Below are 51,136 nucleotides of genomic sequence, written 5' to 3'. Positions count from 1 at the left end.
GGACTGGGGACTGGGGACTGGGGACACTTCGACAAGCTCAGTGCATCGCTGGGGACTGGGGACTGGGAAGATTTATTCTTTTCCATCAAAGTAAGCACAGATTTTAAAGGATTAATTTCCCAATCACCAATCACCAATCACCTAACTAGCGATCGCTCGTTTGTAGGCTTCATCTAACACTTCTGATAGTGTAGGATGGGCGTGAACCAAATAAGCCAAATCTTTTACAGATTGACGGTTAGCAACTGCGGCGGATGCTTCGTGAATTAAACTGGAAGCGTGTGCGCCGAAAATATGCACACCTAACACCTCACCTGTATCTGAACGATAAATTACTTTAGCAATACCATCGGCTTCGTTTTCTGCCAAAGCTTTAGAATTACCTTTAAAGTAACTCTTACTGGTAGCAATTTCAAACCCTTCTGCTAAACCTAATTCTTGGGCTGCTGTTTCTGTTAAACCCACATAACTCACTTCTGGATGGGTAAAAGCTGCTGCGGGAATACTACGATAGTCTACCGTTTTGTTTTTACCCAGGATATTTTCTACAGCAATGATACCTTGAGCCGAAGCGGCATGAGCCAACATCATTTTACCGTTAGCATCACCAATGGCATAGAGGTTAGGAACTACTTCACCTGCTGACAATACCTCCATGCCATCATTTACAGGGATAAAATTTCGTTTATCCAGTTCTACACCCACAGATTCTAAACCGAGATTTTTAGTAGTGGGGATGCGACCTGTAGCTACTAAACAAGCATCAACTTCTAAAACTTCTAAATCTTCTTTTGTTTGGAAGTTTGCTAACTCAATGACAACAGGAGAACCAGGAATTACCCTTTTAGCGTATATTCCGACTTTAGTTTCAATATCACGGGGAGTAATTAAAACTCTTTCTGCCAGTTTAGCAATATCCCGATCAAAGCCTGGCATTAACACATCCAGGGCTTCAATCATGGTAACTTCACAACCCAAAGCAGTGTAAACATCAGAAAATTCTAAACCGATGTAACCACTACCAATAATAGCGATCCACTGAGGTAAAGATTCTAACTTTACACCTTGGTCACTAGTAAAGACTGTTTTACCGTCTATTTCTATTCCGGGAGGAACAAAGGGAACAGAACCGGGAGAAAGAATAATATTTTGAGCAGTGATAGTTTTGTCACCACTATCCGTCATCACGCTGACTTTCTGTGAACCAGCGATTTTTCCCCACCCCCGGATAATATCGACTCCCAGACGTTTGAGACTGTTGGTTAAGTCACCTTGAATTTTCGAGACAAGATTATTAGCATGATTAGCGATCGCTTCTCGCTCAAATTCTACACCACCAATTTGAATCCCCAAAGACTTGAGATGGTGGGCGTTACGTAACTCCCGCACCTTACCAGAAGCAGCTAACAAAGCTTTGGAAGGAATACAACCTCTGTTAACACAGGTTCCTCCCATATCTCCAGCTTCAATAATCGCTGTTTTCAGACCATAATGAGCAGCGTGTAGGGCTGCGCCATGTCCACCTACACCTGCGCCAATAATCACTAAATCGTAATCAAATCCAGAACTCACGTTAGTTTCCCCGTTTCTTTAACCTACTTATTTTTAACTTCATTCCCCCCGCTAAAACAGTTCACTTAGTGCGATCGTGTTCAGAACGGGGATAACCTTAGAATTATAGTTATATTTGGATGATGGATTTTTCATGACATTTTGCCATTTTACCTGATTTCCCGATCATCTAAACTTTTATGCTTACAGCACACTAAGCGTTAGCATTCAACCCACCTTCCGCACCCTAAACCTTGTAGAGACGTTGCATACAACATCTCTACATTCTTTTTCAGAGAGGTCTAATTAGTTAAATTCGTGACTTTTTCAAACCTTGGATTTCTGAGGGTGTAAGGTTGCGCCATTCACCTAGTTGTAAACCAGTTAATTGTAAGTGAGCAATACTCACCCTGATTAATCTTAAAGTGGGAAATCCTACCGCAGCAGTCATGCGTCGCACCTGGCGGTTTTTCCCTTCTGTGAGAGTCATTTCCAGCCAAGCTGTAGGAATATTTTTCCTAAATCTAATCGGGGGGTTGCGCTCACTCACTATAGGTTCTTCTGAAAATAGTTTAACTTGGGCGGGGCGAGTTCGGTAATCTTGAATTTCTATTCCTGTGCATAGTTTTTGGATAGCTTCTGCATCAGGAATGTTTTCTACCTGCACCCAGTAGGTGCGTTTATGCCCAAATCGGGGGTTAGCAAGACGATGCTGTAACTGTCCATGATTAGTTAACAACAATAAACCTTCACTGTCCCAGTCTAAACGCCCCACAGGATAAACATCAGGCACATCAATATAGTCTTTCAGGGTAATGTGTTTAGGCGATTCTTGGGTAAATTGACTCAGGACACCATAGGGTTTATGAAAAATAATATACTTAAATTCATTGGTCATTATCTTGAAAAAAAAACGGAGAAGGAGGGATTCGAACCCTCGTTGAAGTTTCCCCCAAACAGACTTTCCAGGTCTGCGCCTTAAACCACTCGGCCACCTCTCCAGGTGTCATGAATTTTCATTCTAAACCAAACTTGTAAAAAATGCAATGATTAGATCAAAGATTTTTACAATAAATCTACAATCTCACATTCTCTAGCAAAAATCAAGATGGTTCAGACCCATACAGTCAAAGTTCACAACCGCCAAACAGGCGTATCACATACCCTGCAAGTTCCAGAAGACCGTTATATTCTGCATACAGGGGAAAATCATGGCATAGAACTGCCTTTTTCTTGCCGGAATGGGGCTTGTACAACCTGCGCTGTCAGGGTAATCTCAGGAGAAATTTACCAACCAGAAGCTATTGGTTTATCCCCAGATTTACGCCGACAAGGTTACGCTTTGTTGTGTGTGAGTTATGCTCGTTCTGATTTAGAAGTAGAAACACAAGACGAAGACGAAGTTTATGAACTTCAATTTGGGCGCTTTTTTGGTAAAGGCAAAGTCAAAGCCGGTTTACCTTTAGATGAAGATTAGAGGCAAATAATAAACAATGAAGACTGTCCCAAGGCGCAGCTACTTACAGGCTAAAATTGCCGTATTAGTATCCTATTTGGTTATGTGGGCGCAAAAAGTAGCAATTTTATCTTGTTTGTTGTTGTTGGTCAGTTGTCAAGGCAAAAATCAGCCAGCAAACATACCCACAGTAGTCACAGTAGCGCGGGTTGTCAGCGGACAAACTTTAGAAGTGCTGGGATTGGGAGAACAACCAAATATAACTTCCCAAGTCCGCTTAATCGGTTTAGATGCGCCTGATTTACGTCAGCGTCCTTGGGGCGAGGATGCTAAAGCACTTTTAGAAAAGTTAATTAATGATGGTGATGGCGGGAAAAAATCTCTCAAGTTAGAGTTTGACCTGGAAACCAAAAACAGGTTTGGGCAAACCTGGGCTTATGGGTGGAAAGATCAGGTGTTTTTGAATGAACAAGTGATCAAACAAGGGTATGCTCTATTTGTGGGACGATCGCCTAATCACAAATACAATCAACGCCTAGAAAATGCCCAACTTTGGGCAAGACTGATGGGACAAGGTATCTGGAACCCAGATAACCCCATGCGTCAAACTCCTGGTGAATATCGGCGGATGAATAAGTGATTGGTGATTGGGGACTGGTAACTGGTGATTGGTGATTGGTGATTGGGTTATTAATCCTTCCCATCTCCTGAACTCCTAGAATTCCTTGAACTCCTGAACTCCTAGAAATCCTGACTCCTGACTTCTTGATCTCCTTCTCATGACTAACTTACAAATTTTTCTCGATATCGCTACCGAAGCTGCCTTATCTGCTGGTGTGGTTTTGCAAGATTATTTAGGTAAAGTAGAGGATGCTATTACCGAAAAAGGCAGACCTGGTGATTTAGTTACCGCTGCTGATAAAGCTTCTGAAAAAGTGATTTTGGAAATTATCAACCGTCACTTTCCCCAACATTCCATCCTCGCGGAAGAATCAGGAAAATTGGGAAATCAAACCAGTGAATATCTCTGGGCTATTGACCCTCTAGATGGTACAACTAACTACGCCCATCAATATCCCTGTTTTGCTGTTTCCATTGGTTTGTTGATTCAGGGAGTGCCAAAAGTCGGTGTAATTTATGATCCTTTCCATAATGAATTATTCCGGGCTGCTGCTGGTTTAGGTGCAACACGCAACCGCAGACCTATCAAGGTTTCTCAAACTTCTGAACTGAGTAAAAGTTTGTTAGTAACAGGATTTGCTTATGACCGCTGGGAAACCAAGGATAATAACTATGCAGAATTTTGTCATCTTACCCATCTTACCCAAGGCGTAAGGCGTGGCGGTTCTGCTTCTCTAGATTTAGCTTATGTTGCCTGTGGCCGTGTGGATGGTTATTGGGAAAGAGGTATTGCACCTTGGGATATTGCTGCTGGTATAATTTTAGTACAAGAAGCTGGGGGTCAGGTGACAGCTTATAATGGTGGAGATTTACAAATTGATTCTGGCAGAATCCTGGGTACTAACGGTTATATTCATAACAGTCTGAGTCAGAAACTAATGCAAATTTCGCCTTTGTCAGCTTGGTAATATGGGAAAATTACTAATATCTGTTAATTCAATATTACTGACAGGGTAAACTATAAAAAATTGCTGCTAGGTTGCAATATTTCTCTATGTCTTTCAAAATAGATGGTGGATTATTCAAATATGATTTTGTAGATCATCACGCAGTTTTGTGTGTTCCAGTTGACGCTAGTGCCGGGGAAGTACGTAAACGCTATCTCAAAATCGCCCGTCGCTTGCACCCAGATAGTGCTGCTGTGATCAAAAGTCATGAAAAAGAGATAGCCACTGAATTATTATCTAAACTGGTTAATCCTGCTTATGAAAAACTGTCATTAGAACGCAATAGAGCCGAATATACTTTAATTTTGTCGCAAATTGGCAAGCGTCTGGCACAAGAACCAGTAGAGGTGGTATTGACTACAGAGGCAGCCAAGCAATTAGCGATCGCTCCCAATATGGAACTATTGTATCAACAGGAATTGGCTAAAATTGCCGAAATTCAATTTGTTGATTTACAGCAAACACCCCTATTTATTGCCCAAATTAGCGAATTGAATTTAGTTTACCTGATGCGGCGTGCAGGACGGTTGATGACTACGCCCCAATCTATTAAAGCCTCTGGTACTTCTAGCACTCTACCCCCTCCCCCACCCCCTCCTCCTACACCAAAAACAGATGCGGTTGTAGAACAGTATCTGCGTCGCGCTCAAACTTTGATTGAAAATGAGCAGTTTGCTCAGGCAATAGTGGAAATACAAGATGCTTTGAAGCTTGCTCCTAAAAATAGTCACTGTCATAGCTGGATGGCAATGATATATTTACGCCAAAATCAGCTAAAAATGGCTAAAATTTACTTTGAAAATGCCCTGAAATTAGATCCAAATGACAAATTAGCTTTGGAATGGAAGCCTAAACTTGATAAAGTTTTAGAAAATCAATCTGGTACTCATCAGGGAAGGAAACCTGCCAATAATGGAGATACCCAACCCGATAAGTCTAGAAATGGTGGTTTGTTCGGTGGTTTGTTTGGTGGGAAGAAAAAATAATGGTGTATCAACCAGCAGCGGGAGCTAGGGATTTATTACCCTTGGATGTGGCTCAAAAACGCTGGATTGAAGATAGATTACAACAGGTTTTTCATCGTTGGGGATATCACAGGATTATCACCTCAACGCTGGAACGGATGGATACGCTGATGGCAGGTGAAGCAATTCAGCGCCATAAGGTCATACAATTACAAAATGGGCAAGATGAGGAATTGGGTTTGCGTCCAGAACTCACCGCTTCTATTGCTCGGACTGTAGTTACTCGCATGGCTGAAGCAACCTATCCCCAACGGTTGTATTACAATGCTAATGTATTTCGCCGCAACTGGGAAAAGCGCCATAATCAGCAGCAGGAGTATTATCAAGCTGGGGTGGAGTTGCTGGGTGCGGACGGTTTACTGGCAAATGCAGAAGTGCTTTTGTTGGTAGCTAATTGTTTAGAAGCTGTAGATTTGCGTGGATGGCAGTTGATTTTAGGTGAGGCGGGAATTACTAAATCTCTGCTGGATGCTTTTCCGGCTAATATCAGAAGTGAAGTGAGAAATGCGATCGCTAATTTAGATCGTGTAACTCTCGATACTTTACCTCTGAGTGAAGAATTGCACCAACGCGCTAGAATCATGTTAGATTTGCGTGGTAAAAGTGCTGATGTGCTGCAAAAAGTCAGCAGTTTAAATTTAGATGCTGACCAGCAAGCAGCGGTAAATAACCTAAAATCCCTGATAGAATTACTGGAATCAGAAGGTAAATTTTCTTTGATTTTGGATCTCAGTTTGATTCAAACTATTGACTACTACACAGGAATTGTGTTTGAAGTAGTTAGTGATACTGAAGGTCAGGCGTTAGTTTTAGGGCGTGGTGGTCGTTATGACCGGCTTTTAGGGCTATATCATCCCCAAGGTCAAAATATTCCTGGAATTGGTTTTGAATTAAGCATTGATGATTTATACCAAGTTTTAGCATCGAGTCAGCAATTACCGCAGAGTATACCCGCGAGTAACTGGTTAGTAGTTCCAGAAGATCAAAATGCTGATGCTGCTGCTTTTGCTTATGCCCAAAAATTACGAGATTCTGCCCATTTAGTGCGGGTAGAAATGGATTTGGGGGGAAGGGATGCCGAAGCAATTCGGAACTATGCACGCGATCGCTCTATCGCCCAAATAGCCTGGATTAACTCTGATGGTACACCCACAATTGAAGCAGTTAGTTAACAGGTAATACAGCCATCAGCCGTTAGCTATCAGCCGTCAGCTAATCTTAATCTTTACCTTTGCGGTTCTTTTCCTGTTATTCGTTGATTAATAAAAGCTGAAAGCTGATCACTGAAAGCTGATTACTTGCGTTAATATTACAAATTGTTAACTTAGAAACTGCTGATTCAATCAAGAGAGGGGAACGAGAAAATGCCACATACAATAGTAACGGAAGTTTGTGAAGGGGTTGCTGACTGCGTAAGTGCTTGTCCTGTAGCTTGTATTCATGAAGGACCAGGTAAAAACGTTAAAGGTACAGATTGGTACTGGATAGACTTTGCTACCTGTATCGACTGTGGCATCTGTTTACAAGTTTGCCCAGTAGAAAACGCAATTTTAGCAGAAGAACGCCCTGAATTGCAGAAAATTTCAGAATAGGTAGAGAGGTGACAGGTGACAGGTGACAGTAAATCATTTTTACTGTTTACTTATTCTCTGTTCCCTATTCCCTATTCCCTGTTCCCTATTCCCTGTTCCCTATTTCCTGTTCCCTATTTTTTATGACTAATAACTATTTATTAGAAGTTGAAAATGTCCATGCTGGATATATTAAAGATGTCGATATATTGCAGGGTATTAATTTTCGAGTTGAACGAGGAGAATTAGTAACTGTAATTGGTCCTAATGGTGCTGGTAAATCTACGTTAGCAAAAACAATTTTTGGACTTTTAACACCCCACACAGGTACGATTACCTTTAAAGGGGAAAAAATTAATGGTTTAAAATCCGATCAAATTGTGAAAAAGGGAATGTGTTATGTTCCGCAAATTGCCAACGTTTTTCCATCATTAACAATAGAAGAAAATTTAGAAATGGGGGCTTTTGTGCGGAATGTTCCCCTGAAACCTTTGAAGGATAATATATTTGCAATGTTTCCCAGATTGAGCGATCGCCGTCGTCAACGTGCAGGAACTTTATCAGGTGGAGAAAGACAAATGTTAGCGATGGGTAAAGCTTTAATGTTAGAACCTAGTTTATTATTATTAGATGAACCTTCCGCGGCTTTATCTCCGATTTTGGTAACACAGGTATTTGAACAAATCAAACAAATTAATCAAGCGGGAACTGCGATAGTTTTAGTAGAACAAAATGCTAGAAAAGCTTTAGAAATGGCTGATACAGGATATGTGTTAGAATCAGGACATGATGCAATGTCTGGACCTGGGAGAGAATTATTGAATGATCCAAAAGTGGGAGAATTATATTTAGGTGCGGGAGGACATTAAATAAAGAGTCAGGAGTCAGGAGTCAGAACTATGCACATTGAAGAATTACATTTACAGAATTTTCGAGGTTTTCAAGAACTGAAATTGAAACTTCCTCCAGATTTAGCTGTTTTCATTGGATCTAATGGTTCAGGCAAATCTTCCATTTTAGATAGTATTGCTATACTTTTGTCAAGATTTATATTTGAATTACTGCCCAAGAAACCTTACAAAAAGTTAGATTTTGATTTAACAGAGGATGATATAAATATAAATGCACATAGAACACAAGAATCTATTCGCATTGTAATTTACTCAGATATAAAAATGTCTTGGGATATTTCCAGAGATAGAGATGAATTTAAATCTATAACAAAGAAAACAGAAATTAATCAGTATGTTTCTCACGTACATCAAGAATTAAAATATCAACCTAATTTATCCATACCATTATTAGTTTATTATCAAACACAGCGAATAGTTATAAACTCTGGTTTTGGAAAAAGAGTTATTAGTAAACCTAATCAGTTTGATGCTTATAAATCGTCATTTTCAAACAATATCAACGATTTTAAAGATTTTTTTGATTGGTTTAAAGAAGAAGAGGAATATGAAAATGAAATTCGATTAAGAGAAAATAATAGCTTTAGAAATAGCAATCTTGAAATTGTTAGAAAAGCTATAGAAATATTTTTAGAATCTTTCCCCAATAGCCAATTCGTAAACCTTCATATTGCTCGTGTAAGTAGTAGTAAAGAGTTAAGTAGTCATCGTCTTAATAGTCCTTCATTAGTTATCGAAAAAAATGGTGAAATTTTTAAACTAGAGCAACTTTCCGATGGTGAAAAAACCTTATTGATGATAGTAGTTGACATTGCCAGAAGGTTGGCAATTTTAAATCCTAGTATTACTGATCCTTCAGAAATACTGCAAACCGGAACAGGAATAATATTAATTGATGAAATAGATTTACACTTACATCCTCAATGGCAAAGAATAGTCATTCCTAGTTTTAGAAGAACATTTCCAAATTGTCAATTTATTGTTACTACTCATTCACCTCAAGTTTTGAGTGGAGTAAACAGAGAAAACGTATTTATTTTAGAAGATGGAAAAGTTGTAGAATTGACACCCCACACATTTGGTAGAGACAGTAACTCAATTTTGTTTGAAGTTATGGGTGTAGAAAAAAGACCTGTAAAAATGCAGGAAAGAATAGATCAATGTTTTGAATTAATAGATGATGGGAGATTAGAAGCAGCGAAAATTAAACTAAAAGAATTATCTGATTTATTGGGAGAAAATGATTTAGATATAGTCAAAGCGCATACACTTATTGATTTTTTAACCAGGGTAGAATGAAACGCATTATTAAAGGAACAGAACCTCCTTGTCTTTTAAAATATCGTCAGACACAGGACGCAAACTATGATGATTATCGTCCAAAAGAACCTTTAAAAAGGGCATTATTAGCAGAACAAGGTTATATTTGTTGCTATTGTATGCAACGAATATCTATAGATAATATGGAAATTGAACATAATAAACCTCAAGCTGATAATCCACATTTACAACTAGACTATAAAAATCTAATAGCTTCTTGTTCAGGTAGTAGAGGTCAAGGAAAAAAGAATTTACATTGTAACGCAAGAAAAGGAGATTATGAAGGAACACATAGAAATTATACAATGAATCTTAATCCAGTAGATAGTAATAAGAATTGTGAAAATCAGATCAAATATAGTTCTACTGGAAAAATATTATCTATATGTGATGATGAAACTATTAATCATGAATTAAATGAAGTTTTAAATCTGAATTATCAAACTCTCAGAGAAAATCGTAAAATAGCTTTAGATGTTGTGATTAACGCTTTAAATAGAAAATTTCCTAATAAAACATGGTCACAAGAAGCTTTGAAAAAGAAAGTGGAAGAACTTAGTAGCAAAGATGCAGATGGTAGGTATAGTCCATACGGTCAATATATTGTTTGGTATTTAAGCAAAAGATTAAATAACCCTTAAACCGTGTAATCAGGTACTCTTATAGTGGTGTCAAATCTGATATCTTCTTGAAAACCATGCAGAAGTTTTCAGGGAGACTTATGAGTAGAATTAACGGTTTTGTAGGTCGTCGTCACTTCTTAAAAATCGCAGGTTTAACTACATTAAGTATTAGTAGTCTGACTGCTTGTAATGAAATAATTACTAATCGCTCAGAAATAATTATTCCTGACACTAATCCTAATCCTAACCCAGTTAGTGCAAATGAAGCTCAACGCAGATTAGTAGAAGGAAATAGAAGATTTGTCAATCAAAGTCGTCGATATCCGAACCAATCAAAAAGACGCTTACAATCAGTTTCTAAAACCCAATATCCCTATGCAGCAATATTAGGATGTGCAGATTCCCGCGTACCACCAGAATTAATTTTTGATCAAGGACTTGGTGATTTATTTGTTGTGCGTGTAGCTGGTAATATTGCTAGTGATGAAGCTATTGGTAGTTTAGAATATGCTACTACTGCTTTAGGTACAGAACTAATTATTGTTTTGGGTCATGAAAGATGTGGTGCGGTGAAAGCAGCTATGAAAAATCAACCAGTTCCTGGAAACGTTGGTTCTATTGTTGATGAAATTAGACCAGCTTTACCTCAAATTCAACAAAGAACAAGTGATATTAGTGATATTAATGATAGTAATTATGAACAGAATGCTATCATTAATAATATTCAATACCAAGTTGAAAGATTGCAGAATAATTCAGCAGTATTAGCTAAATTAATTGGCGCAGGTAGATTAAACGTTGTTGGTGCTTTTTACGATCTTGACACTGGTAAAGTCAATTTTATTTAAGCATTCAGCTTACTGGGGAATAGCGGAAGGATAAACATCAGTAGCTACTAAAACAGGTTTATCACGATATTCAGCTTCTAGCTTTCTTTGTAAATCTAAATCCCAGGTAATATCATAATCTCTTTCTAAGTCTGCCACTACAAATGGACGCAAAACACCTGTTACAGCTACCTTTTCTCCTTCCCTGACTCCAGTTTATAAACTATAAACTATAAACTATATATTTTATTGTATTTTCTTGACTTCTATCTTTTGAGTAGTTTATTTGATCTAACTTGCGAAAGATGAAAATTTCTGGGAGATAGTATTGATCATATTTGCAAAGTATGGGATTAATAAATAAATTTGCGTTTGATTACAATATCTATATCTATGAATATTCTCAAGATTCTCTCTGAACACTTGCAAATTATCAACATTCATGCTGAAAAAACCTACCCTGATGAATGTTGTGGGTTAATATTGGGTTATATTAGTAATGGAGTGAAAACTGTTGTAGAAGTGATACCTACAGAAAATGTGTGGAATAGGGAAAGGGGTAATTTTTCAGAAAACCAGGAAGAATATAGTACCAGAAGAAGATATGCGATCGCTCCCTTTTTCATGTTACAAATACAAAAAGAAGCGAGAAACTGCAATTTAAATATCATTGGTATTTTTCATTCCCATCCTGATTATCCTGCTATTCCTTCAGAGTGGGATAGAATCTATGCTTGTCCAGAATATTCTTATATAATTGTATCAGTTACACAAGGGAAAGCGGGTGAATTAAATAGTTTTTGTTTAGATGAAAATCATCAGTTTCAAAGGGAAGTAATAGAGGTTTTATAAATCAGGATATACAGGGTTAAAACAACGATAAATTGATTGATTAAAATTTACAACTTACAAGGTGAAATCAGAGGTATCATTCTGCGAAAACTAACGCTAGTATATTCTGGAGGTGTATTTGGTAAATGTCCTCTTGGTGCATTAATATTGAAGGTAAGGTCTGAGTAACGCAACCAGTTATTTTCTCTCCTCCATCCAACGCGATCAGCAAACTTGTTAAAGTTATCAGAATTATAGCCCACTGTACCCGCAATATTATTCCAAATTTGTTTTTGGATACTAAAACCAAAACGTCCATTTGATGCTTTTACCCAACGTTTATCTATATCTTGCAGCGAAGAACAGGAAAAATTTTTAATAGAGTTAAAATCTAAATTACCTTCTTTTTCTTTACCCGCTATTTTCAGTATTATCTTATAGGTTTCTATATCAGCTTCTTTCCATTTTTTAGCTGCTAAAAGTTTATCTAAATTACGAAATTCAGCTTTATTAGTTGTAATTTTCACAGGAGGTTGAGGAGTTGAAGTTGCTTTTGGAGAACTTTTAGGTTTCACAGGAGGTTGAGGAGTTGAAGTTGCTTTTGGAGAACTTTTAGGTTTTACAGAAGGTTCAGAAGTTGCAGCTACTTTTGGATCACCTTGATTAGATAATACATTATTCATAGCATAACCACCAGCAAAACTAACAGCTACTGCTACACCAAAACCAACCAAAATTTTAGTAGGAAAATCTCTCTTATTTTCAATTTTATTTAATGCTTGTAATGCTTCAGTGGCATTTTTATAACGTTGACTAAAATGATCACGTACCATATTATTTAAAACTTCTGCAAATCTATCACTAACTTGGGCATAATTTCGCCAAATAATTTCCCCAGTAGTCGAATCTTCCTCAAGTTGTGCTAGTAATAAACCCGTTACCGCTTGAATGCCAAGTATTCCTACAGCATAAACATCACTAGCAAATTTCGGTCTACCATTTGCCTGTTCAGAAGGCATATATCCAGGTGTACCAATCCCTACAGTTAAGCTAGTTTGCCCTTGAGAATTAACTGTAAAAGCGGCTATTTCTTTAACTGCTCCAAAATCAATCAAAACAATTTTACCATCATCATGACGACGCATTATATTTGATGGTTTAATATCTCGATGAATAATATTTTGTTGATGAACAAATGATAAAACTTCTAGGATTTCTTGTATTAGTTTAATTGCTTTCTCTTCACTTAACTTTTTACCAACAACAATCTCTTGATTCAGATCATGTCCATCTACAAATTCTTGTACCAGAAAAAATTCCCCCTTGTCTTCAAAATAAGCATAAAGTCCAGGAATTTGATCATTTTTACCTAAATCTTGTAATATCTTGGCTTCATTTTCAAATAATCTTTGAGAAATTGCCAATACACCCGGATCAGGATTGCGTTTTAAGTGCTTAACAACACATTTAGGATTACCTGGTAATGCGGTATCTTCAGCTAAGTAAGTATCTCCAAACCCACCTGTACCGATTTGCTTAATAATTTTATACCTACTCAACAGTATAGTCATCGGTTATTAAATAAGAGATTTTACAAGATAATTGTCTGATAGCGAGCCATCTGAGCATATCCAAGATTTTAGGATGTAAAAAATGCAAATAGCGATTTTATAACCAATTATTCAGAAATTTAACTGAGATTCATGAAATAACGAACCACTCCAGGCACAGAGAACACAGAGATAATACAATTAATTTAGACTTATTAACAATTTTTTATTCTTTGCGTATTTGCGTCTTTGCATGAGCTAAAATCATTCAACTCCAAAAAATGCGATCGCCCCCTTCCCAGTCCCCAACGTGATATAATTCCCCCAGCAAAAAAAATAGAACTCATAAACTGAACCAACTTTGAGTTAATATTAATACTCTGAGATTCTGCATTTTCTTACTATGCTAAATCCTAATCTGGATGAAATCCAGTTAACGAAAGACGACTACGAACGCTACTCCCGCCATTTAATCTTGCCCGAAGTGGGTCTAGAAGGACAAAAACGCCTCAAAGCTGCCAGTGTATTATGTATAGGTACTGGTGGACTCGGTTCGCCATTGCTGTTATACTTAGCAGCAGCAGGTATTGGCCGCATCGGTATTGTTGACTTTGATGTGGTTGATTTTTCCAACTTGCAACGTCAAGTTATCCACGGCACATCCTGGGTAGGTAAACCCAAAATTGAATCCGCAAAAGACCGCATTCACGAAATTAACCCCTATTGTCAGGTTGACTTATACGAAACTCGTCTCAGTGCGGAAAACGCTTTAGATATCATTCGTCCTTATGATGTCGTCGTTGATGGAACTGACAACTTCCCCACACGCTATTTAGTTAACGACGCTTGCGTATTATTAAACAAACCTAACGTTTACGGTTCAATCTTCCGTTTTGAAGGACAAGCAACCGTCTTTAACTACGAAGGTGGTCCTAACTATCGTGATTTATATCCCGAACCACCACCACCAGGAATGGTTCCTTCCTGTGCAGAAGGTGGAGTGTTAGGAATTTTACCAGGAATTATTGGTGTGATCCAAGCGACGGAAACGGTAAAAATTATTATTGGTAAAGGTACTACTCTCAGTGGGCGTTTAATGTTGTACAACGCTTTGGATATGAAATTCCGAGAGTTGAAATTACGTCCTAACCCCATCCGTCCGGTAATTGAAAAACTCATTGACTACGAAGAATTTTGTGGTATTCCCCAAGCAAAAGCAGCAGAAGCGAAGCAACAAATGGACATTCAAGAAATGACCGTTACGGAATTAAAAGCATTAATTGATAGTGGGGCGCAAGATTTTGTCCTGTTGGATGTACGTAACCCCCACGAGTATGAAATTGCGAAAATTCCTGGTTCTGTCTTAGTACCATTACCAGAGATTGAAAATGGTGATGGTGTTACTCAGGTAAAAGAATTACTTAACGGACACCGTTTAATTGCCCATTGTAAAATGGGTGGACGTTCTGCCAAAGCTCTGGCTATTCTCAAAGAAGCGGGTATAGTGGGAACTAACGTTAAGGGTGGCATTAATGCTTGGAGTTTGGAAGTAGATCCTTCTGTGCCACAGTATTAAATTGGGGATTGGTAACTGGTGATTGGTGATAGGGGACTGGTGATTGGGGAAACAGGAAATATTTATCTTTCTCCTGACTCCTGTACGCGCGTTCGCGAAGCGTGCTGGAAGCATCAGCATTCGGAAAATAGGCTTGGACAAAAATTTATAATTAGTCGCCCGAATGCTTCGCCCCTACCACTCCTGACTCCTCCCATAAAACTTTTTTCCCACACCTTACCAATTGTACTTTTTCTGGTTAAAATAGTATATCTGTTCTAATCAAGAACCCAACGCAACTTTCTTAAATCCTATATTTAGAGGCTCTAATGGCAACCAACACAGCGGATACTGGCAAGCAAAAAGCACTGAATATGGTACTCAACCAGATTGAGCGCAGCTTTGGTAAAGGGGCGATTATGCGTTTAGGTGATGCTACCCGGATGCGTGTAGAAACAATTTCCACAGGGGCGCTAACACTGGATTTAGCTTTGGGTGGTGGTTTACCCAAGGGAAGGGTGATTGAGATTTATGGACCGGAAAGTTCTGGTAAAACTACAGTAGCTCTTCATGCGATCGCAGAAATACAAAAAAATGGCGGCATAGCTGCTTTCGTAGATGCAGAACACGCATTAGATCCCACCTACGCAGCTGCACTAGGTGTAGATATTGAAAATTTACTGGTTTCCCAACCGGATACTGGTGAAGCAGGTTTAGAAATCGTTGATCAGTTAGTACGTTCCGCCGCCGTTGATATAGTTGTCATTGACTCCGTAGCCGCCCTAGTACCCCGTGCGGAAATCGAAGGTGATATGGGTGATGCTCACGTAGGTTTACAAGCACGATTGATGAGCCAAGCCTTACGGAAAATTACAGGTAATATTGGTAAATCTGGTTGCACAGTTATATTTATTAACCAATTACGGCAAAAAATCGGTGTCACCTACGGTAGTCCAGAAACCACAACGGGCGGTAATGCGTTGAAATTTTACGCTTCCGTGCGTCTAGATATTCGCCGTATTCAAACCTTGAAAAAAGGCTCTGATGAATTTGGTAATAGAGTAAAAGTGAAAGTTGCCAAAAATAAAGTTGCACCACCCTTTAGAATTGCCGAATTTGACATTATCTTTGGTAAAGGAGTTTCTACCCTTGGTTGTTTAGTGGACTTAGCAGAAGAAACCGGCATTTTACTGCGGAAAGGTGCGTGGTACAGTTACAACGGTGATAACATTTCCCAAGGTCGAGATAACGCCATTAAATATCTAGAAGAAAAACCAGATTTTGCAGAAAAAATTAAAGAACAAGTCCGCGGGAAATTAGATCAAGGCGCAGTAGTTTCTGCTAATTCTGTTTCTAAATCTAATGAAGAAGAAGATGAAGAAGAAATGGAATTAGACGAAGAATAAAAACCCTGAATAAAAACCCTATTTTCTTTGATCTCGTTCCCAGTCTCAGACTGGGAATGCTATTACAGAGGCTCTGCCTCTGTTTTTTTATTGAAGGCAGAGCCTTCTATAATTCATTCCCATACAGAGTATGGGAACGAGAAAATACAGAATATGGGAATGAGAAATTGATAAGACAGAAAATGGGAACGAGAAGACCGGAAAAATTTTACTAAAATTCTACAGTTTCAAATTCAAAAATAGAAATCAGACGATCATCAACATAAACTTCTATTCTGTGTTTACCAAGAGGATCACCAGGAGCGATTTTCCAGTAATTTTCAATCACACCATTTTTAACTGTTTGCGTCCGCGTTGTGATGGCTGTACTACCATCCGCAGATAGGGAAAAATTCTCATCTTTCTCCGGTGTAGCCCAAGTTTCTGGGGCTTTTGGTAAACGTAAAACTTCCCGCCATTTGACTTTACCCTGGTAATTTTGTAGTGTCATTCTCCAACCATAAGCATCACCTTTTTTTAAAGGTACTTTGGTGGTGGGAAAAAAATTAGCTTTACCTTGGGAGTCTACTATTCTCACTCCAAATTCAGATTTACTAACATTAATCTGTTTACCATTAACTAATTGAGAAACTTCTGGGGGTGCTTCCGCTAAAACTGTATTCCTATTTTGCAAATTTGTAGCTAAAAAGGCAACCATCAACCACAGAGAAGTTAGCAAAAACCTAAAAAACGAAATTCTCATAAGCATTTTTGGCAGATATTATATTAGTCATTAATTCTATTATTTTTAGCCCTAGTCCGGTTGAAGATGTGAAAATTATTGGACTGTAAATTGTTCGTAAATTGTTCACATTCACAGTTGCAAGACTTATGCAAAATAGAAGGAAAGTAGAGGTAATTCATGAATTACCCCTACCCAAGAATCAGGTTGTTAGTACAATATTTTTAGTACAATATTTTTAGTACAATATTGCGTAAGTCCTAACTTGTGTAAGTTGAATATTCAATCCCTTCAATCCCTGCAACCTACTGATATACTGTAAGTATATCTACGGTAAGACTTTCTAAGTGGACAGTAGGATCAGCTAAATTATATTAAGTCAGTTATTCCTCATTTATCACGAAGCGCAAATAGCTTACAATTAGTCATAATCAAGTATCAAGATTAAAGCAAAAGGCAATCTGAGTTGTTATCCTTATTTTTAATCCATCTACCAAATAATATCAGGGAAACAAAAAATGAAAAACATTTTAATTATTGAAGATGAAGTTGAAATCAGAAACAATATCCAAGAAATTTTAGAACTCTCAGAGTTTGATACACTAATTGCAGAAAATGGCTTACAGGGTGTGCAATTGGCTAAAGATAAACATCCTGATTTAATTATTTGTGATTTGATGCTGCCCGAGTTAGATGGCTATAGTGTCTTAACTCAACTTCGTCAGGATTTTTCTACTGCAACCATTCCTTTAATTTTCTTAACTGCTAGAGCGGATAAATCAGATTTACGTCGAGGGATGGAACTTGGTGCAGATGATTACCTAACTAAGCCTTTTCATCCAGATGAATTACTACAAGCAATTAATACTCGATTGGATAAACAAGCAATAGTAGATGAACGAACTCAAAAAAAATTAAATGATTTAAGCAGTTCTATCAGTCATTCACTTCCCCATGAAATCAATACTCCTCTGAATCATATTTTAGGATTCTCAAATTTATTGATGCTTGAGGAAAACCTTTCCCATGAAAATCTGGAAATTTTAGGATCCATTCATCAAGCTGCTCTGAGGTTACATAGACTAACTATTAACTTCCTGATGTATACAGACTTGGAATTAATAGCATCTGATCCAGAAAAAGTGGAACGGCTTCGTAATAATGGAGTCAAAAGTTTTGTCAAATCAACTATGGAAAATGTAGCTGTACAAATTGCTGAAAAAGCACATAGAACAGCAGATTTGAGTATAGAAATATCTGATGCAATAGTCAAAGTTTCTCCTGTCAGACTCAGTAAAATTGCTGAGGAAATAATTGATAATGCTTTGAAATTTTCTCTACCTAATACACCAGTAAAAATTATCGGTTATAGTAGTAATAATTCCTATCATTTATATGTGATTGACCACGGTAGAGGAATGACCAAAGAGCAAATTTCTAGAGTTGGGGCTTATGTCCAGTTTGAACGTAAAATGTATGAACAACAAGGTTCTGGACTGGGATTATCAATTGCTAAGAGGTTAGTGGAACTGCATGGAGGAAAGTTTTTAATTGAGAGTATACCAGGAGCAGAAACTATTATTAAAATTATGCTTCCCCAGTGATAATAACATTATGATCAATTGATAATGGATAATTGACAATTAATTTTTTGTGCCTACCTACTTACCAATTATCAATTACCAATTACCAGTGTCAACAGATATGTTAATTGTTTAACTAGACGTGATATTAATTATCCTTTGAAAAAAGGAAGACTAACTGTAAATGTTGTTCCTTCTCCCGCACGACTTTCTACGTTAATTTTCCCTTGGTGCAGATCCACACATTTTTTGACTATGGACAGCCCTAAACCAGTTCCTGCAATTGTACCAACGTTAGATGCTCGGTGAAAAGGTTCAAATAAATTAGCTTGATCTGCTTCAGGAATACCAATGCCGCGATCGCTAATTTTAAATAATATTTGATTATTGTTTTTAGTCAAACTAAAATTAACCAAATTGTGAGACGGAGAATACTTAATAGCATTAGTCAGGAGATTGGTGAGAATTTGCCGTAAAATTTTTTCATCAAACTGAATAATCAGATAATTTTCCATAATTTCCTCGCCTAAATCTAAATAGAAATTAATTGTATGTTGGTTACTCGTAGTTTCGATTTCTTCTTTGAGATGGCGACAGAAAGCGATAATATCTGATGCTTCTAAATGTAATTCTATTTTCTCGGCTTCGGCGCGGTTAATCATCAGTACATCATCCAGTATTTGGGTTATATGCTTAATGGTGTTTTGGATGGTTTGGAAATGTTGCTCTTTTCTTTCTGCACTCAGGCGATCGCTAAATTTTTGCAAAATACCCGATGATGAAGAAATAATGGCTAAAGGTGTACGAAACTCGTGGGATGCCATTGTAATAAACCGAGATTTCAATTGGCTTAATTCTTTTTCTTTTTCTAGTGCTGCTTGTAATTCTGCTGTTCGTTCTGCCACTCTCTGTTCTAAGTCCTCATTACGTTGTGTCAGTTGTCTGAGTTCCTGGTTTTGCCGTTCTAAAGATGTAATTAAACTCTGTAAATGTAAATGCGTACGTACACGGGCTAGTAATTCTTCTTTTTGAAATGGCTTGGTAATATAATCAACAGCACCTAGACTTAAACCTTTCACCTTATCCATAGTATCAGCCAGAGCAGTCATAAAAATTATCGGGATCGACTGTGTGCGAGGATCGGCTTGAAGTTGCTCACAAATTTCAAATCCGCTAATATCAGGCAACATAATATCTAGCAGAATTAAATTAGGCATAATATCATCAACTTTCTGTATCACATTTAGTCCATTTGCTTCCATTTTGACGTTATATCCTGCGGCACTCAAGGTATAATCCAGAAGTTTTAAATTAATAGGATTGTCGTCAACTACTAAAATAGTGCTATGGTTAGTTAAAATTTTCACAGTTTCTTCCTTATGATTGGCGATTGGTGATTAATAATTGGTAGTTGGTTATTATTCATTGTTAATTAGTAATACAGCATATTGTAGGTAAATAAGATAAAAATTTTCATCACAGAGCCTTGCAATAAAAGGGTTTTACGGCTGACCGCTAACTGCTGTTAGCTAAATGCTTACGTTAAGTATCACCTATTTATTTAGGGCTTGCTGATGGCTAACGCCAAGCGCAAATCATATAAACCGAAAACGAAGATAAATCAAGAGTTTCAGTTCACAAAATAGCAAACCCTATTTAGGGACGACCTTTGATGTGACAATTCCCTTACAATTAGTTTACGAGGTGGGAACTCAAAAACCTTGCATTTAATTTCTACACAAAGGAAAAATCGCTCCCATCAAACTCTTGAAACTGCTCCCTGTTAAGAGTTCCCTGTCTCCACGACAAGACTTTTTCAGCAAACCCTATTTAGGATACCTTTCAAGCTATGAGTTTAATTCTAGTCATTGAAGATGAAACTCAAATTTTGTTAAATCTCCAAGAGATTTTAGAACTAGCAGAGTTCTCTGTCATTACTGCGGAAAATGGAAAAATCGGCTTAAAGTTAGCTAAAATCAAAAAACCTGATTTGATTATCTGTGACATTATGATGCCAGAAGTAGATGGCTATGAAGTGTTAACACAACTGCGACAAGATCCTAAATGTGCTGATATTCCCTTCATTTTTCTCACTGCTAAAGCCAACCGCAATGATTTACGTCAAGGTATGGGATTGGGGGCTGATGATTATATTTCCAAACCTTTTGAGACGTTTGAAATCTTAGAAGCAGTTAAAGCACGTTTAGAAAGACATTCACTATCCCATCAGGCGTATCTGCAAGAAAACCAAAAAACGGAAACACTACAGCAGGAAATCAAAAAAAATCGCACTGACTTGCAAAACTCTCAGCAACTGGCACAAATTCGAGGAAACTTGTTAGAGACAATCTCCCAGGACTTACGTAATCCGCTTTCTAGTATTAACATGGCAATTTATATGCTTAAACAAGCAAAAAATGAAAAAGAGCGGGAGAAATATCTGTTGATTTTAAAGGAAGCATACACCCAGGAACTCGATATATTAAATGAGGTAGATAGTTTGCGGGAATTATTGACTGCTGAAAATACAAAGTTGTTGCGAAATTACAAATTGCTGGGGGAGTGATACCGTTGAAATTTAAGGTTGAAAAGTATAGACACCCGACTGCTTAAAGAAGTCGGGGATCTGGGTCTTAAATTTTTTAAGGTTGAGTTACTTACAAACAGTTAGTAAACACCCATACCCATTTCTATAATAAAGCGTTTTAGTGCCATAGATCAATAGATTCTTAACTCTGCACCTTTTACTGAGGTAGAACCATACGAACAATCGTTTGTTGACCAGGTAAGCTCTCAATTGAAAATTCTCCTCCGTGAATTTCTACCAGTTTCTTAGCAATGGATAATCCTAAACCAGAACCTTGTTGTTCATACATTTTGCGTTCAAACTGTACATAAGCCCCAACCCTAGAAAGTTGCTCTTTGTTCATACCTCTACCGTTGTCAATTATATACAAATTAAAACCATGAAAACTGCTAGAACCTATAATTTTTACAGGTGTATTTGGTTGGGAAAATTTAAAAGCATTGTCAATTATTTCTTCAAGAATTTTTTTCAATTTCAATTCTGAGATATTGACCATTGCATCGGAGATTTCTATGGTTAAATCAGATGATCTACCTGCGTCTTGAGAGATTTTAAAAGCTACCTTTTCTAAAGTTGGACGCACAAAAGACTTGTCCACATTATTGCGAATAGCAGCAACTTTCTCAGGATTAGATGATAATAGTTCTAGATTGGCATACATGAGGGAATTAATCATCAGTCTATGCAGTCTTAGAGCAGCTTTATTAATTGATTCGAGCATTTCTAAACTGTCAGTAGTAGAAATAATTCCTTGCTCTTGAATCAATAAATTGGACATTCCTATAATATGATTGAGAGGAGTATTGATTTCATGGGGTAGTGAGTTGCTAATAGAAATGCGTAAATCATTCAACTTTTGCTGAGTTTCTTGTTCAAGCATTTCTTGTTTATGTAATCTAGCCGCAATGGATTGCAGTAATTCATCAGGTTGAAAAGGCTTAGTTAAGTAATCATCAGCACCAAGCTCCATCCCTCGACGTAAATCTGCTCTTTCCGCTTTAGCAGTCAAGAAAATTAAAGGAATTGTAGCAGTAGAAATATCCTGACGCAGTTGGGTTAATAGACTATACCCGTCTAATTCAGGCATCATTAAATCACAAATAATTAAATCTGGTTTATTCTCTTTTACCAATTGCAAACCCTGTTGACCATTCTCAGAAACTAAGGTGTCGAAATCAGCTAATTCTAAAATTTCTTGTATGTTATTTCTTACTTGTGGTTCATCTTCGATTATGAGAATTTTTTTCATCTTACTTTCCTTGCTGGAAATGATTAAAAATGACTAAAAATGACTAAGTGAGTGATTGTATAGAATTTTAGTTTTTATCTAGTAGAAAAATTTTCCATTCTTCTATTGGTAATAGACGACTGAACAAATATCCTTGGATGATATGACAGTTGTTTGTTATTAACCAATCTAGCTCATTATTAGTTGCTACTCTTTCAGTAATAATACTTAAATTTAGATTATTTGCTATCTAATGAACTATCCGTAATTTAGTTATTTGTACGGTCATGCCGCCCCGAACTCACCGTATTATTACTAAGGAAAGGAGGCAGGAGTTCTTAATTTTAGATTTTCGATGCAAGGATTTTGGATTGTTTTTGTTATATCCAATCTAAAATCTAACATCTAAAATTTCCCGCCCACACCAATCTCTTCAGAAATAAAAACGAATTTGCTATATCAATACCTTCGCCAAAACTCTGAAACCCTATTGATATCGTAACGATTTTATTGGGTTTCAGACCTATCTTTGGAAAATTGGCATAGGTATTGCTATATATATTATATATTATTGAGGAATTTTGGTAATGTTGAAAATTTTTGCTGATCGGGGTGGCACATTTACAGATATTGTCGCTGTCACCAGTAATCAAACAATAATAGATCGACTTGTAAATTGTCCAGAACGTTTTTTAATTGTTCCTTTGCCTAATCAGCAATGGATAATAGTCTATAAATTATTATCAGAAAATCCTGAACAATATGCAGATGCAGTTATTCAAGGAGTTCGGGATATTATCGGCATATCCGGTAATGAACAGATTCCCTATCAAAATATAGAAGTTGTCAAAATGGGAACAACAGTAGCTACCAATGCGCTGTTAGAAAGACATGGTGATAGGGTTGTTTTGCTCATTACCAAAGGTTTTAAAGATGCGTTAAGAATTGGCTACCAAAACCGTCCAAATATCTTTGCTCGTCAGATTATTTTACCCAGTATGCTTTATGAACAGGTAATTGAGGTAGATGAAAGATATGATGCCCAAGGTAATGAATTAATACCAGTCAATATAGCACAAGTTAAACAGGATTTACAAAAAGTTTACAACACAGGAATTAGAAGTTGTGCCATTGTTTTGATGCACAGCGATCGCTATCCCCAACATGAACAACAAATAGCCCAAATTGCCGAAGAAATAGGCTTTACACAAATTTCAGTATCCCATCAAGTCAGTCCCTTAATGAAACTTGTGAGTAGAGGAGATACAACTGTTGTTGATGCTTATTTAACTCCTATCCTCCGTCGCTATGTTAACCAAGTAGCTAGTCATTTACTCCATGTCAGATTAATGTTTATGAAATCTGATGGAGGGTTAACCGATGCAGAACAATTTCAAGGTAAAGATAGTATTTTAAGTGGTCCTGCTGGTGGTATTGTTGGTGCAGTTCAAACTAGCAAAAGAGCAGGATTTGATTTAGTAATTACCTTTGATATGGGAGGAACAAGTACAGATGTTGCTCACTTTAAAGGAGAATATGAAAGACAACTAGATTTAGAAATTGCCGGTGCGCGGATGCGAGTTCCCGTATTAGCAATTAATACTATTGCTGCGGGTGGTGGTTCAATTTTATTTTTTGATGGTTCTAGTTATCGTGTCGGACCAGAATCTGCTGGATCAAATCCTGGACCCGCTTCTTATCGACGTGGAGGACCATTAACAGTCACAGATGCTAACGTCATGTTAGGGAAAATTCAACCTCAATATTTCCCCGCAGTTTTTGGTAGTGAAGGGAAATTAGCCCTAGATAAAGAAATAGTAATTCAGAAGTTTACACAATTAGCTGAAGATATTGCATCTCTCACTGGAAATTATCGAACTTCCGCACAAGTAGCATCGGGTTTTATTTCTATTGCTGTCGAAAATATGGCCAATGCTATTAAAAAAATCAGCCTCCAACGTGGTTATGATGTCAGTCAATATGTACTTTGTTGTTTTGGGGGTGCAGGTGGACAAGTTGCTTGTTTAATTGCTGATACTTTAGGAATGAAAAAGATATTTCTACACCCTTTTGCTGGGGTACTTTCTGCTTATGGTATGGGTTTAGCTGATGTGAGAGTTACCAAATTAACAGGAGTAGAACACCCTTTAAATCAATCATTAATTCCCCACTTACAGCAATTAATGGCATCTTTAGAAGACCAATCCAGAAGGGAGTTAAATAAACAACAAGAAACGAACCTAGAAGAAGTAGTAGTTAAAAAAGTTAATTTAAAATATGAGGGTAATAATTCAATTCTTACAGTAGATTTTACCTTAGATGTGGCATTAATGCAACATAATTTTGAAAAGGAACATAAATCAAGGTATGGTTTTATTCAAACAGAAAAACCCTTAATAGTTGAATCCATTTCTGTAGAAGTCATCCAAAAAATGGATACTCCTGAAGAACCTGTAATTATTCGTCAACGCCCACAAGAGGAAACACCCCAACCTGTGGAAATAGTCCAAATGTTTACTGCCCAAAAATGGCATGATACACCTGTTTATCGTCGGGAAGATTTACAACCAGGAGATTATATAAATGGTGCTGCGATAATTGTGGAAAAAATCAGCACAATTGTAGTTGAACAAAACTGGAAAGCAATATTAACTGAGCGTAATCATTTAATTTTACAACGCCTTGTTTAGTTTTTTCGTTTTAAAAAATGTCAGGTTGTTGTTTGATTTATTTCCCAAAAGCCGCATTGTTTTATATTATTAAACGTAAAACAGGAAGGTGTATAAATCCTCTACTTATTAAAGAAGTAGGGGATCTGGATATGAGGTTTTTTAAGGTTGACATACTTACAAAAAAAATATTTCAATCATGAACAATTGATAATTACCTCTCCCTGAAAGGAAGAGGATTTAAAAAAATGAAACAATTATCAATTATCAATTATCAATTGATAAGCCCATCACTCGACGATAATGAACCTCAATTTGTTCTAAAGTTGGTGATTTTCCCCTACTTACCCACTGACTACGGTTAAATAATTCTTTTCGCAATTCATCAACATTAATAGTTGTAAATTTCCCATTATCAATAATTTGTTTACCATTTACCCAAGCACTATTAACAACATTCACAGGACGACCTAATACTAATAAACCAATGGGATCTGTACGAGGAAGCAAAGATAAACTGGTTAAATCATAAAGTACCAAATCTGCTTTTTTACCCACATTTAAAGACCCCAATTTTTCATCAATCCCTAATCCTTTTGCACCACCTAAAGCAGCCATTTCTACCGCTTGACGTGGTGTAATCCAGGATTTATAATCAAAATCAGTCACATTATGTAAAATAGAACCTATTTTAATCGCTTCTAACAAATCTTGAGAGTCATTACTAGAAGCACCATCACAACCAAAAGTTACATTTACCCCTGCTTGCAGATATTTTAAAATCGGTGCAATACCACTACCTAAACGCAGATTACTTAACGGGTTATGAACAATAGTAGATTTGGTTTCTGCCAAAATTTGAATATCAGCATCAGTTAACCAAACGCAATGAGCTAAACTGGTTTTTTCATGCAAAAATCCGATATGATTTAAATGTTCAACCGCACTACAACCATATTTTTCTAATGCTAACTTTTCCTGGGCTTTAGTTTCCAATAAGTGCGAATGACGACAAAGATTGTAGCGATCGCTCAACTCAATACAACCCGTAAATAAAGCATCAGTACATAATTGAATTCCCGTCGGTGCAACTAAAATATTTATTCCTTCCTCTGGACGATGAAACTTAATAACAGATTCTTCAATAATTGCTAATGTTTCCGCAGGAGAACGAAAATAAGGTTGATGATTTTCTAAAAATTTACCTTCTGGTATCCCCGCAGTTAAAGATTCATCTTGAATTAAAGGAGCAATAAAAGCCCTAATTCCTATTTCTTGATAAGCGCGAACAGCAGTAGAAATAGTTTCTAACTCTTTACCAGGAATTAATACCAAATGATCTACAACACTTGTTCCCCCAGACAGCAAAGTTTCCGCAGCCGTACCCAAGGCGCTGAGATAAACTTGTTCAATATCCAGAAGAGAAAAATCATACAAATGCGCCAACCATAATTCTAAAGGTAAAGGTGGAATTATTCCCCGTTGCCACTTTTCCGAAGAATGGGTGTGGGCGTTAAAAAAACCAGGTAGCAGCAGTTTATTTTCACCGTCAATTGCAGTACCAATCACATCCAAATCTTCACCAATAGCAGCGATGATACCATTAACAACCTGAACATCTAAAGTTGTGTAACCATCTGTAACAGCAATTAAAGCTTTTTTAATAGTAAAGTTCATGATTTTCACCTTTTTTAACGTTGATTAAGCAATTGCACAATTATGATTATTTCAAGTTACAAAAGAATCAATGATCTTGGGTGCCAACAATTATGAATCTACCCTTACGAACACTAGGATTTTACCCCAACGCTTGGGAAGTCAATGAAAGCTTTGCAGATATTACTCGTCCGCAAAAAACCCCACAACCCGTTATTTTAACAACAGAAACCAAAACTGTGCGTATCGACTTGGCAAAAACCGCCATTATCATTATTGATATGCAAAACGACTTTTGTCATCCTGATGGCTGGTTAGCGCATATTGGTGTGGATGTCACCCCCGCACGTCAACCAATAGTACCTTTACAAAACTTATTACCACAATTGCGGGCTGTTAATGTGCCAATAATTTGGTTAAATTGGGGTAATAGACCAGACTTACTCAATATTAGTGCAGGTTTGCTTCATGTTTATAATCCCACCGGTGAAGGTGTAGGATTAGGTGATAGCCTACCTAAAAACGGTGCAAAGGTGCTGATGAAAGATAGCTGGGCAGCGGCGGTAGTAGAGGAATTAGAACAACTTGAGACAGATATTTGCATTGATAAATATCGCATGAGTGGGTTTTGGGATACACCCTTAGATAGTATTCTCAGAAACTTAGGAATAACGACAATATTATTTGCGGGTGTCAATGCTGATCAATGTGTTTTCACAACTTTATGTGATGCTAATTTTTTAGGATACGACTGCATTTTAGTCCAAGATTGTACAGCCACAACTTCACCAGAATATTGTTGGTTAGCAACTTTGTACAACGTTAAACAATGCTTTGGTTTTGTTACTGATTCTTCGGCAATTATAGCAGGAGTCAGTAGTCAGCATAATTTTAGATTTTAGATTTTGGATTTTAGATTTTGGATTTTGGATTGATTAATACCCAATCACCAATCACCAATCACCAATCACCAATCACCAATCACCAATCACCAATTACCAAATATATGGTTACTACAAGTTGTGTAATTCCAGTTATCAAATCTCCCCAAGATTATCAAGCATACCGTATCAATCCCCGTGATACAAATCGGTTAGCAATTATCTTTGATTCCACAACTGCAAATACTTCCTTAACTTGTTGTGTAGAAATCTTTGATATTGGGGGACAAACTCCACCAAATCGCCATCAATGGGCAGTGGAAATGTTTTTTATTCTCAAAGGAGAAGGAGTTGCAATTTGTGATGGTAAAAAAGTACCTGTCAAGGCCGGAGATAGTTTATTAGTTCCACCAAATGGCACTCATTTGATTAGAAATACAGGTAAAAATCGTCTTTACACACTAACAATTATGGTTCCTAATGAAGACTTTTCAGAACTAATTCGTAGTGGTATACCTGTAGAATTGGATGCTGAAGATATGGCAGTTTTAGGAAGATTAGATTCTTTGAAATTCGTTGAAAACTAGAATCCATATCAATACTTGTCGGTTAAGCTCAAAAAAATAAATTATGTAGGTTGGGTTAAGGAACGAAACCCAACATTTACAAGGGTTCTTTGGGTTTCACTTTGTTCAACCCAACCTACGAAAATCCTTAACCGAGCAGTATTGGAATCCATATATCCTCAAAGTCTCAGAAAAAATCAAGGATTTGGGGATATTTCAATAATGGACAATTAACAATTGACAATGACAAAGCGGATTTTTTTTGTTTTTTTCCCCTGGAAAGGGGAGGTTTTAAACCGTATGGCTAACGCCACGCTACGCTATCGGCTGACGCTCACGGCAGAAGCCTTGAATGAAACAATTATCAATTGTCAATTGTCAATTGATAAAAAAGCTTTTCCCAATCAATTACATTTGGTCTTTCTCCTTGATTAAGTAACTCAAAAACCTGATTAGCAGCACTTGGATAAAACAAACTTTCTACACAAGCAGCAGCTACATCAATTCGACTAGTATCGCCAGCCAGTTTATCACCTTTACCAAATATTACACCTAACTTACCATTTGTTGTAGCTTTCAGCAAAGTATTCAAATCGTAAGACGTATAGGGTCTATCAATTAACCTGCCAGGGCGAATAATTGTATAGGGTATCCCTGAATTAATGATAGCGTCTTCACCTGCTTGTTTAGCATCCAGTACACCAAATTTATTAAGAATATTAAAAGGAAAATAATTTTTTCTGAGAATACCACAGGAAGAAACAAAAACAAATCTCTTTAAATTTTTTGGTACTGCTGCAACTAAATTTTTTATAGCTTGAAAATCAACTTTTAAAGGTGTATTTTTAGCTTTATTTTCCAGTAATTTAGGATCAAAAAAAGCTAACCCTAATTCAATGGGATTGATAGATGAATCAAATTCCCATCTAGCAGAAGGAAAAGCAGTAGTTCCCGTACAACAGATAATAGAAGTGATATTTAACATTGCTGGTGAGATCGTATTGGGTTCGCGGATATCACCAACAAAAATTTCTACTTTGTCATTAAACATTTTTGCAGCTTTGTTTGCATCCCGTGTGAGAATGCGAACTGACAAACCTTTTTCTAAAAGTTTGCTAACTACAAGTTGTCCTACACCACCAGTTGCACCCGGAACTAATATTAAATCTGCCATGAAAGTTTTTATGTTGTTAGTTATGTTTAAAAAACTGATTTATATTATATACCAATCTTCAATGAAAGGTGTTAAATTAACGTAGGTTTAAGCTGATTACTGATTACTGATAGATGAATGCTTACAAATTCGCTAATCCATCACCATTTGAGTTTTACCATTGTGTCCATGAATTAATTCTATTTCCAACCGCCAATATACCAAGCAGTTGAAGCAAATTCTGTTAACCATTAGACCTCTCCAAAATAGAATGTATTAATTTGTCATAAGTTGTAGGGGCGAAGCATTTGGGCGATAATTTAACGGAAAAATCAGACATCTAGATATCCCAAATGCTTCGCCCAGCCCCCATAAATAGGTTCCATAATTTCTTTTCTGGAGATATCTATTGCATCACAGCAAGACCACCAAAACTTTGAAAATAACAACCTACAGCAACTATACCAGTACCGCTAATACCTGTAACATCTTTATTTCTGACTAATTTAAAAGTATTGAGATAATATCCATCTAAAGAGTGATTACCAAATTTGATTTGCCTACCTCTTTTGTCTTGTAACTGCTGAAAAGAATTGAAAGATGGGAAAGTAGCATGACTAGAATTTGGTAAACAGCAAACGATCGCAATTTGTCCATCTGGCAAAATCACACCCCCAGCGATAATCTGCTTTAATGGCGGTTTTTCTGGTTCAATTAACCAAAATGTTGGCAGTTGAGTTTGCATAACTGACACTATAATTACACTATTTTATTGCCAATATGGCTTTCCTCTGGAGTTGGTTTTAATTAAGATAATCGAGTAATACGTTCAAGGCTTTGCTTTCATGACAATATAATTATCCTGTTAATTGGATATGAAATACCATCACAAAGGAGCAATAGTCAAACTTGGTGAAAAATTATACGGAATAACCAATTAACAGCGTGAAAGATGTAACCAAAGACATATAGTAAAAATTGTCAACATGACCATAGCGATCGCCTTGTAGATATGGCAGTAATTACAATCTAGAAGTTAATGTATCAGGAATGTACTTCTATGAGCAGAAAAACCAATAAAATTTGTAAACAATCAGGAGTGATTCCATATCGGGTCCGAGATGGAAAAGTAGAAGTTTTATTAATCACTAACCGTAAACGGCAAAGTTGGGTAATTCCCAAAGGAGGAGTTTGCAAAGGGATGACTCCACCTGATTCAGCAGCTAAAGAAGCTTGGGAAGAAGCAGGGGTTATTGGTCGGGTAAATACTGAAAAGATCGGTGCTTATAAATATCGTAAACGTGGTAATATTTACTGGGTTCATTTATTTTGGTTGCCAGTAGATCAAGTATTAGAAGACTGGCCAGAAGCATCTCAAAGAGAAAGGATATGGTTAGATATTAATCACGCTGCCATGATAGTCAAAGAAAATTCTCTTAAAAGAATTTTGCAAACTTCAAAAGAACAAGTTAAAGTTTAATATTTATTTAACATTCACTTGATATTTTCTGTGGAAAACATTTATTAGCAGCTAAACTTAGGGCTTCCAATGTAGACCCAGCAGAGGGAGCATTATCAGAATTACAGAGAGTCATTAAACAAATACGTGTAGAATGGAATAATGTAGAGATTTTAGTTCGTGGAGATAGCGCCTATTCCCGAGAAGATATTATGGAATGGTGTGAGTCTCAAATCAAAGTAGATTATGTATTTGGGTTGCCGGAAAACAGTCGTTTAATAAAGATGACCACTCTAACTCAAAGTAAAGCCAAGCAAGAGTTTGAGCAAAAGCTATCCACGGTAGTTTCCTTTTTAGAAACTCTATTTGTTCCAGATATTGAACTTCCTGAACTGGCATCAAATCTGATAGAAAACTCAACTTGGTATAAAACTATTGACTATCAAACCCATAAATCTTGGAGTCGTAGTCGTCGTGTAGTAACTAAAGTTGAGTATGGGGCAAAGGGAACTAATATCCGTTTTGTTGTTACCTCAATTCCTACTAATAATATGCCTCCAAGTGAAGTTTATACCCAGAAATATTGTCCTAGAGGTGAGATGGAAAATCGTTTTAAAGAACAACAATTAGAACTATTTAGCGATAGAACCAGTACCCATACCTTTGCTGGTAATCAACTACGTTTGTGGTTCTCTTCCATAGCTTATGTTTTAATGAATGCTTTGCGAAATAAATGTTTAGTTAAAACTGAATTACAGAATGCTCAAGTTGGGACTATCCGTACCAAATTGTTGAAGTTAGGAGCTTTGATTACTGTGAGTACCCGGCGAGTTTTAATTGCAATTAATAGTTCTTGTCCCTATCAGCATATTTATGCTACTGCTTACCGTTGTTTGCAGTTGTTACCAAATCCTGGTTAATTCTTTTGTGACGATTATTACTCTCATTTTTAGCTTTAATTTAGGGTGGGGATAAAAGTTTTTTTCTTAACTCTTTTTTGTCATGTCTAATTTTAATACTCAATTATTTATATCAGTATATTTTACCTGAATACTTCTTGATATTTAACAAAATCTATCAAATCTATACTTAGGAGATTTCCTTTTTTCATCTTCCCTACTTATATAGCAAATAAACTTCCTTTGTTTTGCTCTTTATGAATGTTTTTTTTGGCTTGTGAGAAATCCGGGTTAGCCAAGCGATCACTCTGGCTGGCTATTGCTTTACACTTAGTTTCAGCAGTCGCTCTTTATATTTTGGCTGCTACTGGTATTAGTGCTGTGGGATATATCAGTTCTGGTGCAGCTTTGTTATTAACTTTACTGCGTCCAGCTATTAGTGCCTACGAATATTTATATGCTCGATTAATAATGATTCGTCAAGGGTTTACTTATGCCCGTGAAGATATTTTAGAATTGCGTAACCGTTTTGCTGAAATAGAACAAAAAGTTCAATCTTTAGAGGATCAACTTAACCCAGAACAACCCTATTCTTTAGTAGCAAATAACCAAAGGTTTAGTGAAGAAACCCGTAAAGAATTAGCGCGTGTTGTCGCTAGTTTAGAAGAATTAAGGGCGATAAACCATACTGAACATGAACGAATATCGAGAGAAGCCAGAAATGCTATAGCTCAACTTTCTACTGATGGGCAATTTCTGGATCATGTGCGGGAAATTATTAGATTTTTTAAATCAGCTTAAAACAGGGAACAGGGAACAGGGAACAGGGAATAAGACAAGGAGCAGGGAGCGGGAGCAAGGGGGATAAATCTTCTCCCCTGCACCCTGCCCCCTTCCCCCCTGCTTCTTCTGCCTCCTGACTCCTGACTCCTGACTCCTTGATCTCCTGACTAACTATCTAGACGCAACTTGAGGTTCTGCCCAAACCTGTCTATCTCTTGTCCCAAAAGTCACAGGTTGATCACCGTCGTTGCTGACATTGATAGTTTTGCCATCACTGGCAACTTGTACCAAAGGCCAATTTTCTTCCCCTAGTTCACCCGCACGGAATAGCACGTGATCAGGTTGTTTTTTACTCCACCCTAACAAGATTGCTATTTTCTCATGCTCATCTTCTCCTTGGGCAGGAGCAACGGTTTGAGTATGATTTTCTTGCCGTTCCCAAATTACTGCATGATCTGTCAGGTCTGCTGTGTTGAACATACCTACAAATTTGCGGGCTAAAAAGCGATCGCCTTTTTCTGACCAACTAACCGGAACTAATACCCCTATTTTCCCTTGGGTATCAGCTTGATCTGAAATCTGTTGATCTAACAGGGGATCGCCAACAGCAGCAGTTTTTGACATCACCCGCAGTCTCTTGGTTTGCCGATCTTCGATAAACAACAAGCTGGTAACTCGGCTGTTGTGCATTTCCGGTTGTATTTCCAGTTGCACTCGGCTATAAACCGCATACCTACCATCAGGAGAAACCACTGGTATACTGCGATAGTGCCGCACTCCAGAACCCCCTTTACCACCTATAGCTTCTTGAGTCATCATGATCCATTTCCAAGGAATTGGATGAGGACTATTTATGGGATCATCTGGTACTGTATCGTACTGCTGTTGCTGTTCATTTACGGGTATTTCCATCATTGTGGATGGCTGTGGTTCTCTAATATTTGATGTGCTTGCAGATGTTTTTAATACCTCATTCTCTAAACTCGCACGTTCTAAAGAATTTACCTCACCCTGTAAAGCCTGGCTCTTAACATCTTTTAATTTTTGAATTAAATCTCTCTGACTAGTAGGTATTTTTGCTAAGTTTTCCTGTTTTACTACCGCTAAAATATCGCTGACTGCCCCAGAATTAATTTTATCAGCCTGTAATACTTGTTTTGCTTGACTCACAGGCTTGTTTACTGATCCAAAGTTCCCAAATTTTGCTTCCAAGGAGTTGACTTTACCTATCTTTAAATCATTTTTCCCAGCTATAGCCGTTACCTGGGAATTTGAATCAGATTGGCCAATTCCTGTACTAATCTTTCCTACTTTTAAATGTGATTGTTTCGCTATGCTAGAGTGAATTGATACACCTACCAAGGGAGCAATTAATATAACAACGATAACGTACTTAAAAAATGGTTGTACGCGGAACCATCCTGACAGCAAAAGGGATTTCAGCATGATTGGACTCTCTAAGGGGCAGTGGCTGTGTGAGGAGCAATGTCTATGCAGGAAGAGAAAAAGCTATGATTATATGTATAACAACAAACTAGAATCTCTAACGAGATTATCTGGATAAATTTTGCATCACTTTACAAAAGTTTTCTAATCATCAATTAACCCCTTTACATTCTTTAAATAACTTAGTTTTTTTAGGTGAATATAATCACAGAGAATACCGACGTTAATCATTTTCGGATTCTCTAAATAAGTATTTATATCTAAAAACTGCCTATATTTAGGTAGACCACAATATAGGTATAACCAAATATAGGAGTTTCCGACAGGATATAAACTACGCTGTTGGGTGACTAATTCTAGTGCCTAAATTCATTTATTCTGATAAAAATGTTTTAGCAAGAGCTAATTCATTCCTTCAGGTTGATAAGAAAATCAAGTGAGCCAAAACTACCGAGATAAAGTATCGGAGCAAGGCATTGATACTTTATCGTACTAAGGAACAGTGGATGTAGGCGAACGGATTGCCCCTTCATGGGCAGTCATGGTAGATTTTTTTAACAGGAACGGTAATCAACCTGTATAAAAACATAACTGCCTAACGGCAATCGATACCTTGACAACTGAAGATTGGTGGGTTCTATTCCATAGTTCTAGTTCCTTACTAGGAATAGGTAAAATCTACCCTTCGGGAAGCCGCTTCGCGGCTAAATGGGAGCTAGACTTCTGTTGAGCGCACTTGTACTGAGCGTAGTCGAAGTAGTCGAAACACGACACAGAATTTAAACTCAAACAAAATTTGGAATCATCCAACTAGGAAAGGGCATTCCCTAAGTAACGCTTGAGGAGAGAACCACCTCTGGATTAGAAACTGCAAGGGATCTAGTCTAAGTGGACTCGTTGAATCAAGAATCTCCGCTCCTTTAGGACGCAGAGTGTCAAGTCTAAAACTGATTTATTCCTTTAAAATTTTGGCAAAGTCGGGTCAACATCAAAAACCTCACCTTTATCTCTACCAAATTCAGCAGTTACAAATTAGCTTGCAATCAAATAAAATATCCATTGCGATCGCTCAACTGCAAGAAAGTGAATTTGGTAAATTATTTCAGATAAGCTGGGTGAGTAGATGCTTAATTGTCTTGCCATGAGATAATACAAAAGATTAGAACCTGTAAACAGCAGATACAATCAGTGATTGATCTTGGTTAACCTACTGGTTGGGTCGTTGTATTTTATTCAGGAACTTTTTGTAGCACCTATAATAAACATTCTACCATTAAATAGCGAAAATTAATGTACTCAAAGCAAAATTGCTTTGCGTCTTTTTCACGGTTATTGTGATTTAGTCCGTTGTGGGCTGTCAGTTGTCAGTGAATCGTGACGCATTTAATATTCACTAGTAAATCCTAGCTAAAAACTCGCAACAAATTAATAATGAAAGTTGTATTTTTTGGTACTCCCCAGTTTGCTGTTCCCACTCTAGAAAAATTACTGAATTATCCAGATATTGAAGTTTTAGCAGTTGTCACTCAACCGGATAAACGACGAGAACGTGGGAATAAACTAACACCTTCTCCTGTCAAAACACTTGCTAATGCTCACAATCTCCCAGTATGGCAACCTGAGAAAGTTAAAAAAGATGGGGAAACTTTAAACCAACTACAACAATTAGATGCGGATGCGTTTGTTGTTGTTGCTTATGGACAAATTTTGTCTAAGAAAATCTTAAATATGCCAAAATTGGGTTGTATCAATGTACATGGTTCGATTTTACCCCAATATCGAGGGGCTGCTCCTATTCAGTGGTGTATCTATAACGGTGAAAAAGAAACTGGCATCACAACCATGTTAATGGATGTGGGCATGGATACAGGAGATATGCTATTAAAAGCAAATACACCAATTGGTTTACTGGAGAATGCCCAAGTTTTAGCCGATAAATTAGCGGTTATAGGTGCAGATTTATTGCTGGAAACTTTATTAAAATGGGAACGCCAGGAAATTACACCTATTCCCCAGGATGATTCTCTGGCCAATTATGCGTCATTGATTCAAAAAGAAGACTATAGCCTAGACTGGTCAAAAAGTGCCATTAAATTACATAATCAAATTAGAGGCTTTTATCCTAACTGCGTCACAACTTTTCGCAATCAACCTTTGAAAATCACTGCTACAGTTCCTCTTGAACGTGCTTATATTCAAGAACTCCCAGAACAATTACGAGATAAAATACACAATTTACCAGATTTGTCAACTGTATCTACCCAACCTGGCGAAGTAGTAAACATTGCCAAAGGTATAGGAGCAATTGTTCAAACTGGGGAAGGGTTGTTATGGTTAAGAGAAGTTCAACCAACTGGTAAACGTCTCCAGTCAGGATGGGACTTTGTTAATGGTACTCGTTTAACCATAGGGGAGGTAATGGGTAATTGGGAAGAATAAACTTTTGCCTCTTACCTTCTTACTGTCACCTGTCACCTGTCACCTGTCACCTGAACTTTCATAGAACCGACAAGACTCACAAGGACCATCTGGGTTGACTGCACAGCGGATGATTTCTGAATGAGCATTGTAATCACAACTAGCATCACCTATAACCCAACGTCCAGCTACTAAACTTTTTTCTGATGGTCGTTTAGCTTTTTGGACATAAATAGCGATATTATGTAGACGGTAGCGTCCTGCTTTCAACTGATACCTATGACGACGCTCTAATACTGCATAGGTTTTACCTTCAAAATCAACATAGTTCCCTGGTTGGGGTGTCCAATCAAGTTGTAATCTACCAAGAGACTGACGCGGGTTTGTTAAAATCAACTCAGTTGGTAAAGAGTCTGGTTCCATAATCAGTTTATGTGATGGGATTTACATTATTAAAAATGGTATCGTAATCGGTGAATTAACCTCTACCATAGGTGACTAGGGCTGGATTATCATTAATGATTTACTATATTTTTGAGCAATTTGCATCTTAATAAAAAATTTAACAATTTGTTTTGAAGTGTAACAGAGATAGATAGCGACGCACAATTCCTACTTTACTATAATTATTTCTCCTGACTCCTTTAAGGGCGAAGCATTCGGGCGATAAATTCTCAATTTGTATCACAGGTTATTTTCCTGTAAGGGCGAAGCATTCGGGCGATAAATTCTCAATTTTGATCACAGGTTATTTTCCGAATGCTTCGCCCCTACGTCGCCCCTACGTCGCCCCTACGACTCCTTGATCTCCTGAGATAAAATTTTGATCTTACTTTACAATAATATTACGTAAAATAAGTCAAAAAAACATAGCATATTTGATGATTGATAGAAAATTGCAGCGCATTTAATTTTGTGCAATTTTGTATCTAATTAGTTAATACTTCTTAACAAATTGATCGAACTTGAGAGTTACCAGCGACCAATTTATAGGTACTATAGATAACCCTGAGAAATTGCTCGGAAATTTACACATCTTTACAATTTGCCATATTTGGAGACAGTCAATAGAGTAAACACTTGATGCCCCTGTTGCTGATTAAAGCTGAATAGCAGCGATTTTGGCAAATAAAATGTTCATAGGGCTTATTAAATTGTTTGAAGTTATGTAGCCTTTTACTTACAGCCCATCCAGCACTGCGGTAAACTATGCGTTGATTATGATTCCTTCCCAAAGAAGAGAACTCGAAAGGAGCAGTTTTTTCAATGTCTCATACCGTAAAAATCTACGATACCTGCATCGGCTGCACCCAATGTGTCCGCGCTTGTCCCACTGACGTTTTAGAGATGGTTCCCTGGGATGGCTGTAAAGCTGCTCAAGTGGCATCTTCACCCCGCACAGAAGACTGCGTAGGCTGCAAACGCTGTGAAACAGCTTGCCCCACCGACTTTTTGAGCATCCGCGTTTATTTGGGTGCTGAAACAACTCGCAGCATGGGTCTAGCATACTAACAAAGCTGGTATTTTAAAATACTCAGTACAATAGTGCTGAAGACTGAGCTAGGGAGAAACAAGAAATCCATCAACTAACACGATTCTTGCTTCTTCTCTCAGTTTTCAGCACTTAATATTTTTTAGGAGTTCAGGAGGCAGGAGAAAGATAAATATTTCCCCAGTCCCCAGTCACCAGTCCCCAGCCTTTTGATTTGATATAATTACCGCTTTATGGTGATAACTGTTAACTGATAATTGTTAACTAATAACCGGAGTAGTATAAAAAATGTGTGGAATTGTTGGATATATAGGCACTCAAGCAGCAACGGATATTTTATTATCTGGACTGGAAAAGTTAGAGTATAGAGGTTATGATTCTGCGGGTATTGCTACGATATGGGAAGGTGATATCCATTGCGTGCGGGCTAAGGGTAAATTACTAAATTTGCGTTCTAAACTGGAACAAGTAGAAAACCCTGCTCAAATTGGTATTGGTCATACTCGTTGGGCAACTCATGGTAAACCAGAAGAATATAATGCCCATCCCCATCAGGATACTGCTTTGCGGATAGCGGTGGTGCAGAATGGAATTATTGAAAATTATCGTGAATTGCGGGAAAATTTAAAAGCATTAGGACATGAATTTCGTTCAGATACAGATACAGAAGTTATTCCCCATCTCATCGCTGAATGTTTAAAGCATATTCCTGAAGATAGTAATTCGGCTTCTGTGTTTTTAGAAGCGGTGCGGGAAGCGGTGAAAAAGTTAGAAGGGGCTTATGCGATCGCAGTTATTTCTGCTGACTACGCTGATGAATTGATCGTAGTGCGTCAGCAAGCGCCTTTAGTAATTGGGTTTGGACAAGGTGAGTTTTTCTGTGCTTCGGACACGCCGGCAATTGTTGCCCATACCCGCGCTGTATTGCCCCTAGAAAATGGGGAAATTGCCCGTTTGACTCCGTTGGGGGTTGAGGTGTACAACTTTGCTGGAAATCGTTTAAAGAAGCATCCCCGCACTTTGAATTGGAATCCCATTATGGTGGAAAAGCAGGGATTTAAACACTTCATGCTCAAGGAGATTTATGAGCAACCGGGTGTAGTTAGAGCTTGTTTAGAAGCTTATTTTCCGGGAAGTGGGGAAACTCCTGTTAGTTTGAATTTAGCAGAGGAATTTTACGCAGATTTAGAACAAATTCAAATTGTGGCTTGTGGTACAAGTTGGCACGCGGCGTTAGTTGGTAAGTATTTATTAGAACAATTGGCAAAAATACCGACTCAAATACAATATGCCTCTGAATTTCGCTATGCGCCTACACCTTTGACTGCTAATACTTTAACTATTGGGGTGACTCAATCAGGAGAAACTGCGGATACTTTGGCTGCTTTAAGTATGGAAAAAGACCGCAGACAAGGAAAAGAAGCTAAGTATCAAGCGCGACTTTTAGGGATTACTAACCGCCCGGAAAGCACTTTGGGGCAAATGGTGAGTAATATTATTAATACTCATGGGGGGATTGAAATTGGTGTTGCGGCGACGAAAACTTTTATTGCTCAGTTGATGGCGTTTTATGGTTTAGCTTTAGATTTAGCTTATCGTCGGCAAACAATTTCTTCTGAAAGGTTAACAGAAATTATTGCTGGTTTAAGGCAGTTACCGATAGAAATTGAGGCGATTTTAGAAACTCAGGAAAAATATATTGAACAGTTAGTTCATGAGTTTACAGAAACAAAAGATTTCATTTTTGTAGGCAGGGGAATTAATTTTCCTATTGCTTTAGAAGGGGCTTTGAAATTAAAAGAAATTAGTTATATTCATGCGGAAGGATATCCAGCAGGAGAGATGAAACATGGACCGATCGCATTATTGGATAGTAAAGTTCCGGTAGTGGCGATCGCCATGCCTGGAAGTGTATATGAAAAAGTGATTTCTAATGCCCAAGAAGCAAAAGCGAGAGATTCCCGGTTAATAGGAGTGACATCTGTGAATGATGGAGAAGCAGCAGAAATTTTTAATGATTTAATTCCTGTTAGTGATGTAGAGGAAATTTTGTCGCCTATTTTGACAGTTATTCCGTTGCAATTGTTGGCTTATCATATTGCGGCGAGAAAGGGTTTAGATGTCGATCAGCCAAGGAATTTAGCGAAGTCAGTAACGGTGGAATAGTTGATATTTTGCTGTAGGATGATAAAAAAGTTGGAAAATAAATAAAACAGTTGTACAATTTCTCCTGTGGGTGTATGTATCAATCATCCAAAGGAGAATTTTTTGTGAGTATAAGCAGACGGGACTGGATACAGAATAAATTTTAACGCTATGTAACCCACATTCCGCACCCCCCAGTGTCACAATCGGTAATTTCGGATTTTTGAAGACCTTTGAGGATAATTTTAATACAAAATGGTCTAAAGTTTAGGTAGCGATAGCGAAGCGCTGCTGCAAGCAGTTCGCCAATCTCAAATCCCCAAATGACCATTTTTCGTTGTGTAACAGTTTAGGGTGCGGAAGGTGGGTTCAAAAAGTGATCGCACCCTCCACAACCCCAACAGCGATCGCACTCCCTCCAAAACCCAAAACAGCGATCGCACTTCCTCTACATCCCTTTTCTTTTGTCAAGTTTATTTTATACCAAATTAGATGAGCTTACCCTGTATCTTAGGGTTGATAAAATTAACATTTTCTTTATTTCTTGGGAACGATAAACAACCAGGAGAGAATAGTTAAATTAAGAGCAGATGTCAAGGATAAATCCTGCATCAACAGAGAGTTGTGTACTTGTTTTCAGTGGTTGGATTAAGAGCGTGTGAGATGTGAGGAGGAAGCTTAAAAATCCGCGCCCATTTGCCATAAATGAGCGCATTTTGCAAATATTAGTTTGCAAATATCCGGGGTATAAAAGTCTGAAATTGCCAAAGACTAGTGGGAGCGTAAGCAAAAAGTAAACCTTGGATCGATAATTTCCATCCAAGGTTTATTTTTAGTAATTGATAATTAACAATTGATAATTGATAATTGACAATTTTTTCATTGCCGGTTTTAAAATTATCTCTTTTTTCATTTCCAGGTAAGGAAGGAGAGGTAATTGTTAATTGTCCATTGTTGAATCACTCATTCCTAGATACCCGACTTCGTTGGAGAAGTTGGGTATTTATATTCTCTATATTCTACCATTAGAGGGATGATTTAAAATACAGAAATTGATAATCTATTTAGGGAAAATTGTATAATCAATAATAACTAAATCTATGGTATCGCCAACACAATTACATGGTACAGAATTAGTAGATTGTGCTAGAGCAAATGCTAAACAAGGCATTAAAATTGCTGCTTATCACTGTGGCTATGCTGATGATATTAAAACATTTGCTGAGGAATTACGCATAGCTTGTGAACTGATGAATTTAAAAGTTAAAGAATTGAATGAACTGATTACTGACCAGGATATGATTTTAAGAATGGGTACTGGTGAAATTATTGCTCCTGAAACAGAATCAGAACTTTAAAAAAGTTAGAAGTCGTAGGGGCGAAGCATTCGGAAAATAGCCTGGTCAGAAAATTGATAATTTGTTGCCCGAATGCTTCGCCCTTACAGGAGTCAGAAGTGAGAATAATTTTAATAACAGGAAAAAAATAGACGCTCCTGATTAAATTTCTACCTATCAAGAAAACTTAGTTAAAAATTTCAAAAGTCTTTTAGTTCTGGGTGTTAGTAGTGTACGACGATAAGCGTCTGCTGCTTTTTTAATTGCTTCCGCTTGAGTGGGGTAAGGATGAATTACATTGCTTAATTTACTTAAACCAATTTTATGAACAATAGCGGTAGTAAGTTCTGAAATCATTTCTCCTGCATGACTCGCAACAATGGTTGCACCGATAATTTCATCAGTTCCTTTTTTGTGGTAAATCTTTAGAAATCCCAATTCTTCACTATCAGTTATTGCTCGATCTACATGATTAAAATCAATTTTAATTGTCGCCACTTCTAAACCAATTTTTTCCGCTGCTTCTGCATACATTCCCACATGGGCAATTTCTGGATCGGTATATGTCACCCAAGGTATTACTAATTTACTGAGTTGAGAACGTCCTAAACCAAAAGGCGAAAACAGCGTATTTTTAATAACTATTCTAGCAGCAGCATCCGCCGCATGAGTAAATTTCCAATTCATACATATATCACCTGCTGCATAAATATTAGGGTTGGTAGTTTGTAGATAATCATTTACCTTGACACCATGCTTTTTGTCATACTCTACACCCACCGCTTCTAAATTCAAACCTTCCACATTTGGCGCTCTTCCTGCACCTACTAAAATTTCATTAACAGTTACAGAATCTCGATTTCCATTAGCTGAAAAATACAGCCGTTTGCCTTCCGTTACTGTCACCACTTCTTCTAACTGACAATTTAAAACTAATCTAATTCCTTCATCACTAAAAACTTTTTGTAAAATTTCCGCTGCTTCCCGATCTTCTTTATTTAAAATATGCGAACCTTTATGAAATAACGTCACTTCACAACCCAAACGCCGAAAAGCTTGCGCCAATTCACAACCAATAGGACCGCCACCAATTACCGCTAATTTATCTGGTTTTTGAATGAGAGAAAATACATTTTCATTAGTTAAAAATCCTGCCTCTTCAATACCTCTAATTTCTGGTTTAACTGCTCTTGCTCCTGTGGCAATTACCGCTTTTTTAAACTTCAGAATTTGTCCATCAACTGCTATAGTATTATTACTAGCAAATTTACCACTTCCTAAAAAAACATCTACTCCTAAATTTTTGAATCTTGCTGCTGAATCATGATGACTAATACCTGCTCTAATTTTACGTAATCTAGCCATAACTGTGGCAAAATCAACATCATAATTTTGGGAAATATTCACACCTAAATTTTTAGCTTTGCCAATTTCACCAACTACACGGGAAGAACGAATTAAAGCTTTAGATGGTACACAACCAACATTTAAACAATCTCCACCCATGAGATGTTTTTCAATTAATGCTACTTTTAAACCCAAACCTAAACCCGCAGCACCCGCAGCAACAACCAAACCCGCAGTACCCGCACCAATTACTACTAAATCATAACATTCCGCAGGTTGGGGATTTACCCAATTTTCAGGATGTACATTAGCTACCAATCTTTGATTATATTCATCCATTGGTAAAACTGTGATTCTTTCAAATTCTAAATTAGACATTAATATTGCCTCTAAAAATGTAGTATAAATTATCTTGTGATTGTCGTTTTAATTTAATCCGGTGTTGTATTTACAATACATATAGCCTTCAGAAAATTTTGTCAGTTGTGTATTTAACATTTTTGAAAAAATTATCAATTGTCAATTATCAATTATTTCTAAAGCTTTCTTAGCTATTTTAGTAACATAAATTGTGACAGCAACAGTGGCAATAAAACCGACAATTCTAATAACCCATGTGAGAGTAGAATTAGTAGGTTGATTTTCTGTTCCAATTAAAGCCAAATTACCAGCCAAAGAACCAATATAAACATACATAATTGTACCAGGAATCATCCCCACACAACCAAGAAAATAATCTTTAAGAGAAACAGCAGTAACTCCAAAAGCATAGTTTAATAAATTAAAAGGAAATATGGGAGAAAGTCGCGTTAACAACACTATTTTTAAACCTTCTCTCCCTACAGCGTTATCAATAGCAGCAAATTTTTTATTATCTGCAATTTTTTTAATCACCCAATTTCTCGCTAAATAACGTCCTATTAAAAATGCTGCTGTTGCACCTAGAGTAGCACCGATAAATACATAAACCGAACCCCAAAAAACATCAAATAAAACACCCGCACCTAAAGTTAAAATCGAACCTGGTAAAAAAGCAACAGTCGCCATAATATAGATAGCAATAAAAGCTATTGCTCCCACTGTACCAAGACTATCAATCCATTGTAAAGCATCTTTTAAAATAGCTTGGGGATTGAAAGCAGATATATTCACATTTTCCTGTGCAAAAACTACATCTGGTTGCAATATCAAAACAATAGTCAGTGCTAACAAATTTAATGCAACAGGTTTTAAAAATTGATACATAAAATTTATTTCAGTTTATTTCAGTTTTTTGATTTATTAGCCAGTGGCTTTGAGTATATTAACTGTTATAATTATACAACAAATCTTAAAAATTAGCAAGAAAAACTACATATATTTTTTAGGGTTTTAGCACTGCCATAGCGATATCAATTGATAATGGACAATTAACAATTGTCAATTATTTTAGGACTTACGCAAGATATGACTAAAAACCTTATTCTTGCGTAGGGGTAATTCATGAATTACCCCTACTTTCGTTCCCTTTTGCGTAAGTCCTGTATTTAATTTTTTTGTGTCTCTTTTTGACTACTTATAACTAAATGCTGGTAACTTTTTTCACTTCTTAACCAAAATATATGCAGTAGCATATTCAGGTAATTTGCGAATATACTGCCTAAATTCTGTTTGATTTTTAAAAATACCTGCCAGGTAATCTAATTGATCTAAATTGGGTAAAAATGCGCCGCCTGTATCTGCTATTACCCCCATTTGTAGTCGCTTACTTCCACCTTGATTATACTCCATCATAATAACTCTTCCCAAGCCAATGTTTAGCACATCTCCCGCAAAAGTTACACCAGGTTTAATGGAAATTTTCGCATCAATCTTATATCCATAACCTTTAATTGCATCAACTTGTCGAAAATACCAATAACGCTTTTGTGCTGTGGCTTTTAATCCTCTAACATAAGAAATTCCATTGTTTCTGTCTACATTAAAAAATGCCTTTGTTCCATCTGTAAAATTAATCAAAATTGTTCCCTGCATTAATGCTTCTTCTAAACCTTCACGGGTGAGATAAGCCAAAGGTTCGACTTTACCATATTCTTTACCACCTGGTTCATAAATCCCCGATAAAACATCTTGTTTTGTATATTTGGTGTAGAATTTATCACCAGCTAAATCGTTTTTTAAGCTATAAATTGGTATGTTATATTTAGCTGTTTTGGTATGAGAACCAGTATGGGTAAAAACAGCATATTTTGTAATTCTCAGTTGTTTTTGTCGGGGGTTTTCGGGATTATAAGCTGACCATTTAATCACACGAAAATTAGCATTGATAAAATTAGGATCTTGTAACCGAGTCTGGCGATTCTTGCTAATATCCTCCTCTAAAACAGTAATCATAAAATCTAAGGTTTTGATCACGTCTTCGACTGTTACACCTTGACTTAATAATAATCCATTCCGAGAAATATTGGGATCATTTTCCTTGTAATCTTGAAAATATTTTCTCGTATTAGTGAGAACAGTTAATAAATCATTTTGATTGAAATTCACCTTAGCTGTTGGTAATTTCACAAGTTTTAAAATGTGTTTACCATTAACACTATATTTATATTTTTGCCATTCATCAATGACAGAATAAAATATAGATGTATCTTGTTTATTAGGTTGATTTTGTGTGGTTGTTTGTTGTGATATTAGTTGCTGAGTTTCTGATTGTGCATATATATTTTGATGCGTGAAAATAACTAGCAAGAAAGCAAAAATACCTGATAAAAGTTGGAATTTACGATTGAATAAGAGATTCATAAGCCTAATTCGGTAACTACACTTCTAAATTGATTTTTATCCTAGAGTTAATGCTGAATATTAACATTTAACTGTATGAATAATCACTTTTTTTCAAAACCAAAGCAATTATTCACCTCAATTATTAGCAGAAAACTGGAGTTTATGCACTAAATCTTTTTATGTATTCATGAAAAATTGTTGGGAGCTTGACAAAATTACTAAGATCACCAAACTCAGATCATCCACAGATCATCCAGATACCCAACTTCTCAAAGAAGTCGTGGATCTTGACTTATGATTGATAAATTATTCATCCATTTCTTTTAATGTAGCTAATGCTGAAGGTGACAAGCGACTCAAATAACGGAATATCCAGTATTTAAATATAGTATTTAATATGACTGGAAATGTAGCAATAAACAAAAATATGGCATTTCTACTCGCTGGTAAACCTAAATGTTGAGCAACACCTTCTAAAAGAACTTCCCAACCATGTGGAGAGTGGAAACCAACGAATATATCTGTAATTAAAATAATTAAAAACGCCTTAGCACTGTCACTTAAACCGTAGACTATTTTATCTAGAAGTGACTGAATAAAAACAATATCTTTTTTGCTCAAAGCAATAACCATCGCAAAAGAAATTAGTGATATCACATCAGCAAATACATTACTGATAGCACTACTACTCTGATAGCGAAACTCTTCTGATATTTCGATAGCTTTGTTTTTTACTTCAGCTTTAATTTTTTCTGGTGAAAGTTCTGGTGCTTGACGAAGTAGTCTTTCAAATTGCAATTTTCTCTCAAAACTCTTTAATTCATTCAGTGCTTTTTCCTCCATTTCTGAGTTCAAAAAAATTGTTGGTGTATTTTCACTCTGAAAATACTGTAATATCGGTTTTAATAATAATTGTTTAGAAAAATGTTGCGTTAAAAGTGGTATAATAATCAGCAGTAATAAAAATCTCACTGCCCTCCTTGTTCTCGTTCTAGAAGTTCGATAATTTCTAACAAACTCTTCTTCTGCTGTTGGTGTAAAATCCTTGGCAATTTTATTAAATGTTCTACCAATTGATCTGGGAAATATACCTTTCTTTTGAGTTGCAGATGGTTCTTTAATAATCTCAGTTTCTTCTGAATTTGCCTGATTGGTAACAGTTTTAAGTTCAAGATTAATGCTTAACGTTTCTGTAATTGCTTCATCTTGTGTACTATACTTAGAGATAATTTTATCAATAAAATTGAGTTTTTCTAATAAGTTTGAATCGGCAGTATCAGCAATGTTAAGACCTAATTTAAATTCTGCTAGTCTGACTTTAATAATAGTCAAATTTCTATTTAAATCTCCGCGCCAAAAAGCCATCACGTTGGCACTATAATTACCTGATTCGGCAGAAATTTTTTTACCTCCAAATTGCTCTATTTCTATCTTGTGAATAGCTTGAGCAGCTTGATAAGCTTCTAGTATAGCTCTTTCTGGAGTTGTGAAAAACCAATGATTAAATGAATGCCAGGATGCTATAATTCTTTGGCTGATTAATCTGGTGTTACGACTAAAAAATGATCCTTTCATTGCTGATTATTTACAGATTTAACAATTTTATATTTTATTTTAATTCAAATTGTCAGCATTTCGCTAGAACACCGATTCATTAATCGTAAGGGCGAAGCATTCGGGCGATAACCTATCGCTGAAACCAGTTCATATTCCGTCCGATGCTTCGCCCCTACAAGGTAAAAACAGAACGCTGAATACTCCCTTTATTCCCATCCCTGCATTTCTACTAATTCCATACATAAATCATTAATTTGCTCTAAATCAGGTTTATGTGGTAAAGTTGATTGTTGATAAAAAATATCCATTTGAGCAACTAAATTTTCTGCCATTTTCATCAACTCTTCATAAGTATATTCACCTCTAAGAATAGCTTTTAAATCATCAACATCCCCCGCAATTCTTCTATCTACAATTACTTCTCCTCTCTGTAAAATTTCTAACCCACTACGCAGTAATCTAATACAGTGCATTCCGTGTTTTAAATCATAACCTGAATTTCTTTCCATTTCTGCTCTAGCAGGATTTCTATTTTGCTGCCAGGATATATAAGCTTTCCATTCTCTTAACGCAATTTGGTAACTTTGACTTTTTTGCAATAAGCGAATAAAATCTTTACGTCCATGAGTTAAATTTTGAGTATATGCCAAAGTTTCATCATTTAAAGCATATTGTTTTAATATTCCTTTAAAATCAATATCTGCTGTCAGCAATTTATATAATTGCTCGGATTCTTCTAAAAATTCTATCTTGCCACGAATTAATAAATAAAGATATTCTAAAAAAGCATTGAGTTCATCTTTGCTCAATGGTGCTTCATCTTCGATACCAAAATCTGAGGGGATGGGTTTTTTCCCCGGTGGATTTAATAACCATTTGCGATGAGTTTCCATTTTTTTGATTTGTGCGAAAGCATAACCAGAATAAGTATGTTTAACTTTTTTGCTCAAAAATATTTTTCTATGGTTAATTAAATGTTGTCCCACATCTGTTAAAATCGGATAGGTGGGCAACCACAGTAATTCTAAAACATTGGGATTTGCACCAGCTAATAAATGTAATACTTTCCTTAATTCATAAATAACTGTATCTTGATTACCATCTATAAACGGAAATATTCCTGGTTCATCCCAACCACTATCTTTTTGTTCTATACTATCAAAACCCAAATAGTAACGTTTAGGTGCAATAAATACACCCCGATAATCATAATCTGAATCAGGGCGATTTAAACCATATCCGTGACTACCTGCTAAACCAATAAAAATTGTTCTTTGTTCCACTTCGATTCTTTGCATAAATCCTGATATCATTGTTTAATGATTTGTAGAAATCTAATTGTATGAATTTTCTAGGTAAAAGTCTTGACGAGGATTTTGGATTTATTTGGATTTATTAAACGCTACACTGTATTATATCCACAGGGCAAAAATAGGTCAAAAAAATCCGCCAAAATCTAACAATTGCCCAAATGGGTCATCAAGTCCAACTTTTCAGCCAAATTTATTTATTATCATTTTTCTAAAAGCTTGACACAATAACACACAATAAGATAATATATTAGATTGTCTGTCTTATTCCTGCTCGGATCAGGTAGACACACTGCAAAAGCTGGCAAGAGCTATAAATCAAGTCTCTACAAGAGATGGAAGCCAGCTACCTGTACGGCAACTTCAAGGACAATTTCATGACCTACGCAATTATTGAAACTGGTGGCAAACAAGTAAAAGTCGAAGCAGGTCGTTTTTACGACATTGAACTGCTGAGTGCCGAACCAGATGAAAAAGTGACAATAGACGCAGTATTACTGGTGCAGCACGAGGGCGGAGTCTCTATCGGACAGCCACGAGTAGCAGGTGCGACTGTAGAGGGGACCGTAATGCGACACTTGAGAGGTCGTAAAGTCCTGGTTTATAAAATGAAACCCAAGAAGAAAACCCGCAAAAAACGGGGACATCGCCAGGAAATTACCAGACTTTTGATTAACTCCATCAAACTCAATGGTGAAGTTTTGGCGCACGCAGAAGCACCAACTACCCCAGAATCTCCTAATCTGGTAGATAGCACACCTGCTGAAGAAGCTGCTGCTGAATAATAAACAGAAGTAGATAAATTAAAGAGAAGAGGAAATCATGGCTCATAAGAAAGGAACAGGTAGTACACGCAACGGTCGTGACTCTAATGCTCAACGTCTGGGTGTAAAGCGTTTTGGTGGTCAAACTGTGCTTGCAGGAAATATTCTTGTCCGTCAGCGCGGTACTAAGTTTCACCCTGGTAACAATGTCGGTATTGGCAGTGATGATACTTTATTTGCCTTAGTTGATGGCGTTGTTACCTTTGAAAGAAAAGGCAAAAGCCGCAAAAAAGTCAGCGTTTATCCCGCGATCGCTGCTGAAGCGGTAGCAAGTTAAGTCTTAGGGAACAGGGAACAGGAGAGAAAAATTAATAACTCCTGACTCCTGCCTCCTAAATTTAAATAAACCTGTGTAATAAAGCACCTGCGCCTAAACCAGAGAGTGCAAATATAGATGTCAGCCAAAAACCTAGACCTTCTTTGAACTCAGCCGACTGAAAGTCTATCTTGGCTAAGATAGTCGCTGAGAGGATAAGTAAAAGATCAAGAAATATGCGAAACCAAGCGAGCATTAAAAAGAATAGAAAAGCTGCTAAAACGGTGATACCAAAATTCCTGATATTAGATTTGGACAATATACTGTAATACTGTACCATTTTAGACCAGGGAGTTGTCAAGCTGGCTAGTAATACCAAGATACCAAATACAACTATTAACCACACAAACAAAGTGGGTTTGGTTTCTGATATCACCCAGCCTAACGCACTATAACTTAGAAGTAATAGTGTGAGGGAAAACCAGGGAATTCTTTGCAAGTTTGACATAAAGGTGACTGGGGACTGGGGACTGGGGACTGGGAACAGGTAAAGAATTTTCCTATCTCCCGACTTCTGGGTATTTATACTTTTTTGAGCATGAAACCAAATGAACTTTCAATGTTCCCGGATTATTTCTTAAAAATTAGTTAAATTATGATCTTAAACATTTGTAAACTATTAGCAGTCGAGTATCCTTATGTCATATTTTAGGAAGGTTAAGGACTGATCATGAGACAACTAGTTATTGTTGAGCGCGTATGCCTGATTGGTCATATCGTATCCATGGTGTTTGGACTGGTAGGGATATTACTGGTTATTCCTAATGCCGAAGTAATTTTGAGCTTATCTGAGGTCGGTCAGACTGTCATGCAGTGGAGCATGGCTGGTGGCGGTGTTGCCTATATGATTTTAGGTGCAGTGGGTGTGTTCCTGTATGCGTACCGAAATTTGGGTTTAGGAAGGGCTTTGTGTTTTTTAGTGCCTTCGGTGTCCATTTCTTTGACAAGTGAGTTATTGGGAACTAGCACAGGTTTTCCTTTTGGTCACTACAGCTATTTGAGTGGTTTGGGTTATAAAATTGCGGGTTTAGTACCGTTTACTATTCCTTTGTCTTGGTTTTATGTGGGATGTGTTTCTTACCTGCTGGCGCGTGTAGGTTTAGAGGTAGATAAAAAACCCAGTTTATTACGTCATTTAGGGGCGATCGCTCTCGGTGCTTTATTGCTCACTTCTTGGGACTTTGTACTTGATCCGGCAATGAGCCAAACTTCTCTTCCCTTCTGGTATTGGCAACAACCTGGTGCTTTCTTTGGAATGCCTTATCAAAACTTTGCCGGTTGGATGGGTACTGGTTCAGTGTTTATGACAGTAGCGGCGCTGTTGTGGAGAAACAACCCCATTAAATTAGAGCGATCGCAACTCAATATTCCTTTAGTAGTTTATTTGGCTAACTTTGGTTTTGCCACTGTCATGAGTTTGGCTGCTGGCTTCTCTATCCCTGTATTGCTGGGTGTGTTACTTGGCGTTGCACCTGCTGTAGCACTGTGGTTAAGAAGACCCGATGCATCCACTTCCGTAGCTGTGGAAGCAGCAAAACAGGAAGTTTCCGTTGGTAATGTGAAAGTTGCTTTAAAGTAACTTCAATAGTGCTGAGTCAATAATTAATTAATTAATTATAGTAGTTTAACTTAAGAATGAGACAAAAAGAGTATAAGATTGAAGAGAGAAGGTATGGGAGTAGAAATCATGGCTTATAGTTTAGATTTAAGACAAAAAGTAATAGATTATATAGAAAATGGTG

44 protein-coding genes, 1 tRNA gene and 4 pseudogenes are annotated in these 51,136 nt (G+C 36.9%); 29 read left to right on the top strand and 20 right to left on the bottom strand.

What is annotated here, in order from left to right:
• Positions 1 to 141: 141 nt before the first annotated feature.
• From lpdA to H5968_RS13365, 3 genes are all read right to left on the bottom strand, one after another.
• Positions 142 to 1,572 carry a dihydrolipoyl dehydrogenase gene (gene lpdA / locus H5968_RS13375; RefSeq protein ID WP_096566467.1) on the bottom strand — a complete coding sequence of 477 codons (1,431 nt, stop codon included), beginning with the start codon at positions 1,570 to 1,572 and terminating at the stop codon, positions 142 to 144.
• Positions 1,573 to 1,861: 289 nt separating this feature from the next.
• Positions 1,862 to 2,449, bottom strand: a complete 588-nt coding sequence (locus H5968_RS13370; protein WP_096566465.1) for an rRNA large subunit pseudouridine synthase E — start codon at positions 2,447 to 2,449, stop codon at positions 1,862 to 1,864.
• 16 nt (positions 2,450 to 2,465) lie between these two features.
• Positions 2,466 to 2,552 (bottom strand) — tRNA-Ser (locus H5968_RS13365).
• Between the two features lie 107 nt (positions 2,553 to 2,659).
• On the opposite strand from H5968_RS13365, the gene H5968_RS13360 reads away from it, so the two are divergent.
• From H5968_RS13360 to H5968_RS13315, 10 genes are all read left to right on the top strand, one after another.
• The gene (locus tag H5968_RS13360) at positions 2,660 to 3,028 is read left to right on the top strand and encodes a 2Fe-2S iron-sulfur cluster-binding protein (protein WP_096566463.1); all 369 of its coding nucleotides are present in this window, start codon (positions 2,660 to 2,662) and stop codon (positions 3,026 to 3,028) included.
• A 16-nt stretch (positions 3,029 to 3,044) separates the two neighbouring features.
• On the top strand, positions 3,045 to 3,647 hold the full coding sequence (locus tag H5968_RS13355) for a thermonuclease family protein (protein ID WP_187040346.1): 603 nt from the start codon (positions 3,045 to 3,047) through the stop codon (positions 3,645 to 3,647).
• 139 nt (positions 3,648 to 3,786) lie between these two features.
• Positions 3,787 to 4,596: an inositol monophosphatase family protein gene (locus tag H5968_RS13350; RefSeq protein WP_187040345.1), complete on the top strand. Its 810-nt coding sequence runs from the start codon at positions 3,787 to 3,789 to the stop codon at positions 4,594 to 4,596.
• A gap of 86 nt (positions 4,597 to 4,682) precedes the next feature.
• Positions 4,683 to 5,621: a J domain-containing protein gene (locus tag H5968_RS13345; RefSeq protein ID WP_187040344.1), complete on the top strand. Its 939-nt coding sequence runs from the start codon at positions 4,683 to 4,685 to the stop codon at positions 5,619 to 5,621.
• Positions 5,621 to 6,832, top strand: coding sequence for an ATP phosphoribosyltransferase regulatory subunit (locus H5968_RS13340; protein WP_187040343.1), 1,212 nt, complete (start codon positions 5,621 to 5,623; stop codon positions 6,830 to 6,832). The genes H5968_RS13345 and H5968_RS13340 overlap by 1 nt, the downstream gene beginning before the upstream one ends.
• 192 nt (positions 6,833 to 7,024) lie before the next feature.
• Entirely contained in the window at positions 7,025 to 7,252 is a 228-nt protein-coding gene (locus H5968_RS13335) for a ferredoxin family protein (protein WP_187040342.1), read from the top strand.
• Positions 7,253 to 7,374: 122 nt separating this feature from the next.
• The gene (locus H5968_RS13330; RefSeq protein WP_187040341.1) at positions 7,375 to 8,100 is read left to right on the top strand and encodes an ABC transporter ATP-binding protein; all 726 of its coding nucleotides are present in this window, start codon (positions 7,375 to 7,377) and stop codon (positions 8,098 to 8,100) included.
• Positions 8,101 to 8,130: 30 nt separating this feature from the next.
• The gene (locus tag H5968_RS13325) at positions 8,131 to 9,441 is read left to right on the top strand and encodes an AAA family ATPase (RefSeq protein ID WP_187040340.1); all 1,311 of its coding nucleotides are present in this window, start codon (positions 8,131 to 8,133) and stop codon (positions 9,439 to 9,441) included.
• Positions 9,438 to 10,103 (top strand): retron system putative HNH endonuclease, encoded by a 666-nt coding sequence (locus H5968_RS13320; RefSeq protein ID WP_187040339.1) that lies wholly within the window; start codon positions 9,438 to 9,440, stop codon positions 10,101 to 10,103. Before H5968_RS13325 ends, H5968_RS13320 begins: the two co-directional genes overlap by 4 nt.
• Positions 10,104 to 10,183: 80 nt before the next feature.
• Positions 10,184 to 10,933, top strand: a complete 750-nt coding sequence (locus tag H5968_RS13315) for a carbonic anhydrase (RefSeq protein WP_187040338.1) — start codon at positions 10,184 to 10,186, stop codon at positions 10,931 to 10,933.
• Positions 10,934 to 10,942: 9 nt separating this feature from the next.
• On the opposite strand, the pseudogene H5968_RS13310 reads toward H5968_RS13315, so the two are convergent.
• Positions 10,943 to 11,122, bottom strand: a pseudogene (locus tag H5968_RS13310) (hypothetical protein); the annotation flags it as partial.
• 183 nt (positions 11,123 to 11,305) lie between these two features.
• Between H5968_RS13310 and H5968_RS13305 the strand changes: the two are divergent.
• Positions 11,306 to 11,764: a Mov34/MPN/PAD-1 family protein gene (locus H5968_RS13305; protein WP_187040336.1), complete on the top strand. Its 459-nt coding sequence runs from the start codon at positions 11,306 to 11,308 to the stop codon at positions 11,762 to 11,764.
• A 47-nt stretch (positions 11,765 to 11,811) separates the two neighbouring features.
• Here the strand turns inward: H5968_RS13305 and H5968_RS13300 are convergent, their stop codons facing one another.
• On the bottom strand, positions 11,812 to 13,302 hold the full coding sequence (locus H5968_RS13300; RefSeq protein ID WP_255427123.1) for a GUN4 domain-containing protein: 1,491 nt from the start codon (positions 13,300 to 13,302) through the stop codon (positions 11,812 to 11,814).
• Positions 13,303 to 13,696: 394 nt separating this feature from the next.
• Here H5968_RS13300 and moeB point away from each other — a divergent pair, with 394 nt between their 5' ends.
• Positions 13,697 to 14,869, top strand: a complete 1,173-nt coding sequence (moeB, locus tag H5968_RS13295) for a molybdopterin-synthase adenylyltransferase MoeB (RefSeq protein WP_096566447.1) — start codon at positions 13,697 to 13,699, stop codon at positions 14,867 to 14,869.
• A 308-nt stretch (positions 14,870 to 15,177) separates the two neighbouring features.
• Positions 15,178 to 16,254, top strand: coding sequence for a recombinase RecA (gene recA / locus H5968_RS13285; protein ID WP_187040333.1), 1,077 nt, complete (start codon positions 15,178 to 15,180; stop codon positions 16,252 to 16,254).
• A 211-nt stretch (positions 16,255 to 16,465) separates the two neighbouring features.
• On the opposite strand, the gene H5968_RS13280 is transcribed toward recA, so the two are convergent.
• Positions 16,466 to 16,996, bottom strand: coding sequence for a hypothetical protein (locus H5968_RS13280; RefSeq protein ID WP_096566443.1), 531 nt, complete (start codon positions 16,994 to 16,996; stop codon positions 16,466 to 16,468).
• A 497-nt stretch (positions 16,997 to 17,493) separates the two neighbouring features.
• On the opposite strand from H5968_RS13280, the gene H5968_RS13275 reads away from it, so the two are divergent.
• On the top strand, positions 17,494 to 18,579 hold the full coding sequence (locus H5968_RS13275; protein WP_187040332.1) for a response regulator: 1,086 nt from the start codon (positions 17,494 to 17,496) through the stop codon (positions 18,577 to 18,579).
• Between the two features lie 131 nt (positions 18,580 to 18,710).
• Here the strand turns inward: H5968_RS13275 and H5968_RS26115 are convergent, their stop codons facing one another.
• Positions 18,711 to 19,463 carry a sensor histidine kinase gene (locus H5968_RS26115; protein ID WP_370569770.1) on the bottom strand — a complete coding sequence of 251 codons (753 nt, stop codon included), beginning with the start codon at positions 19,461 to 19,463 and terminating at the stop codon, positions 18,711 to 18,713.
• 87 nt (positions 19,464 to 19,550) lie between these two features.
• Positions 19,551 to 19,925: pseudogene (locus H5968_RS26110) on the bottom strand (response regulator); the annotation flags it as partial.
• A gap of 482 nt (positions 19,926 to 20,407) precedes the next feature.
• Between H5968_RS26110 and H5968_RS13265 the strand changes: the two are divergent.
• Positions 20,408 to 21,124: a response regulator gene (locus H5968_RS13265; protein ID WP_187040330.1), complete on the top strand. Its 717-nt coding sequence runs from the start codon at positions 20,408 to 20,410 to the stop codon at positions 21,122 to 21,124.
• 178 nt (positions 21,125 to 21,302) lie between these two features.
• Here H5968_RS13265 and H5968_RS13260 read toward each other — a convergent pair whose 3' ends face one another.
• On the bottom strand, positions 21,303 to 22,394 hold the full coding sequence (locus tag H5968_RS13260) for a response regulator (RefSeq protein WP_187040329.1): 1,092 nt from the start codon (positions 22,392 to 22,394) through the stop codon (positions 21,303 to 21,305).
• A gap of 566 nt (positions 22,395 to 22,960) precedes the next feature.
• On the opposite strand from H5968_RS13260, the gene H5968_RS13250 reads away from it, so the two are divergent.
• Positions 22,961 to 25,063: a hydantoinase/oxoprolinase family protein gene (locus H5968_RS13250; RefSeq protein ID WP_187040328.1), complete on the top strand. Its 2,103-nt coding sequence runs from the start codon at positions 22,961 to 22,963 to the stop codon at positions 25,061 to 25,063.
• A 246-nt stretch (positions 25,064 to 25,309) separates the two neighbouring features.
• Here H5968_RS13250 and H5968_RS13245 read toward each other — a convergent pair whose 3' ends face one another.
• Positions 25,310 to 26,719, bottom strand: coding sequence for an amidohydrolase (locus H5968_RS13245; RefSeq protein ID WP_187040327.1), 1,410 nt, complete (start codon positions 26,717 to 26,719; stop codon positions 25,310 to 25,312).
• Between the two features lie 92 nt (positions 26,720 to 26,811).
• Here H5968_RS13245 and H5968_RS13240 point away from each other — a divergent pair, with 92 nt between their 5' ends.
• On the top strand, positions 26,812 to 27,600 hold the full coding sequence (locus tag H5968_RS13240) for a cysteine hydrolase family protein (protein WP_187040326.1): 789 nt from the start codon (positions 26,812 to 26,814) through the stop codon (positions 27,598 to 27,600).
• 104 nt (positions 27,601 to 27,704) lie between these two features.
• On the top strand, positions 27,705 to 28,166 hold the full coding sequence (locus tag H5968_RS13235; RefSeq protein WP_187040347.1) for a cupin domain-containing protein: 462 nt from the start codon (positions 27,705 to 27,707) through the stop codon (positions 28,164 to 28,166).
• Between the two features lie 343 nt (positions 28,167 to 28,509).
• Here H5968_RS13235 and H5968_RS13230 read toward each other — a convergent pair whose 3' ends face one another.
• Both H5968_RS13230 and H5968_RS13225 read right to left on the bottom strand, forming a co-directional pair.
• Positions 28,510 to 29,319 (bottom strand): SDR family oxidoreductase, encoded by an 810-nt coding sequence (locus H5968_RS13230; RefSeq protein WP_187040325.1) that lies wholly within the window; start codon positions 29,317 to 29,319, stop codon positions 28,510 to 28,512.
• Positions 29,320 to 29,704: 385 nt separating this feature from the next.
• Positions 29,705 to 30,043, bottom strand: coding sequence for a hypothetical protein (locus H5968_RS13225; protein ID WP_187040324.1), 339 nt, complete (start codon positions 30,041 to 30,043; stop codon positions 29,705 to 29,707).
• Between the two features lie 315 nt (positions 30,044 to 30,358).
• On the opposite strand from H5968_RS13225, the gene H5968_RS13220 reads away from it, so the two are divergent.
• From H5968_RS13220 to H5968_RS13210, 3 genes and pseudogenes are all read left to right on the top strand, one after another.
• Positions 30,359 to 30,778 carry an NUDIX hydrolase gene (locus tag H5968_RS13220; protein WP_187040323.1) on the top strand — a complete coding sequence of 140 codons (420 nt, stop codon included), beginning with the start codon at positions 30,359 to 30,361 and terminating at the stop codon, positions 30,776 to 30,778.
• Positions 30,779 to 30,795: 17 nt separating this feature from the next.
• Positions 30,796 to 31,677, top strand: a pseudogene (locus H5968_RS13215) (IS1380 family transposase); the annotation flags it as partial.
• A 270-nt stretch (positions 31,678 to 31,947) separates the two neighbouring features.
• Positions 31,948 to 32,457, top strand: a pseudogene (locus H5968_RS13210) (hypothetical protein); the annotation flags it as partial.
• A 153-nt stretch (positions 32,458 to 32,610) separates the two neighbouring features.
• Here H5968_RS13210 and H5968_RS13205 read toward each other — a convergent pair.
• Positions 32,611 to 33,885, bottom strand: coding sequence for a hypothetical protein (locus H5968_RS13205; RefSeq protein ID WP_187040322.1), 1,275 nt, complete (start codon positions 33,883 to 33,885; stop codon positions 32,611 to 32,613).
• A 1,431-nt stretch (positions 33,886 to 35,316) separates the two neighbouring features.
• Between H5968_RS13205 and fmt the strand changes: the two genes are divergently transcribed.
• Positions 35,317 to 36,324 (top strand): methionyl-tRNA formyltransferase, encoded by a 1,008-nt coding sequence (fmt, locus tag H5968_RS13200; RefSeq protein WP_187040321.1) that lies wholly within the window; start codon positions 35,317 to 35,319, stop codon positions 36,322 to 36,324.
• Positions 36,325 to 36,363: 39 nt separating this feature from the next.
• On the opposite strand, the gene H5968_RS13195 is transcribed toward fmt, so the two are convergent.
• Positions 36,364 to 36,726, bottom strand: coding sequence for a DUF6464 family protein (locus H5968_RS13195; RefSeq protein ID WP_096566423.1), 363 nt, complete (start codon positions 36,724 to 36,726; stop codon positions 36,364 to 36,366).
• Positions 36,727 to 37,569: 843 nt separating this feature from the next.
• Here H5968_RS13195 and psaC point away from each other — a divergent pair.
• The 3 genes from psaC to H5968_RS13180 all read left to right on the top strand — a co-directional run bounded on the left by psaC (position 37,570) and on the right by H5968_RS13180 (position 41,298).
• A complete protein-coding gene (psaC, locus tag H5968_RS13190) occupies positions 37,570 to 37,815 on the top strand; it encodes a photosystem I iron-sulfur center protein PsaC (RefSeq protein ID WP_010997613.1) in 246 nt (81 codons plus the stop codon).
• 268 nt (positions 37,816 to 38,083) lie between these two features.
• Positions 38,084 to 39,961: a glutamine--fructose-6-phosphate transaminase (isomerizing) gene (gene glmS, locus H5968_RS13185; RefSeq protein WP_187040320.1), complete on the top strand. Its 1,878-nt coding sequence runs from the start codon at positions 38,084 to 38,086 to the stop codon at positions 39,959 to 39,961.
• 1,079 nt (positions 39,962 to 41,040) lie between these two features.
• Complete coding sequence (locus H5968_RS13180) at positions 41,041 to 41,298, top strand: hypothetical protein (protein WP_187040319.1); 258 nt, start codon at positions 41,041 to 41,043, stop codon at positions 41,296 to 41,298.
• A 156-nt stretch (positions 41,299 to 41,454) separates the two neighbouring features.
• Here the strand turns inward: H5968_RS13180 and H5968_RS13175 are convergent, their stop codons facing one another.
• The 5 genes from H5968_RS13175 to H5968_RS13155 form a co-directional block, all read right to left on the bottom strand.
• A complete protein-coding gene (locus H5968_RS13175) occupies positions 41,455 to 43,002 on the bottom strand; it encodes a mercuric reductase (RefSeq protein ID WP_187040318.1) in 1,548 nt (515 codons plus the stop codon).
• Positions 43,003 to 43,143: 141 nt separating this feature from the next.
• On the bottom strand, positions 43,144 to 43,869 hold the full coding sequence (locus tag H5968_RS13170; RefSeq protein WP_096566566.1) for a TVP38/TMEM64 family protein: 726 nt from the start codon (positions 43,867 to 43,869) through the stop codon (positions 43,144 to 43,146).
• A 336-nt stretch (positions 43,870 to 44,205) separates the two neighbouring features.
• Positions 44,206 to 45,405, bottom strand: coding sequence for a hypothetical protein (locus tag H5968_RS13165; RefSeq protein WP_187040317.1), 1,200 nt, complete (start codon positions 45,403 to 45,405; stop codon positions 44,206 to 44,208).
• A 288-nt stretch (positions 45,406 to 45,693) separates the two neighbouring features.
• A complete protein-coding gene (locus H5968_RS13160; protein ID WP_187040316.1) occupies positions 45,694 to 46,962 on the bottom strand; it encodes a proton extrusion protein PcxA in 1,269 nt (422 codons plus the stop codon).
• A 188-nt stretch (positions 46,963 to 47,150) separates the two neighbouring features.
• On the bottom strand, positions 47,151 to 48,242 hold the full coding sequence (locus H5968_RS13155) for a DNA polymerase beta superfamily protein (RefSeq protein WP_187040315.1): 1,092 nt from the start codon (positions 48,240 to 48,242) through the stop codon (positions 47,151 to 47,153).
• Positions 48,243 to 48,631: 389 nt separating this feature from the next.
• Here H5968_RS13155 and rplU point away from each other — a divergent pair, with 389 nt between their 5' ends.
• Both rplU and rpmA read left to right on the top strand, forming a co-directional pair.
• Positions 48,632 to 49,039 carry a 50S ribosomal protein L21 gene (gene rplU, locus H5968_RS13150; RefSeq protein WP_187040314.1) on the top strand — a complete coding sequence of 136 codons (408 nt, stop codon included), beginning with the start codon at positions 48,632 to 48,634 and terminating at the stop codon, positions 49,037 to 49,039.
• Positions 49,040 to 49,076: 37 nt separating this feature from the next.
• Entirely contained in the window at positions 49,077 to 49,355 is a 279-nt protein-coding gene (rpmA, locus tag H5968_RS13145) for a 50S ribosomal protein L27 (protein WP_096566577.1), read from the top strand.
• A 61-nt stretch (positions 49,356 to 49,416) separates the two neighbouring features.
• Here rpmA and H5968_RS13140 read toward each other — a convergent pair whose 3' ends face one another.
• Positions 49,417 to 49,842 (bottom strand): hypothetical protein, encoded by a 426-nt coding sequence (locus H5968_RS13140; protein ID WP_187040313.1) that lies wholly within the window; start codon positions 49,840 to 49,842, stop codon positions 49,417 to 49,419.
• Positions 49,843 to 50,064: 222 nt separating this feature from the next.
• Between H5968_RS13140 and cruF the strand changes: the two genes are divergently transcribed.
• On the top strand, positions 50,065 to 50,973 hold the full coding sequence (cruF, locus tag H5968_RS13135; RefSeq protein ID WP_187040312.1) for a gamma-carotene 1'-hydroxylase CruF: 909 nt from the start codon (positions 50,065 to 50,067) through the stop codon (positions 50,971 to 50,973).
• A 93-nt stretch (positions 50,974 to 51,066) separates the two neighbouring features.
• Positions 51,067 to 51,136 (top strand): IS630 transposase-related protein (locus H5968_RS26105; RefSeq protein WP_222620568.1); only part of this gene is annotated, 70 nt, incomplete at its 3' end.

It is taken from the genome of Sphaerospermopsis sp. LEGE 00249 (assembly GCF_014299995.1).
Lineage (GTDB): Bacteria > Cyanobacteriota > Cyanobacteriia > Cyanobacteriales > Nostocaceae > Sphaerospermopsis > Sphaerospermopsis kisseleviana.
The sequence above is the reverse complement of the archived record's forward strand: the minus strand, read 5'-3'. Positions and strand labels throughout refer to the sequence as shown.

Bases quoted from the DNA above. Each gene is read 5' to 3' on its own strand.
- H5968_RS13370 (WP_096566465.1), bottom strand. From the start codon at position 2,449: ATGACCAATGAATTTAAGTATATTATTTTTCATAAACCCTATGGTGTC.
- H5968_RS13360 (WP_096566463.1), top strand. From the start codon at position 2,660: ATGGTTCAGACCCATACAGTCAAAGTTCACAACCGCCAAACAGGCGTA.
- H5968_RS13355 (WP_187040346.1), top strand. From the start codon at position 3,045: ATGAAGACTGTCCCAAGGCGCAGCTACTTACAGGCTAAAATTGCCGTA.
- H5968_RS13350 (WP_187040345.1), top strand. From the start codon at position 3,787: ATGACTAACTTACAAATTTTTCTCGATATCGCTACCGAAGCTGCCTTA.
- H5968_RS13345 (WP_187040344.1), top strand. From the start codon at position 4,683: ATGTCTTTCAAAATAGATGGTGGATTATTCAAATATGATTTTGTAGAT.
- H5968_RS13340 (WP_187040343.1), top strand. From the start codon at position 5,621: ATGGTGTATCAACCAGCAGCGGGAGCTAGGGATTTATTACCCTTGGAT.
- H5968_RS13335 (WP_187040342.1), top strand. From the start codon at position 7,025: ATGCCACATACAATAGTAACGGAAGTTTGTGAAGGGGTTGCTGACTGC.
- H5968_RS13330 (WP_187040341.1), top strand. From the start codon at position 7,375: ATGACTAATAACTATTTATTAGAAGTTGAAAATGTCCATGCTGGATAT.
- H5968_RS13325 (WP_187040340.1), top strand. From the start codon at position 8,131: ATGCACATTGAAGAATTACATTTACAGAATTTTCGAGGTTTTCAAGAA.
- H5968_RS13320 (WP_187040339.1), top strand. From the start codon at position 9,438: ATGAAACGCATTATTAAAGGAACAGAACCTCCTTGTCTTTTAAAATAT.
- H5968_RS13315 (WP_187040338.1), top strand. From the start codon at position 10,184: ATGAGTAGAATTAACGGTTTTGTAGGTCGTCGTCACTTCTTAAAAATC.
- H5968_RS13305 (WP_187040336.1), top strand. From the start codon at position 11,306: ATGAATATTCTCAAGATTCTCTCTGAACACTTGCAAATTATCAACATT.
- moeB (WP_096566447.1), top strand. From the start codon at position 13,697: ATGCTAAATCCTAATCTGGATGAAATCCAGTTAACGAAAGACGACTAC.
- recA (WP_187040333.1), top strand. From the start codon at position 15,178: ATGGCAACCAACACAGCGGATACTGGCAAGCAAAAAGCACTGAATATG.
- H5968_RS13280 (WP_096566443.1), bottom strand. From the start codon at position 16,996: ATGAGAATTTCGTTTTTTAGGTTTTTGCTAACTTCTCTGTGGTTGATG.
- H5968_RS13275 (WP_187040332.1), top strand. From the start codon at position 17,494: ATGAAAAACATTTTAATTATTGAAGATGAAGTTGAAATCAGAAACAAT.
- H5968_RS13265 (WP_187040330.1), top strand. From the start codon at position 20,408: ATGAGTTTAATTCTAGTCATTGAAGATGAAACTCAAATTTTGTTAAAT.
- H5968_RS13260 (WP_187040329.1), bottom strand. From the start codon at position 22,394: ATGAAAAAAATTCTCATAATCGAAGATGAACCACAAGTAAGAAATAAC.
- H5968_RS13250 (WP_187040328.1), top strand. From the start codon at position 22,961: ATGTTGAAAATTTTTGCTGATCGGGGTGGCACATTTACAGATATTGTC.
- H5968_RS13245 (WP_187040327.1), bottom strand. From the start codon at position 26,719: ATGAACTTTACTATTAAAAAAGCTTTAATTGCTGTTACAGATGGTTAC.
- H5968_RS13240 (WP_187040326.1), top strand. From the start codon at position 26,812: ATGAATCTACCCTTACGAACACTAGGATTTTACCCCAACGCTTGGGAA.
- H5968_RS13235 (WP_187040347.1), top strand. From the start codon at position 27,705: ATGGTTACTACAAGTTGTGTAATTCCAGTTATCAAATCTCCCCAAGAT.
- H5968_RS13230 (WP_187040325.1), bottom strand. From the start codon at position 29,319: ATGGCAGATTTAATATTAGTTCCGGGTGCAACTGGTGGTGTAGGACAA.
- H5968_RS13225 (WP_187040324.1), bottom strand. From the start codon at position 30,043: ATGCAAACTCAACTGCCAACATTTTGGTTAATTGAACCAGAAAAACCG.
- H5968_RS13220 (WP_187040323.1), top strand. From the start codon at position 30,359: ATGAGCAGAAAAACCAATAAAATTTGTAAACAATCAGGAGTGATTCCA.
- H5968_RS13205 (WP_187040322.1), bottom strand. From the start codon at position 33,885: ATGCTGAAATCCCTTTTGCTGTCAGGATGGTTCCGCGTACAACCATTT.
- fmt (WP_187040321.1), top strand. From the start codon at position 35,317: ATGAAAGTTGTATTTTTTGGTACTCCCCAGTTTGCTGTTCCCACTCTA.
- H5968_RS13195 (WP_096566423.1), bottom strand. From the start codon at position 36,726: ATGGAACCAGACTCTTTACCAACTGAGTTGATTTTAACAAACCCGCGT.
- psaC (WP_010997613.1), top strand. From the start codon at position 37,570: ATGTCTCATACCGTAAAAATCTACGATACCTGCATCGGCTGCACCCAA.
- glmS (WP_187040320.1), top strand. From the start codon at position 38,084: ATGTGTGGAATTGTTGGATATATAGGCACTCAAGCAGCAACGGATATT.
- H5968_RS13180 (WP_187040319.1), top strand. From the start codon at position 41,041: ATGGTATCGCCAACACAATTACATGGTACAGAATTAGTAGATTGTGCT.
- H5968_RS13175 (WP_187040318.1), bottom strand. From the start codon at position 43,002: ATGTCTAATTTAGAATTTGAAAGAATCACAGTTTTACCAATGGATGAA.
- H5968_RS13170 (WP_096566566.1), bottom strand. From the start codon at position 43,869: ATGTATCAATTTTTAAAACCTGTTGCATTAAATTTGTTAGCACTGACT.
- H5968_RS13165 (WP_187040317.1), bottom strand. From the start codon at position 45,405: ATGAATCTCTTATTCAATCGTAAATTCCAACTTTTATCAGGTATTTTT.
- H5968_RS13160 (WP_187040316.1), bottom strand. From the start codon at position 46,962: ATGAAAGGATCATTTTTTAGTCGTAACACCAGATTAATCAGCCAAAGA.
- H5968_RS13155 (WP_187040315.1), bottom strand. From the start codon at position 48,242: ATGCAAAGAATCGAAGTGGAACAAAGAACAATTTTTATTGGTTTAGCA.
- rplU (WP_187040314.1), top strand. From the start codon at position 48,632: ATGACCTACGCAATTATTGAAACTGGTGGCAAACAAGTAAAAGTCGAA.
- rpmA (WP_096566577.1), top strand. From the start codon at position 49,077: ATGGCTCATAAGAAAGGAACAGGTAGTACACGCAACGGTCGTGACTCT.
- H5968_RS13140 (WP_187040313.1), bottom strand. From the start codon at position 49,842: ATGTCAAACTTGCAAAGAATTCCCTGGTTTTCCCTCACACTATTACTT.
- cruF (WP_187040312.1), top strand. From the start codon at position 50,065: ATGAGACAACTAGTTATTGTTGAGCGCGTATGCCTGATTGGTCATATC.